The sequence below is a fragment of the Streptomyces sp. NBC_00690 genome, from assembly GCF_036226685.1.
GTDB lineage: Bacteria > Actinomycetota > Actinomycetes > Streptomycetales > Streptomycetaceae > Streptomyces.
Genome location: NZ_CP109010.1, coordinates 287379 through 335986, shown reverse-complemented (window position 1 = coordinate 335986; position 48608 = coordinate 287379). Strand labels below are relative to the sequence as shown.

At 67.8% G+C, this 48608-nt stretch carries 48 protein-coding genes, 2 pseudogenes and 1 CRISPR repeat array (1 of these 51 only partly in view); of the genes and pseudogenes, 25 read left to right on the top strand and 25 right to left on the bottom strand.

The features are described 5' to 3' along the window. Positions 1-1136 precede the first annotated feature (1136 nt). The 3 genes from OID54_RS39055 (at position 1137) to OID54_RS39045 (ending at position 4285) form a co-directional block, all read left to right on the top strand. A complete protein-coding gene (locus OID54_RS39055) occupies positions 1137-1784 on the top strand; it encodes a helix-turn-helix domain-containing protein (RefSeq protein ID WP_329028447.1) in 648 nt (215 codons plus the stop codon). Next, positions 1781-2269 carry a hypothetical protein gene (locus OID54_RS39050; RefSeq protein ID WP_329028444.1) on the top strand — a complete coding sequence of 163 codons (489 nt, stop codon included), beginning with the start codon at positions 1781-1783 and terminating at the stop codon, positions 2267-2269. The genes OID54_RS39055 and OID54_RS39050 overlap by 4 nt, the downstream gene beginning before the upstream one ends. A gap of 414 nt (positions 2270-2683) precedes the next feature. Continuing rightward, positions 2684-4285, top strand: coding sequence for an ISL3 family transposase (locus tag OID54_RS39045; RefSeq protein ID WP_443055832.1), 1602 nt, complete (start codon positions 2684-2686; stop codon positions 4283-4285). 8 nt (positions 4286-4293) lie between these two features. On the opposite strand, the gene OID54_RS39040 is transcribed toward OID54_RS39045, so the two are convergent. Both OID54_RS39040 and OID54_RS39035 read right to left on the bottom strand, forming a co-directional pair. Next, entirely contained in the window at positions 4294-4569 is a 276-nt protein-coding gene (locus OID54_RS39040) for a hypothetical protein (protein ID WP_329028443.1), read from the bottom strand. Positions 4570-5860: 1291 nt separating this feature from the next. Continuing rightward, positions 5861-6703 (bottom strand): hypothetical protein, encoded by an 843-nt coding sequence (locus OID54_RS39035; protein ID WP_329028441.1) that lies wholly within the window; start codon positions 6701-6703, stop codon positions 5861-5863. Between the two features lie 160 nt (positions 6704-6863). On the opposite strand from OID54_RS39035, the gene OID54_RS39030 reads away from it, so the two are divergent. Next, positions 6864-7307, top strand: a complete 444-nt coding sequence (locus OID54_RS39030; RefSeq protein ID WP_329028438.1) for a nuclear transport factor 2 family protein — start codon at positions 6864-6866, stop codon at positions 7305-7307. A 30-nt stretch (positions 7308-7337) separates the two neighbouring features. Here OID54_RS39030 and OID54_RS39025 read toward each other — a convergent pair. Continuing rightward, positions 7338-8172 (bottom strand): annotated as a pseudogene (locus OID54_RS39025) (IS5 family transposase). A 50-nt stretch (positions 8173-8222) separates the two neighbouring features. Beyond that, positions 8223-8816 (bottom strand): telomere-protecting terminal protein Tpg, encoded by a 594-nt coding sequence (tpg, locus tag OID54_RS39020; RefSeq protein WP_329028435.1) that lies wholly within the window; start codon positions 8814-8816, stop codon positions 8223-8225. A gap of 230 nt (positions 8817-9046) precedes the next feature. Here tpg (OID54_RS39020) and OID54_RS39015 point away from each other — a divergent pair, with 230 nt between their 5' ends. Together OID54_RS39015 and OID54_RS39010 are read left to right on the top strand one after the other, a co-directional pair. After that, positions 9047-9205 carry a hypothetical protein gene (locus tag OID54_RS39015; RefSeq protein WP_329028433.1) on the top strand — a complete coding sequence of 53 codons (159 nt, stop codon included), beginning with the start codon at positions 9047-9049 and terminating at the stop codon, positions 9203-9205. Between the two features lie 32 nt (positions 9206-9237). Then, positions 9238-10509, top strand: coding sequence for an APC family permease (locus tag OID54_RS39010; RefSeq protein WP_329028431.1), 1272 nt, complete (start codon positions 9238-9240; stop codon positions 10507-10509). Positions 10510-10525: 16 nt separating this feature from the next. Here OID54_RS39010 and OID54_RS39005 read toward each other — a convergent pair whose 3' ends face one another. Further along, positions 10526-10888, bottom strand: a complete 363-nt coding sequence (locus OID54_RS39005; protein ID WP_329028429.1) for a DUF6223 family protein — start codon at positions 10886-10888, stop codon at positions 10526-10528. Positions 10889-11117: 229 nt separating this feature from the next. Here OID54_RS39005 and OID54_RS39000 point away from each other — a divergent pair, with 229 nt between their 5' ends. Together OID54_RS39000 and OID54_RS38995 are read left to right on the top strand one after the other, a co-directional pair. Next, positions 11118-12245, top strand: a complete 1128-nt coding sequence (locus tag OID54_RS39000) for a sensor histidine kinase (RefSeq protein WP_329028427.1) — start codon at positions 11118-11120, stop codon at positions 12243-12245. Then, positions 12242-12901: a response regulator transcription factor gene (locus OID54_RS38995; RefSeq protein ID WP_329028426.1), complete on the top strand. Its 660-nt coding sequence runs from the start codon at positions 12242-12244 to the stop codon at positions 12899-12901. The genes OID54_RS39000 and OID54_RS38995 overlap by 4 nt, the downstream gene beginning before the upstream one ends. 182 nt (positions 12902-13083) lie before the next feature. Here OID54_RS38995 and tpg (OID54_RS38990) read toward each other — a convergent pair whose 3' ends face one another. Continuing rightward, positions 13084-13641 carry a telomere-protecting terminal protein Tpg gene (tpg, locus tag OID54_RS38990; protein WP_329028425.1) on the bottom strand — a complete coding sequence of 186 codons (558 nt, stop codon included), beginning with the start codon at positions 13639-13641 and terminating at the stop codon, positions 13084-13086. Positions 13642-13649: 8 nt separating this feature from the next. Beyond that, complete coding sequence (tap, locus tag OID54_RS38985) at positions 13650-15893, bottom strand: telomere-associated protein Tap (RefSeq protein WP_329028423.1); 2244 nt, start codon at positions 15891-15893, stop codon at positions 13650-13652. A gap of 389 nt (positions 15894-16282) precedes the next feature. Between tap and OID54_RS38980 the strand changes: the two are divergent. Both OID54_RS38980 and OID54_RS38975 read left to right on the top strand, forming a co-directional pair. Continuing rightward, positions 16283-16858 (top strand): annotated as a pseudogene (locus tag OID54_RS38980) (ATP/GTP-binding protein); the annotation flags it as partial. Between the two features lie 2 nt (positions 16859-16860). Next, on the top strand, positions 16861-17778 hold the full coding sequence (locus OID54_RS38975; protein ID WP_329028419.1) for a hypothetical protein: 918 nt from the start codon (positions 16861-16863) through the stop codon (positions 17776-17778). On the opposite strand, the gene OID54_RS38970 is transcribed toward OID54_RS38975, so the two are convergent. After that, positions 17768-18136: a VOC family protein gene (locus tag OID54_RS38970; RefSeq protein ID WP_329028417.1), complete on the bottom strand. Its 369-nt coding sequence runs from the start codon at positions 18134-18136 to the stop codon at positions 17768-17770. The genes OID54_RS38975 and OID54_RS38970 overlap by 11 nt on opposite strands. A gap of 303 nt (positions 18137-18439) precedes the next feature. Between OID54_RS38970 and OID54_RS38965 the strand changes: the two genes are divergently transcribed. The 7 genes from OID54_RS38965 to OID54_RS38935 all read left to right on the top strand — a co-directional run bounded on the left by OID54_RS38965 (position 18440) and on the right by OID54_RS38935 (position 21118). Beyond that, on the top strand, positions 18440-18625 hold the full coding sequence (locus tag OID54_RS38965; protein ID WP_329028415.1) for a hypothetical protein: 186 nt from the start codon (positions 18440-18442) through the stop codon (positions 18623-18625). Positions 18626-18630: 5 nt separating this feature from the next. Then, positions 18631-19014, top strand: coding sequence for a DUF6233 domain-containing protein (locus tag OID54_RS38960; RefSeq protein WP_329028413.1), 384 nt, complete (start codon positions 18631-18633; stop codon positions 19012-19014). Positions 19015-19183: 169 nt separating this feature from the next. Beyond that, entirely contained in the window at positions 19184-19663 is a 480-nt protein-coding gene (locus OID54_RS38955) for a hypothetical protein (RefSeq protein ID WP_329028411.1), read from the top strand. Between the two features lie 97 nt (positions 19664-19760). Continuing rightward, complete coding sequence (locus OID54_RS38950; protein ID WP_329028409.1) at positions 19761-20051, top strand: hypothetical protein; 291 nt, start codon at positions 19761-19763, stop codon at positions 20049-20051. A 151-nt stretch (positions 20052-20202) separates the two neighbouring features. Continuing rightward, entirely contained in the window at positions 20203-20463 is a 261-nt protein-coding gene (locus OID54_RS38945) for a type II toxin-antitoxin system Phd/YefM family antitoxin (RefSeq protein WP_329028407.1), read from the top strand. Continuing rightward, positions 20460-20705: a type II toxin-antitoxin system RelE family toxin gene (locus OID54_RS38940; protein WP_329028406.1), complete on the top strand. Its 246-nt coding sequence runs from the start codon at positions 20460-20462 to the stop codon at positions 20703-20705. Before OID54_RS38945 ends, OID54_RS38940 begins: the two co-directional genes overlap by 4 nt. Before the next feature lie 68 nt (positions 20706-20773). After that, positions 20774-21118 (top strand): hypothetical protein, encoded by a 345-nt coding sequence (locus OID54_RS38935; RefSeq protein WP_329028404.1) that lies wholly within the window; start codon positions 20774-20776, stop codon positions 21116-21118. Positions 21119-21397: 279 nt separating this feature from the next. Here the strand turns inward: OID54_RS38935 and OID54_RS38930 are convergent, their stop codons facing one another. The 3 genes from OID54_RS38930 to OID54_RS38920 all read right to left on the bottom strand — a co-directional run bounded on the left by OID54_RS38930 (position 21398) and on the right by OID54_RS38920 (position 24935). Continuing rightward, complete coding sequence (locus OID54_RS38930; protein WP_329028402.1) at positions 21398-22801, bottom strand: caspase, EACC1-associated type; 1404 nt, start codon at positions 22799-22801, stop codon at positions 21398-21400. Beyond that, entirely contained in the window at positions 22791-23204 is a 414-nt protein-coding gene (locus tag OID54_RS38925) for an effector-associated constant component EACC1 (protein WP_329028401.1), read from the bottom strand. The genes OID54_RS38930 and OID54_RS38925 overlap by 11 nt, the downstream gene beginning before the upstream one ends. A gap of 1236 nt (positions 23205-24440) precedes the next feature. Next, positions 24441-24935, bottom strand: a complete 495-nt coding sequence (locus tag OID54_RS38920; protein WP_329028398.1) for an EF-hand domain-containing protein — start codon at positions 24933-24935, stop codon at positions 24441-24443. Positions 24936-25168: 233 nt separating this feature from the next. Between OID54_RS38920 and OID54_RS38915 the strand changes: the two genes are divergently transcribed. Beyond that, complete coding sequence (locus tag OID54_RS38915) at positions 25169-25567, top strand: hypothetical protein (protein ID WP_329028396.1); 399 nt, start codon at positions 25169-25171, stop codon at positions 25565-25567. Between the two features lie 256 nt (positions 25568-25823). Here the strand turns inward: OID54_RS38915 and OID54_RS38910 are convergent, their stop codons facing one another. The 4 genes from OID54_RS38910 to OID54_RS38895 all read right to left on the bottom strand — a co-directional run bounded on the left by OID54_RS38910 (position 25824) and on the right by OID54_RS38895 (position 29350). Further along, positions 25824-26564: an HAD family hydrolase gene (locus OID54_RS38910; protein WP_329028395.1), complete on the bottom strand. Its 741-nt coding sequence runs from the start codon at positions 26562-26564 to the stop codon at positions 25824-25826. Next, a complete protein-coding gene (idi, locus tag OID54_RS38905; RefSeq protein WP_329028394.1) occupies positions 26561-27160 on the bottom strand; it encodes an isopentenyl-diphosphate Delta-isomerase in 600 nt (199 codons plus the stop codon). The genes OID54_RS38910 and idi overlap by 4 nt, the downstream gene beginning before the upstream one ends. A 346-nt stretch (positions 27161-27506) precedes the next feature. Continuing rightward, positions 27507-27953, bottom strand: a complete 447-nt coding sequence (locus OID54_RS38900) for a hypothetical protein (protein WP_329028393.1) — start codon at positions 27951-27953, stop codon at positions 27507-27509. A gap of 434 nt (positions 27954-28387) precedes the next feature. Continuing rightward, positions 28388-29350, bottom strand: a complete 963-nt coding sequence (locus OID54_RS38895) for a calcium-binding protein (protein WP_329028391.1) — start codon at positions 29348-29350, stop codon at positions 28388-28390. A gap of 531 nt (positions 29351-29881) precedes the next feature. Here OID54_RS38895 and OID54_RS38890 point away from each other — a divergent pair. Then, complete coding sequence (locus OID54_RS38890; protein WP_329028389.1) at positions 29882-30022, top strand: sigma factor-like helix-turn-helix DNA-binding protein; 141 nt, start codon at positions 29882-29884, stop codon at positions 30020-30022. Positions 30023-30127: 105 nt separating this feature from the next. On the opposite strand, the gene OID54_RS38885 is transcribed toward OID54_RS38890, so the two are convergent. The 5 genes from OID54_RS38885 to OID54_RS38865 form a co-directional block, all read right to left on the bottom strand. Next, positions 30128-30400 (bottom strand): UTRA domain-containing protein, encoded by a 273-nt coding sequence (locus OID54_RS38885; protein WP_329028387.1) that lies wholly within the window; start codon positions 30398-30400, stop codon positions 30128-30130. 120 nt (positions 30401-30520) lie between these two features. Then, positions 30521-30847: a CRISPR direct-repeat array (repeat unit 27 nt; unit sequence GGACCATCCCCGCAGCGCGGGGACTAC). A gap of 183 nt (positions 30848-31030) precedes the next feature. After that, a complete protein-coding gene (locus OID54_RS38880; protein WP_329028385.1) occupies positions 31031-31288 on the bottom strand; it encodes a hypothetical protein in 258 nt (85 codons plus the stop codon). After that, on the bottom strand, positions 31288-31572 hold the full coding sequence (locus OID54_RS38875; RefSeq protein WP_329028383.1) for a hypothetical protein: 285 nt from the start codon (positions 31570-31572) through the stop codon (positions 31288-31290). The genes OID54_RS38880 and OID54_RS38875 overlap by 1 nt, the downstream gene beginning before the upstream one ends. A 401-nt stretch (positions 31573-31973) precedes the next feature. Then, positions 31974-32228 carry a hypothetical protein gene (locus tag OID54_RS38870; RefSeq protein ID WP_329028381.1) on the bottom strand — a complete coding sequence of 85 codons (255 nt, stop codon included), beginning with the start codon at positions 32226-32228 and terminating at the stop codon, positions 31974-31976. Further along, positions 32218-36177 carry an nSTAND1 domain-containing NTPase gene (locus OID54_RS38865; RefSeq protein ID WP_329028379.1) on the bottom strand — a complete coding sequence of 1320 codons (3960 nt, stop codon included), beginning with the start codon at positions 36175-36177 and terminating at the stop codon, positions 32218-32220. Before OID54_RS38865 ends, OID54_RS38870 begins: the two co-directional genes overlap by 11 nt. 75 nt (positions 36178-36252) lie before the next feature. Here OID54_RS38865 and OID54_RS38860 point away from each other — a divergent pair, with 75 nt between their 5' ends. Beyond that, on the top strand, positions 36253-37812 hold the full coding sequence (locus OID54_RS38860) for a glycosyltransferase family 39 protein (RefSeq protein WP_329028377.1): 1560 nt from the start codon (positions 36253-36255) through the stop codon (positions 37810-37812). Positions 37813-37854: 42 nt separating this feature from the next. Here OID54_RS38860 and OID54_RS38855 read toward each other — a convergent pair whose 3' ends face one another. Further along, on the bottom strand, positions 37855-37983 hold the full coding sequence (locus OID54_RS38855) for a hypothetical protein (protein WP_329028375.1): 129 nt from the start codon (positions 37981-37983) through the stop codon (positions 37855-37857). 645 nt (positions 37984-38628) lie between these two features. On the opposite strand from OID54_RS38855, the gene OID54_RS38850 reads away from it, so the two are divergent. From OID54_RS38850 to OID54_RS38835, 4 genes are all read left to right on the top strand, one after another. Beyond that, complete coding sequence (locus tag OID54_RS38850; RefSeq protein ID WP_329028373.1) at positions 38629-39225, top strand: sigma-70 family RNA polymerase sigma factor; 597 nt, start codon at positions 38629-38631, stop codon at positions 39223-39225. Next, a complete protein-coding gene (locus OID54_RS38845; RefSeq protein ID WP_329028371.1) occupies positions 39222-39911 on the top strand; it encodes a hypothetical protein in 690 nt (229 codons plus the stop codon). Before OID54_RS38850 ends, OID54_RS38845 begins: the two co-directional genes overlap by 4 nt. 109 nt (positions 39912-40020) lie before the next feature. Then, positions 40021-40200 carry a hypothetical protein gene (locus OID54_RS38840; protein WP_329028369.1) on the top strand — a complete coding sequence of 60 codons (180 nt, stop codon included), beginning with the start codon at positions 40021-40023 and terminating at the stop codon, positions 40198-40200. Positions 40201-40285: 85 nt separating this feature from the next. Continuing rightward, positions 40286-40846, top strand: coding sequence for an SUKH-4 family immunity protein (locus tag OID54_RS38835; RefSeq protein WP_329028367.1), 561 nt, complete (start codon positions 40286-40288; stop codon positions 40844-40846). Positions 40847-42417: 1571 nt separating this feature from the next. On the opposite strand, the gene OID54_RS38830 is transcribed toward OID54_RS38835, so the two are convergent. From OID54_RS38830 to OID54_RS38815, 4 genes are all read right to left on the bottom strand, one after another. Then, the gene (locus OID54_RS38830; protein ID WP_329028365.1) at positions 42418-42969 is read right to left on the bottom strand and encodes an SUKH-4 family immunity protein; all 552 of its coding nucleotides are present in this window, start codon (positions 42967-42969) and stop codon (positions 42418-42420) included. 27 nt (positions 42970-42996) lie between these two features. Further along, on the bottom strand, positions 42997-44514 hold the full coding sequence (locus OID54_RS38825) for a nucleic acid/nucleotide deaminase domain-containing protein (protein WP_329028363.1): 1518 nt from the start codon (positions 44512-44514) through the stop codon (positions 42997-42999). A gap of 103 nt (positions 44515-44617) precedes the next feature. Further along, positions 44618-46282 (bottom strand): ATP-binding protein, encoded by a 1665-nt coding sequence (locus tag OID54_RS38820; RefSeq protein ID WP_329028468.1) that lies wholly within the window; start codon positions 46280-46282, stop codon positions 44618-44620. 2 nt (positions 46283-46284) lie between these two features. Next, positions 46285-47169 (bottom strand): nucleic acid/nucleotide deaminase domain-containing protein, encoded by an 885-nt coding sequence (locus OID54_RS38815; protein WP_329028361.1) that lies wholly within the window; start codon positions 47167-47169, stop codon positions 46285-46287. Between the two features lie 606 nt (positions 47170-47775). Here OID54_RS38815 and OID54_RS38810 point away from each other — a divergent pair. Then, positions 47776-48608 carry the 5' portion of a NucA/NucB deoxyribonuclease domain-containing protein gene (locus tag OID54_RS38810; protein WP_329028359.1) on the top strand. It continues 412 nt past the right edge of the window, so only the first 833 of its 1245 coding nucleotides appear in the window; the start codon lies at positions 47776-47778; the stop codon falls past the right edge of the window.

Sequence of the window (48608 nt, the reverse complement as noted above, 5' to 3'; positions counted from 1 at the left end):
CATCGCTGCGCGATGTGCAAGCGCAGCGCCTCGCGGTGCTCGGCGCGTCCCCGCGTAGCGTGGACAGTCCCCTTTCGCTGCGCTTCAGGGGACTGGTGTAGTCGGTCGTTGCACTCCCGGCTTGGCCGCGCATCGCGCGGCCTTCCTGTTGGGTGTTGTGGTGCGGTGAGAGGCTGATTGGATTGGGGTGTTGGGGAGCGCGGTGCGCTCCCGGGTGGGTCCGCTGCGCTCCCCCACCGGAGAGTTGTTTCGGCTACGCCTCCACAACTATTGGAGCCCGCTACGCGGGCTTGGCTAGCTGGAAGGGGGTGGGGGTCGCTCGTTGGTGTTGGGTTTGAGTGTAGCGGGTGCATCAGGAAGATGCAGCATGTACCGTTGGCGGAAACACAGGACACCCCCAACCACCCGGGCGGGGCTTTGCTTTTGATGCAAGGTCAGCCCCGGAATTCGTTTCCCACCACTTGCGCGAGGATTGACGAATGGGGAGTTGCGGACCCGAGCCACAGAACGGTTCCTCAGATATCGGAAAGCTCGAATTCCGAGGTGCGGAGGTACCGGAGCCGAACGGCCCCCCGGGCCGGGCGGCGGAACCACTCACCGGCACCAGCCACGCTTCCATGCTTTTGATCGTCTCGGCCGGTACCACCCGAGACTCAGTGCCGCTGCTGCCGCCTACGGTCCGCAGCTGGTGCGCGGGCCCGCACGCGAAGCCTCGCGCGCCACGACGGAGTCCGAGCTTCGGGTTCTGGTGCTGCTGATGAGCGGTTTCCACGGCGTGTCGGTGCTTGATGACGGTGGGGAGAGCAGGTATCACGCGCGAGCGCATTCTAGAGAGAAGAGCCGTATGTTTCCGCAGGTCAGAGCGCTGAGGTCCAAAAGTTATGTCAGCCCTGGACTGACATAACTCGGTCGGGATGTCAGACAGTCCTGACCCAACGACATCGTTTCGTGGCACTACTGCCACGAAACGCGGGGTGGTGCGTCAGGAGCCTCTCGATAACGACTCGGAGACGAAGGTCAGTCCAAGGCTGACATTCGGGCGAGTTCGGTGTCAGTGCTGCTGCGTTTTGGTGGCACTACTGCCACGGTTCCCAGCTATGGTTCTGACGTCACGACGATCAAGGAGCAGCGACCCCATGAGCTCAGGGTCCCCGGACGGCAGCGCAGCGCCGCAGCTGCCTGGTGCGCCGTTCCGGCGCCGGCGGCGCCCGAAGCCGCCGCCCACCGCCTACAACAGGTCCTCCGGCGCCATGATCGAGCTGCCCGTCGGCCATGGCGCCCAGGTGTTCCCGGTGGGTTCCAGTACGGGGTTCATCGGTGAGGCGTTCTCCATGGACAGCCTGGAGTTCATGCGCTGGGCCGGTCTTCACTACGACGACGACCGGTTCGTCCTCGTGGTGCTGTTCACCCTGATGGGATCGCAGAAGCCCGGTGGGCTGATCGAGGCCACGCATGAGGACGTCGCCGAGGCCCTCGGATACAGCCGGCCTCACATCAGCCGGGTCTTCAACGTCCTTGAGGCCGACGGGGCGCTGCGGAAGCTCCAGCGCGGTGTGTACCAGCTGAACCCGGCCGCGTCGCTGCGGGGAGGGCTCAGGGAGCCGCGCAAGGGCGAGAGGAAGCGCTCCAAGCCGGGTACGAGCGACAAGGTGGAGCAGCTGGACCTGCTGCGCGAGATCATGGAGGACCCGGACGCACCCGAAGCGTTCCGGGCGATGGCCGCTCCCGGCGTGAAACTGCACGTGCGCAAGGAGTCGGATGGGGAAGGGAAGGCCACGTCATGACGTCCGCTGCCGCAGAGGAATGGGCGCCGCGCCGCAACGTGCTGTGGGGTAGCTTCAACGGCCTCGCGTACGTACCGCGGCTCCCTCCCACCGCCTACACCCTGCTGCTGCACATGATGAGCGGGCAGGAGCCCGGCGGCCTGGTCGTCGCCACGCACGACGAACTCGCCACCGGCCTCGCGATGGAGCGCGGCATGATCAGCCGGGCTATGCCCCACCTGGTCGCCGCCCGGCTCGTCATCGTGGTCCGTCGCGGACGCTTTCAGCTCCACCCGATGATCGCCGCCTTCAACGACCCTCGCGAACAGCAGCGAGCCGTCAAAGCCCTCCCCCGGGACATGCGACTGGACGTCGGCGACTTCGAGGACGAATACGAACGCCGCTTCCAGCACCACCTGGACGAGAAGGCCCGCAAGGCCGAAGCGAAGGCCAAGGGCAACATCATGCCCATCACCAAGCCGACCCTCCTCAAACGCGTCCACTGACCCGGGCGGCCGCCCGGCCGCCCGGGCAACATGGCGCCGCACGCCTTGGTGCGGCGCCATTCGCTTGCCCAGGGAAGTCACTCGGGGCTTCCAGGCGGTACATCGTTCCCGCCCAGGGGCAACTGCAAGCAGGACGGCCCGCACGAGCGTTCCGGAAGGCGCTGTACGAGGTCACCCGCCGGTACGGCGCCGTGTTCTTCGAGTGCTCGGGCCAGCCCACCGGCTCGCCGGTTGCAGCAACTGCGACCGGCGTAGCCGTCCCGGAGGCAGCGGGTGGCTTTGTACGTCAGTAGCGGCTCTGGTCCACTTTCTGTGGACGTGTACGCAGCGTGACTGTTGATCTTGAATGGATGTCGTGCGATGTCGCCCGGAATTCGCCTGCGGTGAGTGGGGGTTGGCCAAGAGTGCTTCGGCGTGAACGAAGTACGGACAATGCTCGAAGAAGTGCTGCTCGCATCGGTTGAGGGCGTCCACGTGGTGGCGGTCGAGGTGGCGGAGGCAGGTGTCCGGGTGGAGGCCCGGTCGACGATGGGCGGGGCGTCCTGTCCGAGCTGTGGACGGCGGTCAGTGCGAGTGCACGGGTCGTACCTGCGGTTTCCTCGTGATCTTCCGACCGCTGGCCAGCATGTGGTGTTGTCCTTGAGGGTCCGCCGGTTCTCCTGCACTGCGACTGCCTGCCCTCGGCGGACCTTTGCCGAGCAGATACCTGGCCTCACCCGCCGGTACGGAAGGCGAACCGAGCGGCTGCGCTCGGCCCTCGCATCCGTCGGCCTTGCCTTGGCCGGCCGTGCTGGCGCCCGGATGGCCCATGTCTTCGGCGCACCGGTCAGCCGCAACACCCTCCTGCGGCTGATCGCCTCGCTGCCGGATCCTGAGGCAGTGGTGCCCCGCGTGGTGGGCGTCGACGAGTATGCCCAGCGTAGGGGGCGGATCTACGGCACCGTGCTCGTCGACGTCGAGACTCGACGGCCGGTGGACCTGCTGCCGGATCGCGAGGCCGACACGCTGGCAGCGTGGCTGGCGAAGCGGCCCAGCATCGAGGTCATCTGCCGGGACCGTGCCGTCTTCTACGCCGAGGGCTCTACCCGCGGCGCCCCGCAGGCCCTCCAGGTCGCTGACCGGTGGCATCTGTGGCACAACCTCGGACAGGCCGCTGAGAAATGTGTCTACCGGCACCGCGGCTGCCTGCGGCCCGCGCCGGTCCAGCCGGCGGAGCCGGACGAGGCAGAAACGACGCCTGATTTACCTTCGCAGCCATGGCCTACGGGCCATCGGTTCGCCGAGCGGACCCGCGCCAAGCACGCGACCGTCCACGCGCTCCTGGCCGCCGGGCACAGTAAGCGGTCCGTCGCCCGGCAACTCGGCATGGGTCACAGCACCGTTCTACGGTTCGCCGGCGCTGCTACGCCTGAGGATCTGTTCACCGGTCAGTGGCAAAACCGCCGGACCGCCCTCGACCCTTACAAGCCCTATCTCCATGACCGCTGGCAAGACGGCTGCACCAACGCCTGGCAGCTGTGGGAGGAGGTCAAGGAGCAGGGCTACTCGCATGGTTACGCCAGCGTCCGCGACTACATCCGCTCCGTGCTGCGGGGCAGTCCCCAGCCCATTGGCCCGCGGCCACCGACGGCCCGCACCGTTACGCGGTGGATCCTCACCCACCCCGACGCTCTGCCGGAACCAGACCGAGTCCAGCTCAAGACTGTCCTGGCCGCGTGCCCCGAACTCGATGTCCTGGCGGCACACGTGCGCTCGTTCGCCCGCATGCTCACCCAACTGGAAGGTCACCGGTTGCCTGAATGGATCGAAGCCGCCAGCACCGCCAACCTTCCCGCCCTTCAGTCGTTCGCTCGCCACCTCGAACGGGACCTGAACGCCGTCATCGCCGGCCTCTCACTGCCCTGGAACTCCGGAGTCGTCGAAGGTCATGTCAACCGGATCAAGATGCTGAAACGTCAGATGTTCGGCCGCGCAGGATTCGAACTGCTACGAAAGCGCGTCCTGCTCTACTCCTGAAACCCCACTCAAGCCTCGTCCTCGACAAGCCTGAATCCTTCCGGGAACCCTTCCAAGAACTCCCGGCGGGCCAGATCGGGTTCGGCCTCGGCCATCGCCCTGAGCAGGTCGATCAGCTCCTGTCGCTGATCAGCTGAGAGTTGGCTGAACAGGTGGGTGACGCCCTCCAGGACCTTCACGGCATCGTCGGGGTCCATCTGCTCGTCTTCGCTGCCCTCGATGAACCACAGGGCGCCGACCAAAGCCTCGGCCAAGGCGTGGGTCAGAGACGGATACGCGGGCATCACAGTGGCCTCCCAGCAGGTCAACGGCAGAGTCAGGCCATACCACCACACCCCACTGACATCACCGTCCGTGAGCCTCCACAGAATGTGGACCAGAGCCTGGTCTCACCTACGCAGCCACAGCGGGCTGCTGCACGAGTAGGGCCGGTCTTGCTGTCAGTGCAGCGCCCGTGTGCCACCTGAACCGTGCGAATACTGCGCTGCGCTCCTCACCGGACGTGCAGCAGACCTCTTGCACCTTTCACCACCAGGAGCAGCGGGACATCGGCAGCCGCGCAGCACAAGGCGCTGCACCCGGCCCGTGACCGCTGACGACCTCGCGGGGCCGGGCAGGAGCGGAACGGTCTTGCACCCCATTGGTAGGTAGTACAGGTAGTACCTACGTGCGGGTTGAGATTCCTTCCCCTCTGAGAGCAGAGCTCGGGCCCGGGAGCAGCGAGCGGCGGCGACCGAGGGGGAGGGCGTGGGCGCCTGTCGTGAAGCCGTTGCCGAGGGACAGGGCGCTTTACCGCCGCCCGAAGCGCTGTGCGCGGCTGTGAGCGCCTTTCAGGCCCTTGACCGCCCTGGGGGAGCCCGGAGGGCGTCAGAGTGTCGTAGGCGGCTTCACAGGGCCGGGAAGGATCATGCGCTCCGGGTTGGCAAGGGTGGGCCTCCATGCGGGTGGCATCGGGTGGTGTGTGCCCGCGCGGCGAGCTTCGCTCTCAGAGGGGAAGGAATCTCAACCCGCACATAACTACTACCTGTACTACCTACCAATGGGGTGCAAGACCGTTCCGCTCCTGCCCGGCCCCGCGACGGCCGACGGCGCAGCGTCCGAAGGGCAGGATGCAAAGGGTGCAAGGCGGGTGGCGAGCCTTGATGGCAAGGGTCTGCCCGGCCGTACTTGCGGTACTTCGCCTACGGCGGGTGAGGAAGAGCGCGCCCGTCATCTGGTCAGTCAGTCCTAGGTCTTCCTTGTACGCGAGCGATCCCTCACTAACCGACAGACCCGATCCCTCACCAAACGACGGACTCGCTGATCCGCATCGGACGGTCCTCCCGGTCGGCCGGCTTCTTCGGCAGGGCCTGGGGGGAGATCGCGGCGGTGGCGTTGTCGGTGCTCACCCCGGGGACTCTTCCGGCGCGCGCCGGACCGCCCCGGGACCGATCCCGACGGCTACGCTCCGCAGCCGCGTTCGGAGGAAGTGTCACGCTGTTCGATGTGCTTGAAAACCGGGTTCGGCCCCGTGGATACGGGCCCGATGGTCAGCGTGACACCCCAACGTGACACCCGTGTCACGCTCACGCTCCGTCAGCGTGACACGGATTCCTGGCGGTTGTTGTGACCAGGGTCAGCGGGTTTCGGGGCGGGTGCGGGTGCGGGTGAGGAAGGCTGCCGGGCGCGGGTGAGGAACGCTGCGAGCGCACGGGCGGCGTCGGGTTCGGTGGTGGCGAGCCGGGCCGCGAACGCCAACTCGTCGCTGTCGGCGTTGGGGACCAGGCGGACGAGTTCGGTGAGCAGCGCGGCGTGGGCGAGGACCGGGGGCGGCAGAAGGTCGGTTGCGGCTTCGCGGGCGGCGGGGTCGCGGTAGTGCCCGCGGTGGGTGGCCAGGGCGTGGGCGAGCCAGGCGTCGACGTCGGTTTGGGCGTAGCCGCCCGTGCGGCGGGTGAGTTCGCCGCGGGCGGCTTCGTCGCCGGTGCGCGGTTCGGTCTGCTCCAGCGTGCCCAGCTCGCGCAGCGCCTGGAGCTCGTCGGCGCGAGCCGTGACGTGGGCGGCCTCACGCAGCTCGGCTTCCCGGGCGGCGGCCGCCGCGGTGTCGGCGGCGAGCTCGGCCTGGGCGACCGAGTCGCAGCCCGGGTCGTAGAGGGTGCCCGCGGGCGCGGCGGCGAGCAGCTGGTCGATGCGTTGCCACTCGGCGAGCTCCGCCGGGCGGCGCATGTCGTGCGCCGACTCCTCGTGCCGGGACGCCTGCCGGGTGTCGAACCACGCGTCATCGAGGGCCGCGGCGACAGCGTCGGCGTCCATCCCTGTCGCGCGGCGTCGGACGACGCCGCGGCCGATGCGGGCGGGGTCGACCGGCTCGCGGGACACCACGCGCGGGGCGAGCGGGCGGCGGGCACGGGTACCGCCGCCGGGCGGCCACATCCTGGTCATCATCGGCCTCGTATTCGTGGTGCGGGATTTGGGTGCGTTTCAAAAGTGGATCTTGATGATGCGCTGCCTTACTTAGGAGGTAATCGTCTCGGCCGGACTGTGGGGGCTAGGTTGGTGATCTCGCCGCGTGAGCAGGACGCGGACCATACGGAGGCCCATCATGCCCATAGCTACATCTACGAACACACGGACCGTGGTTGAGGAGTTGCTGCGCAGGATCGGTGAGGGCGACCCCGAGCGCACCGCCGAGCTGTACGCCGAGCGGGGCGATTGGAAGCTGAACTGGCCGGAGTCCGAGCACGGTCGTACTGCCACGCCCTGGATCCGTCATCGGTCCACCCGGGCCGACGCGGCCGCCCACTATCGCGAACTTGCCGAGCACCACGTGCCGGAGCAGGTGGCGACTGAGGTTGAGCGCATCCTCATCGACGGAAACGACGCGGTTGTGATCGGCGAGATTCGCCAGACCGCTCGCTCCACCGGACGTGCGTATCGCGCACGGTTCGCTATGCACCTCACCTTCGAAGACGGCTTGGTCACCCGGCACCATATCTACGAGGACAGCCTCGCCGTGGCCCAGGCATTCGACACCGGAGACCAGTGAAAGCCGCCAGGCCGAGCATGAGGACGCTGGTCACAGCCACTCGTTGATGGCTGCGACCAGCACGGTCGCTTCGTAGCGGACGGCCAGCTTGTCGTATCTCGTGGCGACCGCACGGTGGCGTTTCAGGCGATTGATTCCGCACTCCACCGCGTGGCGCTCCTTGTAGTCGGCCGCGTCGAACTTGGGCGGTCGGCCACCGTGGGAACCGCGTTTCTTGCGGTTGGCGATCTGGTCGCGCTTCTCCGGGATCGTGCAGCGGATACCGCGCTTGCGCAGGTAGGCGCGGTTCGCGCGGGAGCCGTACGCCTTGTCGGCGCGAACTCTGTCCGGCCGGGTGCGAGGCTGGCCCGGCCTGAGCCGGGGCACCCGGATACGGTCCAGGACCACCTGGAACTGCGGGGAGTCCCGCGCTGCCCGGCCGTGATCACCAGTGACATCGGCTTCTGGGCCTGCTCGACCGCCAGGTGGAGCTTGGTCGTCAGCCCACCCCGGGAACGTCCGAGCCCATGGTCGTCGGGCTCGGTGAAAACACCCCCCGGCGGCTCGACCTGCAGATCCCCTTTTTGCGGGCACCCGCCGCATGCTGATGAGCACGGGCGATGGTCCAGTCCACTGAGACGTCCCAGGTGATCAGCCCCTCGGCATCGGCCCGAGCCTGTAGTTGCTCGAAGATGCGGTGCCAGGTTCCGTCCCGCTGCCAACGCCGGAACAGTCCGTACACCGTGTCCCACGGGCCATACCGCTCAGGCACGTCCCGCCAGGGAGCACCAGCGCGAGTGCGCCAGCGTATGCCGTTTATCAACTGTCGCTTGGTGTGCACCGGCGGTCGTCCAGGCTTGCTTCCGACCGGGAGCAGCGGCTCCAGCTACGGCGACCCGTCGCGTTGCTTTATAGCAGGCCCTTAATTCGGGCGGGTCAGAATCGGAATTCTATTGTCGAGACGTGCGTGAAATCCGCGCGCAGGCCAGCGGCACGGGTGCCCCAATCCGTGAAATACGACTCCGTGATGGCCTCCGCGACGATGGGGTGAAGCTCCTCTTCCGTCGCACCGGCCTCCTGAAGCTGAAGGATCTGCTGCGTGTAGAAGGGCGAGATGTCCGTGGTGATCTGGCGCTCGCGGCCATCGTCCGAGCTGCCCTTGCAGGCGAATCCGAAGTACGCCGTGACCTCCACGACCATCCCGCTGGAGGTGGACGCCTGTTGACGTGCCCGTGCTCTGACCTGCGGTTGCCACTCGGATTCGGTCGCCTCCACCAAGGCGGCCTGGAGCCGCTTCTGCGGCTTCGTCACCTTGCCGGCCCTGTAACGCTCCACCGTCCGGCGCGAGGCGCCCAGGCGCTCCGCCACAGCCTTGGTCGACCCCTTCACCCGCGTGAGGAGGAATTCCACCTGTGCCTTCGGGGATTTCGGCGCGGGCCGGGTGAACACCTTCCGCTCCGCCCGCGCGAGGGCCTCCAAAACCTTGCCGCGGCGCGGGGCCGGCTGTGTCTGCTGCTCGTCATCGCTCATATCACCAGGACGCCCCCGGGTGCCTGTGGACAGAGGCCGATGCCCGCGCAGGTCGCGCCGGGCGCTGGCGTCCCGGCGCTCGTCCGTACGGTGAGGGCTGGGTGATGGCGAAGGCTGGCGGCCGCGGTCGCCCGGCCGGGGCGCCGGTGGCGTGCGAGGACGGCAACGGCAGTCACCCGAACGGGAGAAGCCGGTCTCTTACGGGCGGGCGGCCGTGCACAATGCCCGGCATGACCTATGTGAGCTCGTTCGGCGATATGGACACGGAGCACCAGTGGCCCGATGCGCTGTGCCTGTCCCGCACGCACTGCGTGAACGCTTCCGAGGAGACGATCGGCGAGTTCTACGAAGGCGCGATCGCGTTGATCGACGCAGGGATCGATCCGTAGAAGATGCGGTCGCGTCGCCGAGGAGTGAGTCCATGAGCAAGCCATCGACGGCAGCCGGGCCGCAGGAGTTGCAGCGGCGGCTCGGGGTGTCCGACGCCGTGGTGATCGGTCTGGGTGCGATGATCGGCGCGGGTATCTTCGCCGCTCTCGCGCCGGCCGCGAGCGCGGCCGATTCCGGGCTGCTGATCAGCCTGGTCTTGGCCGCGGTGGTCGCGTATTGCAACGCAACCTCCTCCGCCCGGCTCGCCGCCCGCTACCCGGCCTCGGGCGGCACCTATGTCTACGGCCGCGAGCGGCTCGGCGCCTTCTGGGGCTACCTCGCCGGGTGGGCCTTCGTGGTGGGCAAGACCGCTTCCTGCGCGGCTATGGCCCTCACGGTGGGCTCGTACGTGTGGCCCGGCCAGGCGCATGCCGTCGCGGTCGCGGCGGTGGTGGCGCTGACCGCGGTGAACTATGCCGGGGTGGAGAAGTCAGCGATGCTGACCCGGGTGATCGTGGCCGTGGTCCTGGCGGTGCTCGCCGCCGTGGCGGTCGCCTCCCTCACCTCTTCCGCGTCGAGTGCGGCCCGGCTCGGTGTAGGGGACGACGCGACCTTCGGCGGGGTGCTCCAGGCGGCGGGTCTGCTGTTCTTCGCCTTCGCCGGGTACGCGCGCATCGCCACCCTCGGCGAGGAGGTCCGCGACCCGCAGCGCACCATCCCCCGGGGTATCTCGATCGCCCTCGGTATCACCCTGGTCGTCTACGCCGTCGTCGCCGTCTCCGTGCTGAGCGTCCTCGGCCCGCAGGGTCTGGCACAGGCTGGCGCGCCCCTGTCGGACGCGGCCCGGGCGGCGGGCGCCGACTGGTTGGTGCCGGTGGTGCGCGTCGGTGGGGCGGTGGCCGCGCTCGGTTCGCTGCTCGCGCTGATCCTCGGCGTCTCGCGCACCACTCTGGCCATGGCCCGTGATCGGCACCTGCCCCACGGTCTGGCCGCGGTCCACCCGAAGTTCAAGGTGCCGCACCGGGCCGAGCTCCTGGTGGGAGCGGTGGTGGCCGTGGTCGCCGCGACGGTGGACGTGCGCGGGGCGATCGGGTTCTCCTCCTTCGGCGTCCTGGCGTACTACGCCATCGCCAACGCCTCCGCTTGGACCCTCACCCCGGACGAGGGCCGCCCGGCAAGAGTGATCCCTGTCCTCGGGCTGGCTGGCTGCCTCGTCCTGGCCTTCGCCCTCCCGCTGTCCTCGGTGATCTGGGGCGCCGCGGTCTTGGTCCTCGGCGGCGCCGCCTACGGGGTCCGGCGCGCGGTGGCCGCACGTACGCCGTGACCCGGCGGTCAGACGGTCATCCGATCGGCTGGCCGGCGCGACGGAAACGGGTCAGCGCCCGGCGGCCGAGGAACACTGCGCCCAGCCCCAGTGGGACGGCCGCGACGGCGCCGACGAGCCCGTTGCCTGTACCGGGGCCCCCGCTGGAGGTGGCCAGGTGCAGCACCGCGAGGACCGTGCCGACCGCCCCTACCGCGATGGCTGACCTTCCGCCGGTGCGCGCGCTGCCTGTGTCCATCCGGCCACCGGCGCGGGCCAGGGCCAGCCAGCCGATCATCAGGCCGAGCAACCCTGCCCCGAGGGCCAGGTTGGCCCCCGTCCGCCCGTCGCCGATGATCCCGCCCTCGGCAGCCGCTATCAGTACTGCTGAAGTACTCATTCCGCTCTCCTCCTTCTCCGTCGCTGATTCCGAGCTGTGATGCGTCTTGAGAATGCGCCCCGGCACCCTTGCCGGTCGTCCAGCAGGCGCAGGCACTTTCCCCTGCCGCAGGTGCGGCAGGCGGGTACTGCGGATACGGCAGGTGGCGCGCAAGTACCGCGCCCGCAGTAGTCGACCGCTCGTCCGTGGGCCCGACTCGCCCGCCACGTCTTCCGGTTACGGTGCCCCGATGAACAAGGGGCGGTTCACTGTTCCGACCAAGGTCACCGACTGGTCGATCGCTGCGGGGGTGGCGGCACTTGTGCTGGGCACCGGGCTGTCCGGGCCCCACCCGTCCGGGGGCCGCGAGGTGCTCGGCTTGGCGCTGCTGGCGGCCGGCGCGCTGGCGCTGTCCGCGCGCCGCCAGGTACCACTCGTGGTGCTGGCCGTCACCGGGCTGTCCGCGGTGGGTTACCAGGCGGCCGGGTTCGAGGTGCTCGCCGTCTCCTACCTGGTCGCGGTGTACAGCGCCGTACGCGCCGGGCACCGCGTGCTCACCCTGGCCGCGTCCATGGGCCTGCTGGCCGCACTCCTCCTCACCTCCCTGGCCTTCCCGGGCGGTCCTGCGCGCGAGGTCATGACACAGGCCCGGACCACCCTGGAGATCGCCTGGCTGATCGCCGCCTTCGCCGCAGGGGAGGCGGTGCGGCAGGCCGAACGGCGGGCGGACGAAGCCGAGCGCACCCGCGAGGAGACCGCCAGGCACCGGGCTGATGAGGAGCGGCTGCGCATCGCGCGGGAGCTCCATGACTCGCTCACTCACCAGATCTCGGTCATCAAGGTGCAGTCCGAGGTCGCCGTCCACGTGGCCCGGCGGCGAGGCGAGCAGGTGCCGGAGGCCCTGCTCGCGATCCAGGAAGCCGGCCGAGAGGCGAGCCGTGAGCTGCGCGCGACCCTGGAGGCCCTGCGCGACGACGACCTCACCCCACCACACGGGCTCGACCACATACCGGACCTGGTGAAACGGTTCCAGACGACCGGCCTGGAGACGGCGCTGACAGTCCAAGGGCACCCGCACCCGGTGCCGGCCGCAGTAGGCCGCACCGCTTACCGGATCGTTCAGGAGTCGCTCACCAACGTCTCACGGCACGCCTCCGCCACCACCGCCGCGGTCCTGATCGACCATCTTCCAGGCGCCCTCGCCATCCGCGTCGACGACAACGGAAAGGCCACGCCCGACACCGCGCCGACACCCGGCCTCGGGCTGCTCGGCATGCACGAACGCGTCACCGCCCTGGGCGGCAGCCTGCGCACCGAGCCGCGCAGCACGGGCGGCTTCACCGTCCGGGCCGAACTCCCCTTGAGCGGAGCGTTGTGATCCGGGTCCTGCTGGTCGACGACCAGCCGCTTCTGCGCAGCGCCTTCCGCGCCCTGCTCAACCTCGAAGACGACATCGAAGTGGTGGCCGAGGCCGCCGATGGCGAAGAGGGCCTGGCGCTCGTCAGGAAGCATCTGCCCGACGTTGCGCTCATCGACATCCAGATGCCCGTCATGGACGGCATCGAAGCAACCCGGCGCATCGCCGCAGACCCGGCCCTGGCCGGCGTACACGTCGTCATACTGACCAACTACGGCATGGACGAGTACGTCTTCAACGCGCTGCGCGCCGGTGCCGCCGGGTTCCTCGTCAAGGACATCCTCCCGGAGGACTTCCTGCACGCCGTACGCGTCGCCGCCCGCGGTGACGCCCTGCTCGCGCCCGCGATCACCCGCAAACTCATCGACCGATACGTCACCCAGCCGCCCCCCACCCGCACCGGCGGCCTGAAGGAACTGACCAGCCGCGAACGCGAGGCCGTGGCCCTCACCGCACAGGGCCTGTCCAACAACGAGATCGCCGACCGCATGGTCATCACCCCGCTGACCGCCAAGACCCACATCAACCGGGCCATGACCAAGCTCCACGCCCGCGACCGCGCCCAGCTCGTGGTCCTCGCCTACGAATCCGGCCTGGTGACCCCGCGCACCTCCTGATGCACCGCTGACCGGTCAGGCGCTCTTTGCCTACACGCAGAAGCGGCTCAGCCGTATCGGCCAGGCCGATTGAGCTGCGAAGCGGCTCGCGGTCCGGGCCTTGAGCCGGACCTCGAACGGACAGGCTTGTGAGCCCCGGACCGATGCGGTCCGGGGCTCACAGGCTGTTCAGGACGCGTCTGCTAGAGGTCGAACTCGAGGTGCTCGATGTCCGTGAACCGGACCTCTTCCAGACTTCCGGCGCGGCGGCCGTTGTCCTGGAAGTAGACCTCCTTGAGGGCTTCGGCAGCGATCTCCTGGAGCCGGGCGTCGCTGGCACCCTGCTCCTGGGCGTCGAAGAGACGGGCGGCGTAGCGCGGGGGCAGGGCGACGGTGAGGTGGCGGATGCGGTCCTCGTCCGTTGAGTCGATGGGGGCTGTGTAGCCCATGCGGGCGCGGGTGTCGATGACGATGCCGCCCGTGGACGCCGCCTTCTCCTTCGCTTTGGCGCGGATTTGGGGCTGCCATCGCTTCTTGACCTCGTGTTCCATGCGCGCGGCCAGTTCCTTGCGGGGTGTTTTGATCTGGTCCTTCACATACCGTTCGACGGTGCGCTGGGAGATGCCGAGTAGTTCGGCGACCGCCTTCGTACCCTTGTACTGCTTGACCAGGTACCGCATCTGCGGGCCCGCGGTCTTGGGTGCTGGGCGGGTGAACGCCTTCTGCACCGCTTTGTTGAGGCCGTCCCCGATCAGACTCATCGCCTGCCCTATTCTCCGTTGTCGACGTCGGTGACGGTGCCGTCCTTGATGTACCGGGCGAGGTTGAGTTCCGGTGCGTTGAACCGCTCGCGAACTTCCTCGCCCCACAGCACGCTCTGGGTGCCCTCGTGTTTGACCAGGCCGGGGTTGATGCCGAGCTTGAACCCACCTGGGAGCGGCTTGCCCTCGCGATAGGGGAGGAAGTCGAGGGGGCTTTCGCCGTCGGCGGCGTAGACGACGCAGTCGGAGAGGATCGCGACCGGGTACTGCCCGGTGAACGCCGCGTGCTTGACGATCTTGCGGTGGAGGTTGATCCGGGTGCGGGAGATGACCGCCGCGCGGATGTCCGGGCGCCACGTCGGACGGGACAGCGCGCGCCACGGCTCGCCCGACCGCCAGCCCTCACCGCGCGGCCGTTCGCGGAGCTTGCCGAGGCCGCCCTTCACCGTCGCCTTGATCGCCGAGACGACGATCGCGAGCTCCGGGTCACGGCCCTTGTATCCGTTCATCGCCGTCAGGAAGTCGGCCGGCTCCGTGTCGGTGTGGACGCCGAGGTCGGCCATCGTGGCGAGGTAGGCATCGCGCAGCCGGTTGTACCAGCCGTCCAGGTAGCGGCCGTTCTCGTACCGGACGTACGCCTCGGTCGGCGTCACGTCGTAGCCGAGCTCTTGGGCGTAGGCGACGGTGGGCGTCGCGTACCAGGCCGGCCCTTGAGGACGGTCGCCCTTCGGCGTGAACGGGGAAGGCAGCAAACTGCTGTCCAGGTCCGCCCATTTGTCCTTGCCGACCTTCACCCGGGACAGATCGACGTGGGACAAGTCCACCAGCCACGAGCCGGGGAGCTTCGGGTCGAACACCGGGGCCTTGACATGCGCGGGGGCTCCGAGGCCGACGTACAGGCCATTCGCGCCGGCGGCGAAGGCCATGTTCACGTCCAGGCCCACCAAGTGCCGCTTGGTGCACTCGGCATCGGTCATCGGCCGCGCCCAGTCGTACGCCTCCTCGAACAGCTTCTCCCCGGGGCCGCGGACATGGAACCGGGGCAGGTTCTTGAGGAGGGGGTGCCCGTCCGGTGCCTCGCACGGGGCGCAGTCGACGGGGTCCTTGCCCAAACTGCCGGGGTTGTGCTCCGAGGTGCGCTTTCCGTCCGCGTCCGGCTCGGAAGCCCGAGTCGCCGGGTGCAACGCGGTCATCAACTCCAGCCCCGTGACGGCCGTGGAGCCGCGCGGCGTCATCACCCGGGACGCGTACACACCCAGCACCCAGGCGAGCTCCGCTGGCGGAAGCTGCCCAGCAGGGCCCCAGAACCGGGCGTCCAGCGCGTTCCACGACGGGATGCACAGCTGGACGCACTGGCGGTCGGAGCCCTTGGCGGGGCGGTAGATCCGCGCCCACGGGCCGAACCCGCGCTTGGTGAGCTGCCACTCCGCGCGGACCAGCTGCTTGACAACCTTATGGCCCTCAGGCAACCGCCCAGAGAGCCGCTCCTCCTCGGTAAGGGCGACCGGGAGGCCATAACGCTCGCACGCGGCCTCGGTGAGCACCAGCAACGGATCAGCCGGCTTCCCCGGACCGGACAGCTTCGGCGCCCCGAGCCTCGCCTCCCGCAAAGTCCACTCCACCAGAGACGGCAAAGACTTCGCAGGGACTTCCAGGACCAGGCCGCCCACGCAGTACGCCAACACCTGCCCGTCCTCAACATCGACGACCGCCAGCGGACCGTTCTCGAACCGCGGATCAACGGCGGCCGGGGCCGCGGTGGTCCTGGCCGGGGCGGCCTTCTTCGCGCCGGGGCGCCTCGACGTCGACGGCCTGGCGGTGCGCGCCGGGCGGGACGCGGCGACCGGAGCAGCAGCAGGGGCGGGGGGTTGGGTGTTCTCGTGCGCAGTCATGACCGCAGCCTCAGACCCCTGACCTGTGGACAGAGCCTCGGCCTCAGCCGGGGCGGGTGCACTGGTGAACGTCTCGGGCACCGGCACCGGCATCGAGGCGGGGACGACGGCCGGAGCGGGCGCCGGGTAGAGCTCGGCCAGCTTCTCCAGCAAACGCGCGTACGCCTCACGCTGCGGCGGCCGCGGCTCCGTCTTCCCCGACTCCCACGACACGATCGTCGGCCTGCGCACCTTCAACGCCGTGGCCACCTGCTCCTGCGTGAGGCCATGCGCTTTGCGCAACCGCTCCCGCTCGGCGGGCGGGGGCAGCGGGGACTGCCCGGCAACCAGGGCGTCAACCGCGTCGAACAACTCGGACATGAAACACCTCCTACCCAACATTCTAGCATGAATCAAACATTGTGCGTACTAGCAGCGTACTTTCTGCGTACTTCTCAAACCCGTGATGCGTCGGGGCAGGCAAATCGAACAGGCGTATCATTTAGGTCATGGCTGATACCGACTGTCCTGTCTCTGTGATGTGTGGGCAGTCCCGCTCTTCTGTAGGCATGTGCGGCTGCGTCCCGGTCATGTGTAGGCAGGTTCTGGAGAGTTCCGGTCTTACGTCGATACGGCGGTCACCCCGCTCCTACGGTCGAAGCGGCTGGTCGGCGTCGTACCGGAGGACCGGATGGATGCATGTGAGGTGTCGGCGGAGGACGTCGAGCTGGAGTACGTCAGCGCGGCCGGGATCCGTGAGCGGGGGTCTGTTCCTCGGCCTGCCTGTGATCGGCCCGAGGCACAACACCATCGACGTCACCAGCGCCGTCTGCCAAGTGCTGATCGAGGCCCGCACAGACCTGGTCCTGGTCGACGAAATCCACCTGCTCAACCACGCCACGATCGCCGGTGAAGACCTGTCCGACCACCTGAAGTACTTCACCGAGCACCTGCCCGCGACCTTCGTCTATGCCGGCATCAACGTCGAACAGTCCGGGCTGTTCACCGGTATCCGCGGCAAACAGCTCGCAGGCCGCTGCGTCCTCGTCCGCACCGGTCCCTTTCCGCTCAACGCCGAGTGGCGGTCCTTGATCGCCTCCATGGAGAACACTCTCCGCCTCCACCGGCACGAGCCGACCACCTTGGTGACGATGGCGAAGTACCTCCACCAGCGCACCGGCGGCATGATCGGAAGCCTCTCCCATCTCGTCCGGGCAGCGGCCATCTCCGCGATCCTCGACCAGAGCGAGCGGATCACGCGGGCCACGATCAAGAGCATCCGCATCGATCACAGCAGCGAGTCCTCCGGCCACGGCCGCTCCTCGTCCCTGCCCCGCACAGGGTGAACGTGTTCCGCCCAGCGCTGATCCGCTCTCTGCCCATCCAGCTGCCGCCGTTTCCCGGCGAGTGCGAATCGTCCTACTGGGCTCGGCTGGCCCTGGCCAACCATGTCCCTCTGGCCCGATTGCGAGCCCCATCACGCTGGCTGGAGTCCAGCCTGAACAGCGTCGATGTTCTCTGCGTCCTCAGCGGCCAGTCTCGGCAGCACCTGGCGCGCACACTCTCTGACTTCCAGTCCGACGATCGCGCCGAAGGCCCAGCCCCCATCCCGGACGATCACGTTCTTCGGTGGGCCTGCCGCCGTTGCGTCGTCACGCGCACCGGCGCAACCCTTCCCGCCCAGATCTGGGCGCCCCTCCACGACAACGTCTGCACCCGCCACAAACTATGGGTCGGTCAGCACGTTCACGCGCCCGAGGAGCAACTCGATCTGTCCCGCACCCCCGATGTCGTTCGAGCACAGCTGAAGTATTGGCGCCTTCGCCGACACCACGGACAGGCCCTCATCGACATCTGCGAGGACGCCACCGCACAGCTCTGGAACGGCCTCGCCCACCGCCACTACCGGCTCGTCCGCCGGGCCGAACTCCTTCACGACCTCGTCCGAGTCAAAGGGCCAGAGGTCGAGCCGGACAGGAAGGCACCCTGGCTGACAGCAGCCGGGTTCCCCGAACGCGTCGCCCTGATCAATATGTTCGCGTCTCCTCACTGGAGGAAACTGGCGATGAGTGACGACTTCTACGTCTCTCTCAGCAGCATCGCCCAGTTCCACCAGCGCTTTCCCACCGAGAGCCCAATCCGCGGCACCAGCCGCATCTGGCTCACGAAAACCGTCAAGTCATCGGCCGCAGAGATCGAGTACCAGCTCGGCAACCCCGACGGCATAGCCACACTCATTGCCGCGAGAACGCCAATCAGCGCATGACGATGCAGAAGGGATGCCCAGCAGGGTCGGTGAGGACCCGTGCCTTGTCATGCGGCTGGTGATCCGGCTTGCCCGCGCCCAGCTCCAGCAGCCGGGCCTCGGCCTCGTCCAGGCTCTCCGCGACCTTGAAGCAGATGTGAAGCTGCTGGGGAACGATCTGGTCAGGCCAACTCGGAGCCCGGTAGTCCTCGACCCGCTGGAAACCGATGAAGAGTCCGTCCTCACGGTTGAGACCGGCGAACTCGGCGTCCGACTTCGGGTGTGGTTCAAAGCCGGTGGCCTGCTGATAGAACGCCGCGAGAGCCAGCGGATCAGGGCAATCGAGTGTTATCGCGACCAGTTCCATCTGCAGGGGCATGAGACCTCCGAGTCGATCAGTGGACTTCCGTGCACGCCAAAGAGGCAGCTGCCTACGGACGAGCGGGACGGGGAGAGCGCGTTCGTCCCACCCGACTGTAAGCACAGCAGATCAGAGCCACGCCATGCCAACAGTTATCTGGGACAGGACACCGACTTCCCCAACGACCTACGCGACGCCCAGAGGCGGCTTCACCAGACCCGGGCCGCGTATGAGGAGCTGTGCCGGGAGCTGCCGTGGTCGGTCGATCCCGCGCCGGGCTGGGAAGGCGACAAGCAACTCCACAGCGACCGCCGATCCGGGATGCCGGACAGCCCCGGCTACAGCGCCGAACAACAGGCGGAGGAGGCGCGGCTGCGCGGTCTGCTGCTGGAACTGTCGACCACCGTGTCGACGCACGCCTTCTGGCAGACGTTGAGCGGCCCGGAGTTGGTGGCCGCCCGGATGGAACTGAAGCAGAGCACCCTCGATCCTGCGGATACGGACTGAGTGCTGTGCCCGGCCTGTCTGATGCCGAGCGGTTGGAGGCGCTGCGTTTCCTGCGCCGGGTCCAGGCCCGCGAGCTCGAACGGACCGAGCGGTGGATACGGGAAGCCGAACAACGCCCAGTCCGCGATGGTCAGCCAGGCCCCGGTCGGCCGGCGGGCCGCCTGACCCCCGCAGCGCCCTCACCTCCGGTGTCGCGGGTGCCGGACTGGGTGCTGGAGAAGAACATCACCGGCCCCGTCGGCGTCCACACCGGCGACTGCTGGGTACCCCCCGACAACAGCCAACCCCTCACCCGCGACCAAGCAGTTCAGGCCGTCGCCGACGGCGCGGCAGAATGCCCCGCCTGCCACGCCCACACGGGCCTCGCCGTACCAGAACAGAGCGAATAGCACGGGCTCCCCCGCAGCGCGAGGACCCTGGAGACAGCCTCGAACGGCAGGTCCGGGCAGGCTTGCCCGTTCGGATATGAACGGATGTTTCCGGACGGGTTGGTGGCAGTTTCCGGTCCGGCGTGCAGGTTCCTGAACCGGGGATCGGATCCGGGCTGACGATGGCGCCGTGAAATTTTCGCTGACGCTCCGGACCCCATACCTAGCCGCCGCTGGCGGCCTGGTCGCTGTTCTCGCTCTGACCGCCTGTACCCAGTCCCCGGCCGGTCATGATGACCGGCTCACCAAAGCGGCAGGCATTGCCCGGGTCTCCCTCATCGTCCCGAAGGACCTGTGGACGGAGACAAAACCCGTCGGCAGTGGCAAAAACGCGTTCAAGGCCAAGATGGCGGAGCTCGCCGACGGGCCTCGGGCCGGACGCGGTCTGGTAAGGGTCACGATGAGTGGGGCGGGCATGGTGTCCTACCTCAAGGAACTGGACTCCAACGCCCACCCGTCGAAGCTCAACGGCACGAGGGACAACACCGCGGCGTCCCGGCGGGTCTACGACGCTCTCGCGCCGGCGGTCGACCGGATCAAGGCCGCCACGAATGCTGACGATCCCGAGCCGGAGGTTGTCATCGACGACACCATCCCGGACAAGAACTGAGCGGGCGACGCCATGGGCATTCGAATGTGAGGGAAGCGGAGACGAACGCTGCACAAGGGAACCTCTAGCTGGGCGTGTGCTCGGTACGGTGACGCCCATGACGCAACCAAGTGAGTGGGAGCAGGGCCTGCTGGGTGCTATCGAGCCGGCGCCGAGCGGGCCTGCCGGCACGGTGCGGGTGGTCACTGCCACGAAGGTCCGGGAAGTGAACGCCGAGGAGGCGGAGGACTTCGGCATCTCCACCGACCGACTCTGCCTGGTGATCAACCACATCTTCTATGACGCCGACGACGACGTGCTGCGGCACACGGTGACCGTCGACTACAGCGGCCACCCCTACGTCACCCGCGGCGAGCCGACTCCGGAAGACATGGCACGACGCGAGTAGACGACCAGGACGCAGACTGCGAGACCACGCCTGTCGGCCTCTCGCGCCGCGTGTTCCGCACGGGCCAAGGCCAGTCGCTCCGAAAGGCGAGCTACGGCCGAGCAGCTGCGGAAGCCTGCTCACATATGGTCACTTCTGTAATGTGGCGTGGATGACGGAGACGACGTACTCGATCGTGGAGGCCCGCGCCCGCCTCGGGGCCATCGCCCGGGAGGTCAGCGCCACCCGTCAGCCGGTCGCGATCACCGACCACGGCCATACCATCGCGATACTCATGAGCCCCGCGGACGCCCTGGAGCTCCAGGAGCTGCGCGCGCTGGCCGCCTACCGTGCCCGTCAGGAACGCGGCGAGGACGCCGGCGTCTCCCACGACGAGGCGTACCGCCGGGTGTTCGGCGGTACGGAGGCGTGAGGTACGAGGTCATCTGGGAGCCCGAGGCCCTCGCCCAGGCCGCGAAGTTCGCCCAGGACGACCCCGACGGAGTACGGCAGGTGTTCACCGCCGTCGACCGCCTCGCCGACCACCCCCGGCCGAAGGGCGCGTTCGGCAGCAGCGACCTGCTACGCATCCACGTCGGCCGCTACCGCGTCCTCTACGAGATCAGCGCGCAGAAAGTCCGCGTCAGCGTCATACACCTCGGACGCCTCCGCTGAGACTTGAGAACAAGGGCCGCCGGGCCAATCCAGCCCCTTTCCTCGTGGGAGGTCGGCACACTGGCCCGGTGACTTCCTGGATGCACCGCCGCTGGATCGGGCTCTGGGCCCGTCTGCACCGCGACTTCGACGGCGCCGATCCCACCACGACATGGACCGCCCGCACCATCTGGGCACTGCTGACCGGGGCAACCTACCTATTACTGGGCCGCACAGCCGCCTGGGCATCCCAGGCCGTGGGTGCACCCCCGGCCCTGACAGCGTGGCTCGCCCTGTGGCTCCTGGTCACCCTGTTCGCCCTCTCGCTGATCGCGGTCCTCGCCGGACCGGGCCGCACCCGCCGACCAGCACTGACCGCGCTCACCCTCGTGACCGGCGTCATCCTGCTGACGGCACTGTCCTGGCCCGCCTGACATCAACCCAGCACAACGCTTGAAGACCCCCTGCCCAAACCCCGCAACGCGGGGACCACCGCACATGGCCTGGGTCGTTGGCGCGCGCATGGGGCCATCCCCCAGACCTTGGGCTGCACGGCGATGGCCACCACGGGGCACCGCCGCACTGCCCAGGAGAGCCACAGGCCCGTGATCCTCCGGTCGCCGATAATCGCTGTACGCATCGCGTTCCCCACCACGCAGCCATGATCGGCTATGCGGCGCTCGACGTCCCACCGCCAACCATGCACGAGGTCGTTAGGTCGAACCCGGTGAGCCCGAGCGGCGCAGCCGGTGGTCCCACTCGATCAGCTCGCGGTTGGATCGGTAGATCGGTCCGGCCAGCGCTTCCACGCCTTGGCGGAGCCGCACCGGGTCGGCCTCGATCTCGTCCAGTCGGCAGACGAAGACGTACCCGAGAGACCTGATGCCGTTGGGGGGAAGCCGTTCGACGAAGTGGGTGTGCCACGACGGTACCCCGGCGTCCGGGTCGAGTCGGACGATCAGGAGGTGCCGCACCACCGAGGAGGCCCCGCCCGCGTGCTTTTCCAAGAAGGAGTCCAACACCCCCAGGTAAGCGATGTGGGCCCACGGAATGCCGCCCAGCGGCTTTCGCTCCCGGCTCAGTCTGAGGCTGTCGCCGTCCAGGAGCAGCGTGAGCGGTTTGAGGCGTGCCGCGAATACCAAGCCCCAGACCGGCAACAGGAACAGGAGCGTGACAACGACAGCGCCGAGCGCTTCCTCCGACAGGAGGATGTCCACTCCTGACCAGACCCGCGCGCTCACGAACGCGTCGAAGAAGAGGGCGACGGCCGCCAGCGCCGCGTACAGCTTCCGCCGCTTGGGCCCGGTGACCCGGTCGAAGCGGACCTCCTGGATCTTGGCCCCGGCGACGGGCGCTGCCCTCGGTGCGGCCGGGCTCCGGCGCAGCAGCAGGTCGCCGGCGGCGTTCACCGCCCGGCGCTGCGGCCGGGGCAGGCCCCGGCCGAGCAGCTTGCGGTCGGTGAAGGCGTGGATCTCGTCCAGGGTGAGCGGATCCGGGATGGCCAGTGCCTCCAGCAGTGCGGCGGTAAAGGCGGTGAACCGCTCCCCGGCCGGGGCGTGCGCCGGGGCGGTGGCTGTGGTGGAGGTGAGGGTGTACGTGCCGGGGAGGTCGAGTTGGCCGGTGACCAGGGAACCGGGGGTGGCCATCGCCACGACGGCGCGGCCCGAAAAGCAGCAGTCCAGGATGAGGATCCGGGTCCTGGCCCGGGCGCCCGCGAGGTCGCGCTGGACCAGCTCCAGCGGGATGGCCGTGTAACCGGGACTGTCGGGGTCGGTGGAGGGCAGGGCCAGGTGCAGCTTTCCCTGCCGGTCGAGCAGCCCGTGGCCAGCGTAGTAGACCAGCAGCAGGTCCTCGGCCTCCCGGTCGGCCTCCGCCAGGGCCGCACCGACGGACGGCCCGCTGATCGGTCGGGCCGTCGAGTCGCCGAGTACCTGGCAGTTGTTGGGAGGCAGGAGTGCGTACGGTCCGGTGGTGAGCGCCTCCCGCAGGGCGTCGAGGTTCGCCGTGACGGCCGGGATGTCGGGGAGTTCGGCGGAGGTGTACCGGGCGGTGCCCAGCAGGACCGCCCGGCAGGACGGTCCTGGAGTGCGCGGGCTGCCGCTGGGCTCACTCCCCAACGGATCCGGGGAGTTCGCGGACCTCGGCCCCCTCGGGCCCCAGCAGCTCGCGCACTTCGGCCAGCACCCGGTCGGGCTGAGCCGCCCGCTTGACGTCGACGGTGACCTGTCGGCCGTCGCGGCTGAACACGGTGACGGTGATGTCCGCCCGCCGCTGGGTCAGCCAGGTGGTCAGTGCCTGGACGAGCACGGCCCCGGCGCCACCGGAGCCCAGTGCCACGGCGAGCAGGTCCAGCGTCGTCCCCATCTGCCCAGGCTGCGGTGCGGATCTGATCAGTTCGACCCGGCCGCGGAGGGCGTCCTCCAGGGTCAGCCACTCCCGGAGGGCCGGCAGATGTGTCTCGGCGTCAGCACCGACAATTGCGAGCCTCAGTTCGACTTCAGTCCCCCGTGAATCGACCATGGCGCGATGATGTCACAACTACCATGCTGGCACAGGGAGTTCATGGTGCTTCATGTGTACTCGGCCGGGCGACAAGTGCAGATGACGGCGACGGGGCCGATGAGGGTGAGGCTCGGGACGGAGGGGCACCGGCCCCTGAAATCAATGGGCTGGCATCCACGAGGGATGCCTTCCAGAGCGCTCTGAAGCGCGAACAGCTGAAGGACGAGCAGCGTGTGTTCTCCCGTTCCTTCTGGCGGAAGCGTCCGAACGGCCCAGCCCCGCGCGATACCGGGAAGACATCTGAACCGAAGCCGCGACCGGTCCAGCACGATCTCAGATATCCGTGACGGTGCGTCCGTGGATAACGGCCGTGCCAGCGGGGCAACCCCGAGGGCTCCGGCTGCCGCCGGCGGGTGCCTGAGTCCGCAGAATGCACACTGAACAGGCCATTGCCCACCCGCTTCACTGCCCCCGGGTGCCGATCCTGCGGGAGAGGACGTCGTAGCAGAAACGATTGACCTTGTCAGCTCCACCAGCGGCGTCCGTGCACCCTGTCTCGAAGGCTTCACGAGCCTCAACCTGGGTGGAGTCCGCCCTTTCCATATCGTCCTCACAAAAGACCGCCGCTACCGCCATATCCCTCGCCACAGCCTGCTCAAGCGACCCCTCATACTCCGGAAGTCGGTCCATCTGGGCCCGCCGCTGCTATCGCCACGACTCTCCTGTACCTCGGAGCGTGGGAGAACGACCGACGAACCCGGCGGACGGAGGCGCGCAAGGAAGCCGCAGCGGACCGAGCGGCACTCGAAGCACAGGCGAACGAACTCGTGGCGGCGGTGCTGGCAGTGAAGGTGGCGGGCCGCACCCATGACCATCTGTGGGGCGGATGGAAAGCGAGGGGAGTCGTCATCTTTCGGGCGCTGCTTCATGGAGGTATGGCCTACGCCGCCTATCCGCAGCGAGGTCATCCTCTGCACGCTGCGTGAAGCGACCCTGTTATCTGTGACAAGGCAGAGACGGTGCCCGCGGTCCTGCTGCTGCCGACCGGGAAGGCGCTGACCCGGCGGGGTGCTCCTCGGGACGCTCCTGTAGGGCCGCAACAACGGGGCGGTCCCGGTGGGACCGCCCCGTTGTTGCGGCTGGGCGTTCAGAGAGGGGTAGGGCGCCCACATTTCGTTCCGATGTTCCTCACCCCTAGACCCGCACTTGTCGAGGCGTCGACGTCGGCTGCGGTAACCGGTAAGGATTCGTGGCCTACACGACGCCCAGGACAACGCTGCTGGCGGGGGCGGAGTTGTGGAGGTAGTTGACGAGGCCACTGTGGAATTCCTGACGGACGAGCACACCGTCGCGGTCGCCGTCGAGCCGGGTGAAGACTTCCTGCGCGGCGGCTTCGTCGCCGCCCGCGGCCGTGTAGTAGCGCACGAATTTGTCCTTGGTCACTTCGCCGAAGCCGAACGCAGAGGCGAACACGCGCCCGGACAGGAGGTCGAACTCCTTCAGGTGTGTGGCGTTCAGCGCGTCGACGAACTGCTGCTTGGACACGGTGGGCCGGTTACCGTTGCGGCTCTGCACCGTGCGCCAGAACTCGTGGAACGCCTTTTGGAGGTCGCGGATGTTTGTGTCGGAATTGTCGTCGAGGCGCGAGATCAGGTTGTCGAAGCTGTGCTTGCCGACGACGTCGTTCCGGTCGGGGTCCAGGGCGTCGAAGAGGTCCTGGAAACGCTGGGATTTGTGATCAGTGGCCACGGCGGGGGCCTTTCTCGGCAGGATGGTCGGGATGCGGGGCCGGGCCCCGCGTCAGGCATACACGCCCACCCTGCCCGGTGCCCGTCGCCGGTTGGGCCGTTCGGGTGATTGCGGAAGTCATGATCATCCGCAGGGGTGAACGCGGCTGGGACGCGGCGTGGGCGGCGGGAGTGAATGAGGCGCGCCCGGCTTTCGACCGGGCCCTACCTTTGCCCGGAAGGGGCACCATTCACATGCGCATGCGTACCAAGCTCGTCCTGGCCGGTCTCGGTGTTGCCACCGTCGGGGCCACTCTCGGCGGGGTCGCGATGGCCGCCGACCCCACCACCAACACCGTGGCCCCCTATGCCCAGGCCGCGGCCACTGTCAACGCGAACGGCAGCACTGTCCAGAAGACCGCCACCGTCACCTCGGTCAGCAACCCCGCCACCGGCTCGTACTGCATTGTGCTGGCATCGGGGGTTCAGGCCATCAAGTCCATCCCGATGGCCACCCTCAGCAACGACGCCCCCCGGGGCAGCGATGTCCGCGTCTCGCGCAACGATCCCTCCTGTCCGGGCAACTCCATCCGCGTGACCACCGGCACCGACGGTGTGGCGGTGAACCGGCCGTTCTACTTCCTCGTCCCGTAGCAGTCCGGCGTTGAGCGGTCCCGTCCGCAAACCCGGACGGGACCGCCGCACGCGTCCGGCCCCCGGCGCCACGCCCCTGGTCGGCGGCCCGCTCGCGCGGCGGGGCGGTCGCCGGTAGCTACCACACCGCCGGTTCACCAAGGTGTCCCGCCTCGCGATGCTGCTGCGGATGCAGACCCCGACCCACCGCGGGCCCGGCCGGTCCCAGCGGCCCGGAACCCCGTCGCAGGCGCCGGCCCCGTTTCCCGGGGACGCTTCAGGTACGTCGGGACGGCGACTTCATCGGCGCTGATTCGATGCTGTTCACACATGTGCGCAGTGCGGTGTCACGGTCTGCGCTGGGCCAGCCGTGCCGCTGGGCTGCGGTTGACAGTTCCTGGTCGGGTTCGAAGGCGACTGGGTGCCCCACGGCGTTGAGGATCTCGATGTCCGATGCGCTGTTGCCCAGGGTCAGTGAGCGCGGCAAGTCGAGGGGTATCTGGGCGGCGAGGTCCGCCAGGCAGCGGGTTTTCTCCCCCGGGTATCCCGGAGCCCGCTCCAGTCGTCCCTGGCAGTGGCCTTCGACCACGGTTACCTGGGCTCCGTAGCAGTGGGAGATCCCGAGAGCGGAACCGGCCTCCTTGACCATCTCCTGGGGGCTGCCGGAGATGAGTGCGAGGACGAAGCCGCGGGCGGTGAGGTCGGCGAGCAGCACGGGGACGAAGTCGAACACGGCGTGCCGTTCTGCCTGCCAGGCTTGGCCGGCGGCCTGGACGAGCATCGAGTGGGGCAGCCCCGCGACCATCGTCGTGTAGTTGGTGTATACCTCGTCGACCGTGGTGAGGAAGGATGCGGACTTCTCGGCGCGGCCCTCGATGACGCCGATGGCTGTGAGCGCCGCTCCGGCGGCGCTGTCGCGGGAAGCCCCGGCCCGCAGCAGTTCGCGCAGCATCTGCGCTCCGAGCGTGCGCGGGTGCAGTGTGCCGTCGAGGTCGAGGAGGGCGGCGGGGCGCTTCATGCCGAGCACCGCAGAGGCGGGGGCAGTTCTTGCGGGAGAGCCGTCGGCCAGGCCCAGGGGTCCGCACCCAGATCGCGAAGACGTTCGATGGTGACGACGCTCCAGGGCGAGAGGTCGGTCTGCTCCTGGTCGATCTCCCACAGCACGCTCTTCCAGGGAAGCCAGCGGATGCTGTCCACCTCCTGGTGGTTCGGTACTGGAGGGGTGTCCAGCAGGACCCGGACGACGGGGCCCACCTCGTTCTCGACCATGCCGTTGTCCATCACCGCCCGGTAGCGCACCGCTGCCAGGACCGGATCGATGCGTGCAGCGGTGCAGCCGAGCTCGGCGGCCAGACGGCGGCGGACCGCACGCTCCAGCGGCTCACCGGGCAGCGGATGGCCGCAAAAACTGTTGGTCCACACCCCAGGCCACGTCCGCTTCGCCAGAGACCTGCGCGTCAGCAGGAACCGGCCGCCGTCGTCGAACACATACGCGGTGAAAGCCAGATGCAGGGGTGTGTCCTGATGATGCGCCTGCATCTTGGGCGCCGTGCCCGCCATGTTCCAGTCCTCGTCGAGAAGAACAATGAGCTCGGCGTCGGACTCATCAACCATGCCACTCCTTCGAACAACGGGCCCTGCACCGCCGCAGCGGGTCCGCTCGACGATCAGGGCTCATGCGTTGCTCTTCCCTGCTCAGCCCGCGCTCAGTCAGCTCACCGGAAGCACACCGGCGCACACCCGCACCGACATGCACCGGTATACGCGTTCACGCCCGCGGCGTTTCCCTGGGCCTTCCGTCTCCACCTGATGCACGGGCTTCCGGCCGGGTCGGATCCGTGGCCGTACGGGTCGGTGCCGAGGGTGCGGGCCATCTCCTTCTCGAACCGGGCGCGGTAGTCCGGCGGCATGGCTTTGCGGGACGCGGCGGCAAGTCCGGAGTATTCGATCCGGTAGCGGCTCACCGCTCTCCACCCCCACTGTCGCCCAGTTCGTCCTGGGGGATCGAGTCGCTGTGATCGCCGGCCTTCAGCCGGGCGATCACCTCGTCTTCCTCGGCCAGAGCCTCCGCTGGCAGCGCCCAGTCCGCGAGGACCTGAGGCAGCTTGGACGCGTGGGTGTGGGCGATGACCAGGCCGTGGGCGAGAAGGGCCTGATCGTGCTGGGAGTCGGACGGGCAGGCGCGGTCTTCCGCACGCTCAACAAGTGCCCGGCCTGTGAGGCGGAGGCGGCGGCGCTCTTCCTGGAAGCGCCGGCGGACTCCCTGCTGTTCGAAATGGAACTGGCGGCCGTGGGCCTGCGGTGCGGGCTGTGCGGGTTCCACCTCACCGGCGAACAGGAGATCAAAGCCGCCGGGCTGCCGTCCCGGGTCAGGTATGCGGTGGAAGACCTCACCCGGGTGATGCACGACAGCCCGCTCGCGGCCACCGACGCCGAACTTCTCGGCAGCCTCCCAGTAGCTCAGCAGACCAATTGGCCTCGGTGTCCTAGCTCAGACACCAGCCGCAAAGTAGGTCGCGGGTAAGCTCACCGACGAGGACCGGCGCGGCCTGACCGCGCTGTTCTGGTCGAACGTCAACCCGTACGGAACTTTCCGCCTGGACATGGACAAGCGGCTCGACCTGGTGTCAGCCGCTGCGGTGCCCCGGCCCCGCACTCCGGCGGACACCGCCGGCCGCTCCCCTGCGCAGACACCCTGAGCGAGACCCACGTCGTCCAGGACTTCCCCGTACCGGCCGGCGAGGGTTTCCTGCGGCGGCTACGGGCGAGCAGGGCACAGACAGGGGGCGCCGGCCGGCTGCGCGGTCGACGCCCCCTGCGGGCTGCTGGTGTCGGATGGGGTCAGCAGAGGGTGGCGGTGTCGCCGGTGTCGGTGGCGCAGGTGTCGGTGCCGAGGCCGCCGTTGGCGGTGTCGCCGCCTACGCCGTCCGCGACGTCGATGTTGTCGTTGCCGAGGCTGCCGCTCATGGTGTCGGTGCCGTCGTGGTCGTAGAGGGTGTCGTTGCCGTTCTGGCCGTCGAGGTCGTCGTTGCCGGGGCCGCCGTCGATGGTGTCGTTGCCGTTGTCGAACAGGTGCAGCAGGGAGCCGAGGAGGGTTTCGCCCTTGCTGGTGTCGTCACCGGCCTGGCCGTAGAGGGTGTCGTTGCCGTTGCCGCCGCCGAGAGCGTCGTTGCCGGGGCCGCCGTAGAGGGTGTCGGAGCCGTTGCCGCCGTTGATCGTGTCGTTGCCGCCGAGACCGCAGATGACGTCGTCACCGTTGGTGCCGGTCAGGGTGTCGTTGCCCGCGGTGCCGGTGATGGTGCAGGCGGGACCGGGGGATTCGATCGTGGTGCTGATGCTGTCGGTACCCCACTGGAGCCCCCCGAAGTCGGGGACGGTGGCGGTGGAGGTGACGTTGACGGTGCCCGCCGCGGTGGGCAGCACGGTCAGGGTGATCACGCCGTCCTGAGCGGTGAGGTTGCCGGGGATGACGGTGCATGCGGCATGCGTCCCGGTCAGGGTGCAGGTGTCGACGGCGTCGCTGGCTATGGACCAGCCGGTGAAGGTCGCCGCCGCCCCGCTCAGGTCGGCAACGATGTCGAACTGGCTGGCGAACGAGTCGCCGATATTGGGAAGGTTGACGGTGTACGTGTAGCTGGTGTCGGCGGGGACCGGGTCGGCCGACTCGGACAGTTGCAGGCCGGCGTCGGCGTGAGCCGGACCCGCCACGGCGAGCAGGCTTGCCGGGACGAGCACAAGGCCGCCTAACAGGGCGGCCAGGCGGGTCCGCCAAGAGCGGCGGCGGACTGGTGAAATGGAAGCCACGGAGAACTCCGTTCTGCCGGTCACTGCCGCACGGCGGGCCCGGGAAAGAACGTGACCCTGGTGCGGTGCGTATCGGCGGTGAACATGCGGATGGGACGGGTTCAGCAGTGCACGGTCAGGTTGGGGTCATGGCCTCGGCACACTCCCGCATCCCGGCACCCAACGGCTCTTCGGCCGCCTCCGGGAACCACGGAAAGAGGTGTGCTCATGTCACTGTCGCGCCGCCTTCACGCTCCGGCAACACCTCTCCCACATATGACAGAAACACATGCATTTCCGGACAGAATTACGCTCCTTGCGACTGTTCTGGCACCGCTTCTGCCGCAAGTTGACCCGAGTCCCGCACGGAAACGGCCCCTCTGACCCGCGGCACAAAGCCGCTACGTTGGCTTCCGCCCTGCCGAGACTGGGCGGGTCTCGGAGCGCGGAGATCGACAGGCAGGACCTGCACCCGCGTTCATCTATCGGCCGTCTACCGAACGCCCGACCCCCGCCCGCGCTCGCGGGCGCGTCGGCGGCCGACGCCCCGTCGTGGACGACGACAAGCGGCGCGTAATCCTCGCCCGCCGCGCCGAAGGCCAGTCAATCCGCGAGATCGCCGTCGCCGTCAAGGTGTCCGTCGGCGTCGTGCACAAGACCCTCAACCCAGCAGCGGCGCCCGTCGGCAGCTGACCCCCAGGACGGATCGCTACTTTGCGGCTGGTGTCTGAGCTAGGACACCGGGCCCAATTGGCGAGACAGCGTGTGACACCCGGCCGCACCGGATGTCTTGGTGGTTCAACGCACAGAGGAATTTGGGTGCCTACTCGCGCGGGTAGGGAACCAGCTCGTGGCCAGCCGTACGGGGATCCCGTCGGCGAGCAGCCGGCTCCTGCGCACGAGACAGCCGGCCTCTCCGGGCTCGACGCCCAGGGCGTCAGCGATCGAGGCCGGTGGTTCGGTCCGCTCGACGACGACCTCGTACCGGGGCTCCAGGCCCAGCGCCAGGATCTCATCAGCCGGGTCATGTCCCGCGGTGGCGGAGTGGGGGATCGGCGGGAGCCAGGTCACGATCGTTCCGCGCCCCTGCCGGGGACGCACCACCCTCGGCCTACCAGAACAGAACGAATGACACGGCCCCCGCAGCGCGAGGACACCGGTCGAGGCCCGCTGTAAACAAATGTTTACAGGGGGCTACCCCCGCAGCGCGGGGACCACTTGGTCGTTACCACCAATCACCTGAAGCTGAGGGGACCATCCCCGCAGCGCGGGGACCACTGCTTGATCCGGATCTCGTGGGCCACCATCTGAGGACCATCCCCGCAGCGCGGGGACTACTGAGGCTGCATCACCTCTGATGCAGCATGTACCGGACCATCCCCGCAGCGCGGGGACTACCTTCAGCTCGTAGGGGCTTTCCACGTGGATGCGGGACCATCCCCGCAGCGCGGGGACTACCCGTTGAGGATCCCGAACAGGCACCCCCGTGCAGGACCATCCCCGCAGCGCGGGGACTACTCTTCCTGACCTGCGGCTTTATCCGTGGTGGGCCCGGTTTTTGCTCACTTTGAGAGATTCGGACATTCAGGGTCAGCCGATGATGTGGGCCGCGGTGATCAGCAGTGCGGGAAGGCTGACGTACCTGAGATGGCTGTCACGACTCGTCCGGTGGGCCGCTCTCGGACACCGCGTGGTGTTGTGTCAGAAGGTGATGAGTTTGACGGCGGTGATGGTGAGGACGTCGGGGGCGCTGATGTAGTAGACGACGATTGCGTCGGCGCTGGGGACGGTGGCTTCGCGGTAGTCGCGTTCGCCGGGTTTGGCCTCCACCGACCCGTGCCCATAGGGATTGGTGCCGATCGTGGATTTCATGGCCTTATCCAAGGCGCTGCGCCGTGGGGCGGGAAGCCGGCGGCGGGCGGTCTCGGCTTGGGAGGCGTAGGCGATGCGGTAGGCCATCAGGCGGCCTCGTCGTCGTCGAGGACGCTGACGCCGGTGTAGTCGCCGGACCGGAGCCGGTTGACCTGGTCGTCCATCTCCTCGACCGCGCCGGGGATGGTGCGCAGGGCCCACATGGCCAGGCGGAGGGGTAGATCGGGGCCCGGGGTGGAGCTGATCTCGGTGTCGAACGCGGCCCGTTGGTCTTCGGCGAGGGCGGCGCGGACATCCACGATCGTGGACGGCAGTTCCACCTCCTGGTCGTGAACGGTCGTCGTCCACCGCTCCGGTGCCGTCTCGTCCACTGCGCTGCCCTCCCATGTCGCTGACCCCTGACGTTCCGCCGGACACGGTACGCGGCCAACATCCCCACGCCCCAGGGCCCGGAGGAACGCCCACACGAACGAGGGACAGCATCAGCCCCAGCGGCGTGCGTTCAGCCCCTGAGACCACTTCCGGCAGGAAAGGGCTCAGCGGGTCACTAGCGGACGATCTTCACCCTGCACGCAAGAGGGGGCCGCCGGGGGCGTCGGCGAGGTAACTGTCGGTGGCGGCCGTACAGGTCGCGTTGCAGGGCCGCCCCCACCATGTGACACCCGGACACGGCTGAGCCTCCCTGGGCCTGCGTCGCGTCTTCGCCGCTGAAACGGCTGCCGCCCCGAACCCAGGTACCGGGTCGGGGCAGCAGCCGTAGACGGGAACAAGGTCAGCCGGCGTCGGGATCCTTGCCGACCAGCCGGGACAGCAGTTCGATGATCTGTGCCTGGTTGCGATCCACCTTGACGTTCAAGTCCCGCACCTCCCCGGTGAGAGAGTCGATCTTCTCGTCCAGGCCACCGATCCAGTCATCGAGACCGCCGACCTTCTCGTCGAGGTTGCTGACCCTCTGGTCTAGGTTGCCCACCTGGGATCCACCTGGCCATGACGTCCAGGCGTTCCCCAGGATGCCGTCAGCGGTCATGGCCGGAGGGGCAATGCTGTTGGTCGGGGTCGATCATTCCGTCTTGTTGCTGAAGCGCAGACCAGGGCAGGTTCTTGATGCGCTGGCAGAGAGACTCGGCGATGGCGGTGGGGTCTAGTGGGTAGGTGCGGGACGCCGAGTGCGGGGTGGAGATCCGTAGGTGTGAGCCGTCGGCGGTGAACGCAAGTGCCAGGACCGGGCCGTCGGCGGCTGGCAGCGGCACGCTCCGGATTCTGGCAGTGTCCCAGAGCCGTATCGTCCCGTGGCCGTCACCGACGGCGAGGGTCCTTCCGTCCGGGGAGAAGGCAAGCGCGACGGGCTTCTCGGCCCGGCTGCCGGGCGAGAAGGGTTTCCGCGGAGCCAGGACCGCCAGGTTTTTCTCGCCGTAGTCGCCCCACAGGGTGATCCGGCCGCTGGCATCGGCCATCGCCGTGAAGGGGCCTCCTGGGGAGAAGGCTGCGGAGACTGCCCGTCCCTCGCCCTGCATGATGGCCGGTGAGCCGTCGTCCTGATCCGTGGGGACGATCCGGTGCCGGTCGGTGACGAACCCGCCGCTGTCCCCCGCTGCGGCCAGGACCCTGCCGTCGAGGCTCTCGTGAGCCTCGGACCAGTGGTAGCCGTGCCGTGCGTCGTCGTGGTCGGCCGATGCGAAGACCGTCTGCCCGGGTGTCGACGCAGACACTCCGAGGGTGTCTGCGGATCCCCCTAAGCCGGAGAAGGCCATGCCGGTGACCCCGGGCCGAGGTGGCAGGACGTACTCGGCCGGGTGCCGCTCCTCCGCCCAGCTGCGGTCCGGGGACCTGGGGAAGCGGGCTCCCAGGTCGTGGACGACGACTCGGCCCGAGGCGTCCAGCAGGGCGAAGACCTCTCCCGAGGGATGCAGCGCCATCAGGGGACGGCAGGGCGGGGCGCACTCGCCGGTCCGGGGGATGCCTCGCAGCAGCCGTCCCTCGCCGTCGCGGATGTCGTACGCGCGTGAGCGCGCAGTGGCCAGGATCTCCGCGTTCTGGCTGAAGGCGGCGGCTGAGAGCGGGGTCTCCTCCCACTCCTGGGGCTCCGTGGTGTTCACCCCGATGGTCCGCACGGTGAGGGCCGGTGCTTCTCCCTCGCGGAAGCGGACGGCGCTCTCCGCCATGTCCAGCCGTAGATCGGAGCGGTGCATACCGCTCATGGGCAGGCGGAGAACGGGCGAGTCCGGTACTGCCGTGCGCCAGATCTGGAGCGTGGTGGGGGTGAGTGTGGCGAGGTGTGCTCCATCGGCGCTGAAGGCCAGTTGTGGCAGACCGTCAGTGACCACTCGGGGGCGTTCCCGTCCGGTGCGGACCTCGATCGTACGGACCCCGGATGCCGTGGTGAAGGCGAGAGCCCGACCGTCGGGGGTGAAGCGGAACTCCCCCGAGCCACAGCCGCCGCCGACCCGGTCCGTCCACGGCGTATCCAGGTTCTTGCGGGTGTCTATGTCCCAGATCCGCAGCGGTCCTCCGGCCGCGCAGTATGCCAGCAGCTGGGCACCGGGGGCGACATGGACATCGCCGGTCGGGGGCCGGGTGTCGCCGGTGTCGAGAAGTTCCCGGCCGATGGTCGTGTCCCAGACCTGGAGCGGGCCCCCAGGGGCCTGTGCGGCGAGTGCCTCGCCCGCGGGGGCGAACCAGCCTCGCGCCCCGCTCGTGCGCGGTCCGAACACCGGGCCGGTGAACTCGGCTGAGGACAGGTCCCACATCCGGATGCCGCGGTTGGTTCCGAGTGCGATGGCACGGTGGTGGGGAGCGATGGCGACCAGCCGTTTCAGGTTCTCACCCAGGCCTGCCCCGGACCAGTCTGCAGCCACTCGTCCCAGCCCTTGGGCGTCGCTGCTTCCGGGGCTGAGGGTGAGCAGGCTGCGGCCGTCGGCGCTCAGGTCCTGGCGGAGAGCGGAGAGATCCACGTTGTGGGTTTCGAGCCGGTGCACGGCCGAGTCGGGCTGGGCCGCCGCCGCGAACAGCGCCTCCCGCGTCTCCGGGGTATCCGCCTTGCGCCAGCCGGCGACGCTGAGGAAGAGGGCGTATCCCGGATCCGACTCCCGCAGGGTGTTGGCGGTCTCGGCAAGTTGTCGGGCCTCAGCCTGTACGGCGCGGCGATCTTCCGCGCGGCTCTCCTTCCAGACGCTGAGCCCGGCGATCGTGGCAATGCAGAGCAGGACCGAGAGGGTCGCGATGAGGGTGCGTAGCCGCCGGGTGGTCCGCAGCGCGGCCCGCAGTGCGTCGTTGTGGGCGCGGTACGAAGCGGCGAGGAAGTCACTTTCCTGTGGGGTGAGAACGGCCTCGGCGTCGAGCGGTACGGGCGCGACGGCGGCACGGAGGGGAACCCGGACCAGGCCGGCGCGGGTTCTGCGGGCGGCCAGTAGCCGGGAGTGGCGGACTCGGCGCCCGATTCTCCGTCCGGCGGCGGGCGTCACAGGGTTGTCCGGAGGTGTGCCGAAGGTTTCCCGGACCGCCGCGAGTTGTGCGCCCCGGTACAGCGCGCCCTCGTCCCGGCCGAGCCCGTCCCAGGTCCGGGCCGCTTCGGTGAGTCCGCGGTGCAGGCGGAGCCGGTCGCGCTCTTGCTCGATCCAGCTGCGTAGCCGGGGCCAGCCGCGGATCAGGGATTCGTGGGCGAGGTTGACCGCGCCGTCGTCGACGGTGAGCAGCCGGGCCCGTACTAGCCGTTCGAGGACCCGTTCCGACTCGGGCATGTGGAGCAGTTCGCTGCGCGAGGCCGTGCGGCAGGTGTCCTCGGTGGTGTCGCCCGGGGCTATCAGACGTAACAGCAGTTCGCGTCCGGCCCGTGCCTCGCGTTCGGTGAAGGCGCCGAAGGCTTCCTCGGCGGTGTGGGTGATGGCGCCCTGGATCCCGCCGATCGCCTCGTAGGCGGCCACGGTGAGGGTCCGTCCGCGCCGTCGGCGCCAGGTCTCCAGGAGGGCGTGGGACATCAGTGGCAGCCCGCCCGGCTCGTCGGCGACGTCCGCGACGATCCGGGCGGTGAGGGCCCGTTCCACGATCAGCCGCCCCGCCGTGGCGGGGCCGACAACCGCCGCTCTGAGCTGGGCGGGTGTCATCGGTCCGACGAGCAGCACCGACTCCTTGAGCGCGGCGGCGAGTGCGGGGTGTTCTGCGCACCGCCCGGAGAAGTCGGCGCGTACGGCGATGACGACCCGGCAGCCGGAACCGGTCAACAGCTCCATGAACGCGTTTTGTTCGCCGCGGTCCCGGCAGAGGGTGAAGACCTCCTCGAATTGATCGACGAGCAGGAGCGCGCCGTTGGTCATCAGGGTCCGGTGGGTGCGGGCGGGGGTGGATCCGGGCGTGAGGATCCGGATCACGGACGGGGCCGTCCCGTTCCCCGCCGACGCGGCCCGTCTGAGGGCCGGGACGAGTCCCGCCCGCAGTAGGGAGGACTTTCCGCTGCCGGAGGCGCCGACCAGCGCGACGACGGGGTGGCGACGGGTCAGTTCCAGCAGATCGGCGATGAGGTCGTCACGGCCGAAGAAGTGGTCGCTGTGGTCCGTCCCGTAGCGGGCGAGTCCGGGGTACGGGGCCATGGTGCCGTCCTCAAGGGCGATCACGGGTTCGTCGGCGAGGGCTCGCTGCCAGCGGCGACGCCATTCCTCCAGGTCACCGCCGCAGGCGGCGACATAGGCGAGGGCGACGGGGAGTGAGGGGAGGCGCTCCCCGGACGCGGCCCCGGAGAGGGAGGGCGCGGAGTAAGGGGAGCCTTCCGCCATCGTCCGGTAGGTGGGCGAGCCCGCCGACCGCCGCAAGGCACGCAATTCGTATGCGAAGGACTCCACGTGTCCGTCGGCGGGGTTCAGCGGCTTCTCCCGACGTCCCATCCCCGCGCCCCGTCCACTCCGCCCCTGTACGGCGTCCGGACCGTTCTTGTCCTTGAGCGCCGCGCGACCCCCGGACCGCCGATCCGTGCTCGCAGCGGCCATCCGAGAGCGTACGTCAATTGATGGGCGTGGCGTGAGGGGCCTGTTTATCAATACCGCCGCCGGTGAACTCGCCGCATGATCGACACCGCTTCCACCTCCGTCCCACCGTCCCACTCCCCGCATTGCGCGCGCACTCCGCCCCAGGCGGAGAGGTGTTCCGTTCCCACCGCCCGTACGCCGTGGCGGGTCTGGCTGCCGCCCGCCGCCCTGGCGCTGCTGCTGGGGACATGGGGGCTGGAACGCGAGCAGACGCTGTGGAGCGACGAGGCGGTCACCTACGACATGGCCACCCGCTCCCTGCAGGAGATCTGGCGGACGCTCGCCACCGTGGACGCCGTCCACGGTCTCTACTACTTGTTGATGCACGTGGTGTTCGCCGTCTGGGAACCGGGGCTAGTGTCGCTGCGGGTGCCGTCCGTGCTGGCGACGGCCGCATCCGCTGTCCTAGTGGCCCGGATCGGGCTGCGGCTCGCGGGGCCGAGGGCGGGCGCGCTGTCTGGTCTGGTGCTGGCGCTGCTGCCTGCCGTCCAGCGGTACGCGCAGGAGGGGCGTTCGTACGCGCTGGTCTCCGCGTTGGTCACATGGGCCACGCTCCTGCTTCTGGAACGGAGGTGGCGGGCCTACGCGGTGGTGGTGCTGGTCGCCTGTCTGGTGCACGAGTTCGCCGTGCTGGTGCTGCTCGCGCACGGGGCGACGCTGTGGCTCGGCCGTTCCCCGAACACGGCCCAGTTGCCGCGTGAGTGGCTGCGGGCCGCGTCGGCGGTCGTAGCGGGTGTTCTGCCCTTCGCGCTGTTTTCGATGACACAGTCGTCGCAGGTGGCGTGGATCGAGCCGCCGAGCGCGCCGAAGCTCACGCGCTTCGCGGTGCTGGTGGTGGTGGGGATGATCTGTGCCGCACTCACGGGTGGATCCCGGACGAAGCCGCTCGCGCTTCCGCTGCTCGTCCTCCCGCCGGGGCTGCTGATCGCGGTGTCCTTCGTCCACCCGCTCTACTCCGAGCGCTATGTCCTCTTCAGCACCATCGGGCTCGCTCTGCTGCTGGGCACCGTTCTCGACCGCTTCTGGTCAGCGCTGGTCGCGGCGGGCTCGACGACAGCGGTCCTGCTGTATCTCACGACCACAGGGACGGAGTTGCGGTCTCCTGAGAGCCGCTCCGACAACGCCATGGCGGTGGCACAGACCGTCAAGCGGCTGGCCCGACCCGGAGACGGGGTGCTGTTCCTCACCGCACAGCGGCGAGTGTGGACACTGGCGCCCGGCGCCTCGCACGCGCTGCCCGATCTCTCCCTGGACCGCTCACCGCGCGCCTCGCACACCTTGTACGGGACCGAGGCCGAGCCCGCCGTCGTCCGGAAGCGGATGCTGAGCCACCCCGGCCGGGTGCTGGCGATCGGTGACCGCGCCGGGAGGCAACAGGGCGGGACACCTTCGGACGCGGTGAAGCGGGATGTCCTGAACCGTCACTATCGACTCGTGGAGGAGAGGATGGTGGGCACGGAACGTATCGAGGTATACGCGCGGGTCAACCACACCGTCGCGGCCCCTCCAGCGCTGGAACGCCCAGCCATAGCGGCGCCTGCGGCCGGCGAGGCGGTCGACGGTGGTGACACCTGCGTGCTCCGGCCGGGCCGTTGACCCGGCGGTGGCGGGCGGCGTCAGCGTATTCGATGCGGTAGCTCACGTGGAGGCCGCTCCAGCAGCCTCGATGCGGTCGAAGTCGGCGTTGATCTGTGCCCACGCGCCGTCCGGCAGCGCCCACATGGCCAGTACCCGGTGCAGGTCCTCCCCCGGGGTTTCGGCGATCACCCGGTCGAACTCCTCCTGGCGCTAAGGAGCGAGCCGTTCGCGGATACCGGCGATCGTCGCGGGGACCTCAACCGGCTCACCGTCCACCCACGCCGTCCACACGGGGGCGCTTGTCCAGTCTCCATGCCCGCCTCCCTTCCTCGCCTCAACGGTATGTGGCCGGCCCCGACCACCCCAGACCGCGAGCGGGTGCACACACGAACGTCGGGACTCCTATCGTGTTGCCGTTCCTGCTCCGCAGGCTTGGGGAACCCGGGGGTGAGGTCATTCGCGGACGTTGGGGAATGTGTGTGGTGCCGGTGACCTGAGGGTGAGGGGCGGAGCGCCATGTGACCCATGTCACTACCAACGTGGGGCTACCACTCTCCTAGTAGCTGACTGGCGAGTTTCGATGTTCCTACTGGTCAGAGGCTCCCGGCGGGGTAAGGGCGAACGCCAGGCGCTACGCGCTGTGCTCGCTCATGATCATCAGGTGATTTTCTTGGTGGTGCCGTTGAGTGATCGAGGCCGGTTCTCGACATCGTGGGAGTGGGGCCAACTCGCCCCCGGTACCGGCTTGTTCCACCCTCGAACAAGGTCCTGCCTGTACCGACCTCAGCGGGAGAGGACCGTGATGAGTACTGGCACCACGCGCTGGAGGTCTGCGTGAACGACCCCGGCGTATCGCCCCACGACGGCGGCCACCCACAACCCGTGGACGCGGCCCTGCCCCTGCCCTTGGACTACGAAGCGTTCTATCTGACGCATCAAGAGTTCTTCCACACCTTCGCCGAACTCCACCTCGGCACCCGCACCGCCGCGGAGGAGACCGTCCACCGCGTCTTCCTCGAAATCCTCGCCGGCTGGGACGGTCTCCTGCGCGAGGGCGACCTGGAGCAGCGGACTCTCGCCGTGTTGCATCGCCAAGTCACCGCTCGTCTTGAACGCGACGGCCGCGATCCCGCGTTCGTCATCAACGGGCCTATAACCCAGGCCCTGCGGGCGATCAGGAACGAGCTGGAGATCGCCGAGGGCTCACACGGCCTCTATGAGGCAATCACCCAGCTCCCCACCCGGCAGTTCCACGTCATCGTGATGCGCCATCTCATGGGCTACCCGACCAGTCGGATCGCGCGCTTCATGGGCCTGGACGAACGCACCGTTGACTACCACGGCCGCAAAGGCAAAGAACGCCTGCGAGTACACCTCAAGCTGCCCGGAGCGCCCGGCAGGAACATGACCGGAAAGGAACGCGCACCGTGACCCGCACCATCGATGACATCCTCGCGGACGCTGCCATACCCACTACTTCCCCCACCACCTTCGATATCGGCGCTGCTCTGCGGCGCCTGGCGGCCGACGCCCCCCAGGCCGCTTCCCCGCCACCGGACATGGACCGCTCTGCCAAGGCCCGAGAGCGCCTGGCCACCGTTTCCCGGTGGATCTTGAACGGGCCCGGCTCCGCGCTCCATGTCGATCGCCTCGCCGAAGGCCCCGAACAGAGTGCTCGTCTCCTGGAGGAGGACGCACTCGATGTCGAAGGGGCCCTGGTCTATGCCTGCCTGCTCTACCTGACCGGGCATCACGAGTCCGCCCAATTTTGGTGGCAACTCGCGGCTGGCGCGGACAGTCGAGCCGCCGCCTATTGCCTCCACCTCCACCACACTCACCTCGGCGAACCCCGAGAAGCCAGGCACTGGTACCACCAGCTCACCGACTCCACCACCAACGACAGCTCGCCACCGGACGACGCGTTCATCGAAGGCTTGGAAGCCGTCGCCCGCTACGTACGCCGCCACGGCTCCGACGCCACCGCCCCTACCGGGCGCCTCGAAGGGGAAGTCGACCGGCTCGCATCCCGCAGCGTCGGCTCGCCCTGCGTCATCGTCCGCCGCCCCGACCAGCGTCTCGTTGATCGCCTCTACGAGTTCTTCGCACGCCGCACCTAACCCAACAACACACAAAGAGAGGGAGCCCGACCGGGCCACCGGTTTCCGAGGCCAACAGGCCCGGCGGGCTCCCTCAACAACACCCCAGACAAAAGGGGGAACATCCGTCATGCACCCTAGCCCCGGCCCGCCGCTCTGGCGCAAGGCAATCACCCGCGCAAGGCACATCGCCCGACGCACTGCTCGCCACCGTCGGACCGCGACCATGCACATGCTCCATGGCGCCTGCTACGGCATCGGCACAGGAGCCGTCACCCTCATCGCCATCTGGGCCGAGCAGCACTTCTAAGGGCTGTCCCGCAAATGCGGCCATGCTCTGACCTGAGGCTGGCTCGATAGGGCCAGGAGCACAGTCGGCGGAAGAGGACCGTTCAATGGCGACGTACGACCAGCTGACCGAGTGGGCCGGTCTGGGGCATGTCACGCGAGCCGGACGGGACATGGTGAGCGACTGGTGCATCCCGGACTCCGCGAAGGCGCAGCTTGTCGAGGTGGGCATCCCGGTAGCTCCGCGCCTCATCGAACGAGTCGTGATGCAGAGCGAGGCTGAGCCGACCCTGCTCTCATCCCGAGGTCCGCTCTACCGTCTCACCGAGCAGGCGGACCCTAATGAGCCGGCCGAGCGGTCATCGTTCGGCGTCGAGCCGGAGACCGGGGCGGTCTACTTCGTCATGCCGGACGGGGAGGCGTGGTTCGCCAACTCGGGTGTCGGCCTGTGGCTCGACGTCCTTCACCACTACGGCAGCCGCGTCACAGCCTCTGAGCTTCTCAGCGAGCCTGACGGTCCCGAGGAGTACTTCTCTGAGGAGGAGGAAGAGCGGGCTTTTGCCGAGCTGAACCGGCTGGCCGAGGAGCTGAAGGAGATCGACCCGGCGGCCTTCAGCGGCTACGAGGGGTTTCTCTGGCCAGGGCTCCTGGACCGCTGGCTCTACTGACCTCGGCCAGCAGGTCCCGGGCCCGTAGGTCTGGACCGTGCAGGGATGCCAGGCGCACGTTGGCGGCTGTCTGCCCACCAGATCTCGAAATCTGCAACCGTGCCTGCCGTCGGCCAGTCACTGCTCCTTTCCGGAAGCAGCAGGACGTCGATGAAGCCTCCGCCGCTCAGGCCGATGTCCACGAAGATCCCGATCCCACCGGGCCGGGGAACCTGCACGACTGTGCCCTCGAAAACTTGCCCGAAGCGCAGGTCCCTCCGAATCCGGGTCCACTCGGCGTCTGTCACCACGACCGCATCTTCGCACCCACGTCCGGATCGCGAGTCGCTGCACTCGGGCAGCGGAGCCCCCGTCAGGGACGTCGAACACCCCGCCCTGACGGCGACACCGTGGTCGGTACGGAGCCGAGAGGGAACGCGAGAGCGGGCGGCAACGGCGTGCTCGACCTGCTCCTCAAGGCGCTCGCGCTTTTCAAGCCCCCCTAGTTGACCGCAACTCTCCCGGCTTCGCGACGACGGATCAATAGATTGTCAGGGTGCCACGGGCGCTGGGTATGCGTGCCAAGGGGGAGACTCCAGACACGAGAAAGGCCCCTAGTGACTCAGGGGGTGGATGATATTCGGATGGCCCCTTACTGATCCCTTAGGGGTTTTATCAGGGGATCTCTTCAGCCTCTGATATAGGGCAAGTTGGGCTACCCTGGACTGTATTGCCTACCTGAAGCAGGTGGCGTAAATGGAAGAGGGTGAGGGTTGTGTTACCGATCATTGCTGCCGCTGTTGGCGTTGCGAAGGCGTTGCAAGAATTTTCCAAGACGCCTGCTGGGCAGACCGTCATTGGGGGCATTGGTATGGCTTCTGCCGAAATCAAGAAGCGCAGGCTCAACACGACGTTGGAGGAGCACGAAAGTGCTCGGCGTAGCGGAATCAAAGGCGCCCACAAGGTGGCTGGCGGTCTCGGTGCGATCATAGGGGCCGCGATAGTCCGTCGCATGAACAGGCCACAACCGCCGGGGGCGTCCTGGCTCTAGAAAATCCTGACGGATGTGGAGCCGGGTCCGCGCCCATAAGCTCGTCCTCGGCTTCGCCGAATCACCCCGAACCCTCGTTCAAAGCTCCCGAAATAGTCCGACCACCTCGGAGATTATTTCGTCAGGAGTTCTCAACGCCGTGGTAGCGACATCGGAACAGGTCTGAGGCTCGTACGCCGTGGGTGAGATCGGGCCTTCGACACCGGCGAACGGTTCGCCTGACCGCCAGCCTTCGCTCCAGGGTCACTCCCGCGGGGCTTACCGACGTGGGTCTTCGCGCTGTTGCCCTGATCGCCGAGGCAATGACCACCAGTTCCGGTCACGAATCGGCCTGTGATACTGCCACGGTCGGTCTTTATGATGCCCCGCCGTCCGAGCGGGTTCCGCTTCCTCGGTCGGTGACCCCGGTCTAGGGGCTGTCCAGCAGATGACTTCCAAATTCCGCTGTTTTTGAGGTAGTAGTCGGGGAGGTTTGTCTGCGTCTTCCTGCGGTCAGGGACGTGCTTGCCCCAGGGCTCAGATCTGATTGCCGTTGGGGCGGTTACCACATCTCATCGAGAATCTCATCGAGAATGCGATTCCACTCTGACTCCGCGTTTTCGAAGGGAGTCGCGTCTACGGCGCTGATCGTCTCGCGGAATTCTTCTACGAGAGCTTCGACGTCTGGCGTGTCGGGGTACGCGGCTCGATAGATTTTGTCTACTTTGTTAAATTCGGCTAGGCAGAAGACCAGAGATTGAACATCGCGATGGAGGAGTTGGTATTCGCTGTCCCCTTCAGGGAAAGCGTAGATCTTCCCTGAGGATGGGTCGATGGCGACCAGTGCGGCAGGGAGGTAGCCGAGGACGTGCCAGTTGCGGCTTTCGGGTGGGTAGGTGTCACCTGTGAGATCGCGTCGTGGTCCGACTTCAAATGGAACTCGTTTACCTTCAGGGTTAGTTCGAGACGTGAATACTCGGTCATGGGGCAGTCCGACTGAGGCGAGATAGCTGGCGGTTGTGCCTTGTGTGACGTCTGGAGCCTGAGGGAACAGGACAATGTTGTCGATACCGTAGAGGCGGATAAGGTCCTGCATGGTGACTGGATAATTCATGGTCACAATCCTACTTCAACCGAAGGGCTATGGCTTGATTTTTCGCAAATACTCTTTATGTTCATCGTTTCTTGTTTTGGGCTGGCTTTGGTCGTAGTCGGCCGCGTGTGTGACTTTGGTTGAAGAGAAGTAGGCATCAAGCCATCGGTTGCATCTGGGGCTTAGTTGGCAGGGTTCTCGTTCGGTGAAGAGTTCCGTGAGGCCTGATTGCTTGCCTGCTTTGAGTAGAGGGTGGCCGATTATCTTCTCCGAGTGGTAGCTGCCGTCGCTCCGGCCGATGAGTATGGACTGGCGCCCACTGGCGGGGTCGATGTAGCGGCCGGCGGCATAGTTCTTTCCTTGGTAGTAGTTGTGTGCTTCGCGAGCGAGTTGAGTTGCTCTGGCTAGGTCATCGGTAGCAGGGTTGATCTTGGTGGAGTTAACCGTTCCCGTGTGGCCGGTGGGAGTATTCCACTTTGTTCGGTCGGAGTCGCTCTGGGGCCTCCATACCTTCCCGTTCTCTATGACGCCGGCCAAGTTCAGCTTGTCGTTGCTGTCCAACCCTTTCGGGTCTATGGAACCATTGGGAAGGAGTTTATCCACCGTTCCGTCGAGATTGAGGATGTACATCGGCACTTCGTCGTCATCGCCGTGCTTGTCACAGTTCTCGAAGTCGCGTTTTCGGCGGTCTTCGTTCTCCTTGTGGCTGTCTTTGGATTTGTCGATCTTTCCGCCGTGGTCTTCGAGGGTCTTGACCATGTCGTCGGCTTTTTTCTCGACCGCGTCCTCGGCCCGGTCCATGGCCGTGGCCAGTTTGTGAAATCGGCTATCCTTTTTGACCGACGTTTTACGCCCGGCGCCGCCGTCTTTGAACCCGGTCTTCTTCTTGTCGAAGTTGTTGGCGGTCTTGTGGTAGTCGCCCGCGGCGAGCTCGAACTCTGAGAATTCCAGGACGAGGTCTTGGGCCATGCCCGCGCTGCCGGAAGGCATGACGTCGTAGGTGGCACCACCGCCGGGGCCGTCGGTGAAGAGCTTGTCGATCTGGGCGAGGACTTTCGCTTCGATCTTGTCCGTGACGATCGACGTGATCTGCTCGATTGCGTAGTCGATCGCCTCCTGGACCAGCAGTCGCGCCGCAGCGATCGCGGCCGCGGAGAGTAAGCCGCTCGCACCGAAGGTGAAGAACATCCCCACGACCCCCGCGGTTGCGACGGCGGCGGTAGCGGAGAGCTCCGCGATGATGGCCACTTTGCAGCCGAGGATCAACGCGGCGCAGTCGTCCAGGGCGCCGGCGAGGTCATCGCACCGGTCAGCGAAGACGGTCAGGTTGCGGGTGGTGAGTGCGCCCCAGCGGCGGTCGATCGCGGTGACCGTCTCGCCCTTGCTCTTGCCGGCGACGAGGTGGGAGCAGGCGTTGTTGCCTTCTTTGATCGCGTCCCGGATGCCGTCGGCGAGGGTTCGGTAGTCCTTGGCGGATGCTTTGACTTCGTCTTCGTCGATCTGTGGCCAGTCGATGCCTATCAGGTTCAGGACTTCGACGAGGTCTTCGGGCAGCTGTTTTCCCACGATCCCCCCATGCGATCGAGTTCAACTTGGAGCCTTGACGATGTGTTGAGGCATCGTCAAGGCAAAATCGTGGGCGGCTACCGCGGTAGCCGCCTGTGCCTGGTCACGGGGATGGTTGTTCATGCTGTGCGGGGCGTGGTGTGAGGCGGATGAGGCTTTCGTCGAGGCCGATAACGAGGGACAGGTCCGCTGCCAGAGTCAGCGCTCGCACCGGTGCGCCCGGCCGGAACTCCCGTACCGGTACAGGGCCATCGAGGAGGAGTTGGACGAGTCCGTCCGCCCAGGCGACTGCGACCGCAGCACCGTCGCCCGCAGGAGCGGCACTGAGGGCGACCACGGGGAAGGGCCGTCTCACCAGTGGGGAAGGCATGGGATCGCTTCCTGGTGCCCATGCGCGCACCGTGCCGTCCTCGCCGCCGCTGTAGAACAGCGGAATCAGCGTGCCCTGGTTGCTCGTTGGCAGTCCGATGCCGGCCAGGGCGGTGACCCGGCCCTGGTGGAGGCGTACGGCGTTGGCTGCTTTGCCGACGGCGTGCACGGTGCCTTCCGTGTCCCCGACCGCGACCACTCCTGCTGCTGGGCCGGCTGCCCATGCCAGGGCGGTGCCCGCAACGGGCGGCAGGGCTTCGATCAGGGCGTTCGTAGCGGTCGGGCCTTCGTCCAAGAGGGCTGCGAGACCTGCTACCGGTCGAGGGCCCCAGGGGTGGGCCCGCACCGCTCCTACATCGTCCAGGACGAGCACGGTGCCGTCCGGGAGTGCGCATATCGCGTTGAGCTGCCCGCCCGTTGTGCCCCGCCGGCCCTCAGCCTTAGCGTCGTCAAGGCCGACCTTCCGGACAACTCCGAAAGGGTCCGCCGCGAGAACACACGGGTCTACAGCGCCTACGACCAGGGCGAGCGCGGCGACGGGGCCCGGCCAGGGCGGAGTTCGGTCACCCTTGTGCCGACCCCACTCCACACGCCACGGCATACCTTCCGCCAACGCGGCCAGCACCCCTCTGACCTGCTCGTCTGCGCCCTCCCCCAACGCCGCCAGGAGTACGAGCGCGCGGGACGCGGGGCTCTGGTCCCATTGGAGGGACTGCCCCGCCCGTATCCATCCGGCGCGTACCTCTGCGGTATCCGTGTCCGATAGCGCCTCGCAGGCGGCGGTGACCGCCCACGGGTCAGCCGCACACAAGGCGGCAGGATCGGCGAGATCCACCGTCACCGGCGGCGTTGCATCAGCTGCCGCGTCATCGTGCGGCTTTGCCGCCCGCCACTGGCGGTAGCGCTGCTCGTCGCGCCATTGCGGTAGATCCAGATCCAGCTCCGCGACACCAGCCCCGCTGGTGAGGAACTGGTGCGCGGTACTACCCGTGGATGCCTCCACCACGAGACGCAGATGCGTCAGATCGGCGAGAGCCACCGCGAGTTCCGCCACCGCAGCAGCCCGGACGTCGGGGAGCACGATGACCGTACGGCGACGATCAGCGGCCAACACCGCTACGAGCTCGCCGGGTGCCCGCGCCACCGCACCGAGCTGTTCGGCCACCGCCCACACCACACTGCGCACATCGTCCGTGCCGCCGGGCACCACAGCGTGGACAGCCCGCTCCGCCGGCACATCCGCCTGGCTGGCGTGTCGTACCAGCCAGGCCAGCAGAGTGGTCTTGCCACACCCCGGCGACCCGGACACCACGCATATTCGCGGAGCCTGCGGATCTGCAAGCCACCCCAGCAGCGCAGCCGCAGCCGGCTCCCTGCCCGCAACCGGGCGCTCCCACATCATCACCGGCCCCGAGCCTGCCGAGCCGCGTGCACGATCAGTTCCTTGAAGCCTTCCTCACGGGAAACCGCCGTATCTCCATAGTCGAAAGAGTGGGAGAACTGCGCGTCCGGGAAGGTCTGCTGCATCCATACCGCGCAGTAGTGGCCCGGCATCAGACACGGCTCCAGCTCGCAGTAAACCCGCCGCACCTGCCCCGGACTCACGCCCTCCCCCACAAGGCGCCGCCACACCATCTCCTCAGGATGCGGCTGCCCCGGGCCTGTCGACTCGGTCACCACCCGCTTCCCACCCGAGCCATCGACGTACTCGAAAGTCGCTGAGAATGGGAAGTTCAGGGTGTGCCGGACATCGTCCAGAACCCGGGGCCACCAGTTCTCCCGATCACTGAACGCCGCCGTATCGATTTCCCGCAGCTTCTGGTGCAACTCACGGAATGCAGAAGCCGCCTCGGCCAGCCCCGAGGCGGTCGCAATGACCGGCAGCTCTCGGTCCAACACCAGCAGAGAAGCGTTGAGGCTTTCAAGGCTGGAGCTAACGAAGCGGTCGCTGCCCACGTCGGTCGGCATGACGGCCTGGACCGCACCGTCGGGGCGCGCGCATAGATCGGCCATGCCGTCGCCACCAATCCGCGGCCACGCAGCCATCACGGCTGGCGGGTCTGGCCTGGCCCTGTGAGCGGCGAAGGACCCCAGCGTCCCTGGCTCATCGTCGGCAGGGGCTCGGAAGTAGAAGCCGACGCTCCGAGGTACACCCGTTGCTTCCAGCAACCCCCGAGCCGCCTCAGGAAGCATTGCTCCTCGCAACCAGCCAGGCTCCAAGCGGCGGAGCCCATCCACACCGAAATGCGCCACCACAGCAGCCCGATCGGGGACCAGGGACGACATCACTACCTCACCAACCCGCTCGGCTCCATCAACACCACCCTAGTGCGCCTTCGCTGCAGGCAGGAGCCAGCAGACTTAGCAGGCATTTCACGCTCCGCGGCGGCGTGGTGTCGAAAGCCACGTTCACGCGGCCTTGCCCGCCTGGGCCCGGCGGCCGGGCGATACCCGTTGCGGACTGCCAGCCCGCAACGGCAGCGCCGGTGAAGACAGGGCTGGTCACATGCCTTCTCACAAGGAAGTAGCCCAGCCTGTCCGGGCAGTTACTGAAAGCTCTGATCTGAATCGCTGCGAGCGATTTTTCGCCGCCCCACACGTACCACCTGACTCGCCGGGTCTGAGCCGCGCAAGGAAGGCTGGTATCGGGCCGATCACGGAGTGAGGGGAGTTGAGTTCTGGAGGTTCCGATTCTGTTGATTGCTTGTGAGGCACAGGGGAAGTGCCCTTCGCCTTCTACATCCACATCCGTGTTCGATATCGGACGGTATCGGCCACTCCGGCCTGAAGCGGTGATACCGCGCCCTGCCTACGCGAGGGGCTCCCTCGGAACCCGGTGGATCAACCGGCTCAGAAGGGAGAAAAGTGAAGTACTTAGCCAGAACCGTCCTGATGGCTGTTGCTCTGGCCGTGCTCCCGGCACAGGCACTCGCCAGCTCTGATCCCCTCCTGGCGGTTCAAAAACAAACGTCAACTGAGGACCCGGAACAGCAGGAGATCGAGACGCTTATAGCTCTGGTGGCTGCAGGTGGCGCACGTGAGGGAGAAGAGCCCCTCGCGCAGGAGCAAGCGCAGCTGTCGCTGCAACTTCCGCAGTCCTGTGCGATCGAAGGCGCGTACGAGGCATGTGTGCAGCTTGAGCCTGCTACTCCGGCATCGTCGTCGCGATTCACCGATGCTCCCTCACCGCAGGCCGGGATCAAACCCCCGAAGTGGTGCGCGGACAGCAATGGAAGAGTCCTCGGTATCCGTACCCAGACATGCGTCGCTTACCAGCTCTCCTACAAGACATGGCAAGTCATCGGCGGTCAGCGTCGACAGACCGGTGAGGCCCTAGGCAACCTCTACAGCTTCGGCTACTCCGATACTTCCGTGCCCACCTGGGGGCAGCAGATCGAGGTCGGCATGTATGCCGGCTGGGGTGACGCGATCAAGGGGTCCGTCCGGGGAACCTCGACCGGACAAGGGAAGTGCACCAGGACGAGTGTCTCGTTCCCAGGCAAGCCGTTCCTCCCTCTGAACACGTGGCGCCTGGGTGAGTCGTTCTACCGGTCGACGGCCACCGCTGCGGGAGCGGTCGGTACCTGCGCAACCACCTGGGCTCTGACCTTCACCGCACCCGGGTGTCCCGGTTCCGCACTTCCTCACACGGACCGGGAGTTCCGTTGTGACAACAACACGGCGGGCCGCCCCCAAGCCGGCTGCGTCGTCCCCTGGTACGCATC

What these genes read in the sequence shown, in the direction of transcription:
- OID54_RS39055 (WP_329028447.1), top strand. Translation starts at nt 1,137, where the DNA reads ATGAGCTCAGGGTCCCCGGACGGCAGCGCAGCGCCGCAGCTGCCTGGT.
- OID54_RS39050 (WP_329028444.1), top strand. Translation starts at nt 1,781, where the DNA reads ATGACGTCCGCTGCCGCAGAGGAATGGGCGCCGCGCCGCAACGTGCTG.
- OID54_RS39040 (WP_329028443.1), bottom strand. Translation starts at nt 4,569, where the DNA reads ATGCCCGCGTATCCGTCTCTGACCCACGCCTTGGCCGAGGCTTTGGTC.
- OID54_RS39035 (WP_329028441.1), bottom strand. Translation starts at nt 6,703, where the DNA reads ATGACCAGGATGTGGCCGCCCGGCGGCGGTACCCGTGCCCGCCGCCCG.
- OID54_RS39030 (WP_329028438.1), top strand. Translation starts at nt 6,864, where the DNA reads ATGCCCATAGCTACATCTACGAACACACGGACCGTGGTTGAGGAGTTG.
- tpg (WP_329028435.1), bottom strand. Translation starts at nt 8,816, where the DNA reads ATGAGCGATGACGAGCAGCAGACACAGCCGGCCCCGCGCCGCGGCAAG.
- OID54_RS39015 (WP_329028433.1), top strand. Translation starts at nt 9,047, where the DNA reads ATGACCTATGTGAGCTCGTTCGGCGATATGGACACGGAGCACCAGTGG.
- OID54_RS39010 (WP_329028431.1), top strand. Translation starts at nt 9,238, where the DNA reads ATGAGCAAGCCATCGACGGCAGCCGGGCCGCAGGAGTTGCAGCGGCGG.
- OID54_RS39005 (WP_329028429.1), bottom strand. Translation starts at nt 10,888, where the DNA reads ATGAGTACTTCAGCAGTACTGATAGCGGCTGCCGAGGGCGGGATCATC.
- OID54_RS39000 (WP_329028427.1), top strand. Translation starts at nt 11,118, where the DNA reads ATGAACAAGGGGCGGTTCACTGTTCCGACCAAGGTCACCGACTGGTCG.
- tpg (WP_329028425.1), bottom strand. Translation starts at nt 13,641, where the DNA reads ATGAGTCTGATCGGGGACGGCCTCAACAAAGCGGTGCAGAAGGCGTTC.
- tap (WP_329028423.1), bottom strand. Translation starts at nt 15,893, where the DNA reads ATGTCCGAGTTGTTCGACGCGGTTGACGCCCTGGTTGCCGGGCAGTCC.
- OID54_RS38970 (WP_329028417.1), bottom strand. Translation starts at nt 18,136, where the DNA reads ATGCCCCTGCAGATGGAACTGGTCGCGATAACACTCGATTGCCCTGAT.
- OID54_RS38965 (WP_329028415.1), top strand. Translation starts at nt 18,440, where the DNA reads ATGCCGGACAGCCCCGGCTACAGCGCCGAACAACAGGCGGAGGAGGCG.
- OID54_RS38950 (WP_329028409.1), top strand. Translation starts at nt 19,761, where the DNA reads ATGACGCAACCAAGTGAGTGGGAGCAGGGCCTGCTGGGTGCTATCGAG.
- OID54_RS38945 (WP_329028407.1), top strand. Translation starts at nt 20,203, where the DNA reads ATGACGGAGACGACGTACTCGATCGTGGAGGCCCGCGCCCGCCTCGGG.
- OID54_RS38925 (WP_329028401.1), bottom strand. Translation starts at nt 23,204, where the DNA reads ATGGTCGATTCACGGGGGACTGAAGTCGAACTGAGGCTCGCAATTGTC.
- OID54_RS38915 (WP_329028396.1), top strand. Translation starts at nt 25,169, where the DNA reads ATGCGCATGCGTACCAAGCTCGTCCTGGCCGGTCTCGGTGTTGCCACC.
- OID54_RS38910 (WP_329028395.1), bottom strand. Translation starts at nt 26,564, where the DNA reads ATGAAGCGCCCCGCCGCCCTCCTCGACCTCGACGGCACACTGCACCCG.
- idi (WP_329028394.1), bottom strand. Translation starts at nt 27,160, where the DNA reads ATGGTTGATGAGTCCGACGCCGAGCTCATTGTTCTTCTCGACGAGGAC.
- OID54_RS38880 (WP_329028385.1), bottom strand. Translation starts at nt 31,288, where the DNA reads ATGGCCTACCGCATCGCCTACGCCTCCCAAGCCGAGACCGCCCGCCGC.
- OID54_RS38870 (WP_329028381.1), bottom strand. Translation starts at nt 32,228, where the DNA reads ATGACCGCTGACGGCATCCTGGGGAACGCCTGGACGTCATGGCCAGGT.
- OID54_RS38865 (WP_329028379.1), bottom strand. Translation starts at nt 36,177, where the DNA reads ATGGCCGCTGCGAGCACGGATCGGCGGTCCGGGGGTCGCGCGGCGCTC.
- OID54_RS38860 (WP_329028377.1), top strand. Translation starts at nt 36,253, where the DNA reads ATGATCGACACCGCTTCCACCTCCGTCCCACCGTCCCACTCCCCGCAT.
- OID54_RS38840 (WP_329028369.1), top strand. Translation starts at nt 40,021, where the DNA reads ATGCACCCTAGCCCCGGCCCGCCGCTCTGGCGCAAGGCAATCACCCGC.
- OID54_RS38835 (WP_329028367.1), top strand. Translation starts at nt 40,286, where the DNA reads ATGGCGACGTACGACCAGCTGACCGAGTGGGCCGGTCTGGGGCATGTC.
- OID54_RS38830 (WP_329028365.1), bottom strand. Translation starts at nt 42,969, where the DNA reads ATGAATTATCCAGTCACCATGCAGGACCTTATCCGCCTCTACGGTATC.
- OID54_RS38820 (WP_329028468.1), bottom strand. Translation starts at nt 46,282, where the DNA reads ATGTGGGAGCGCCCGGTTGCGGGCAGGGAGCCGGCTGCGGCTGCGCTG.
- OID54_RS38815 (WP_329028361.1), bottom strand. Translation starts at nt 47,169, where the DNA reads ATGTCGTCCCTGGTCCCCGATCGGGCTGCTGTGGTGGCGCATTTCGGT.